Annotated in this window: 52 protein-coding genes (2 of these 52 running past the window's edge); 37 read left to right on the forward strand and 15 right to left on the reverse strand. The window is 54.0% G+C overall.

Annotated features, from left to right (window positions below; all coding sequences use genetic code 11):
* The 8 genes from EI42_RS02585 to EI42_RS02620 all read left to right on the forward strand — a co-directional run.
* Positions 1-180, forward strand: partial view of a Maf family protein gene (locus tag EI42_RS02585; RefSeq protein ID WP_111319541.1) — the 3' portion only. It extends 489 nt beyond the left edge of the window; the window shows 180 of its 669 coding nt (coding positions 490-669); its start codon lies off the left edge, out of view; the stop codon is at positions 178-180.
* Positions 168-1118 carry a tRNA glutamyl-Q(34) synthetase GluQRS gene (gene gluQRS, locus EI42_RS02590; protein WP_111318514.1) on the forward strand — a complete coding sequence of 317 codons (951 nt, stop codon included), beginning with the start codon at positions 168-170 and terminating at the stop codon, positions 1116-1118. The genes EI42_RS02585 and gluQRS overlap by 13 nt, the downstream gene beginning before the upstream one ends.
* Before the next feature lie 83 nt (positions 1119-1201).
* Positions 1202-2236 (forward strand): mechanosensitive ion channel family protein, encoded by a 1035-nt coding sequence (locus EI42_RS02595; RefSeq protein ID WP_170142300.1) that lies wholly within the window; start codon positions 1202-1204, stop codon positions 2234-2236.
* A gap of 41 nt (positions 2237-2277) precedes the next feature.
* Complete coding sequence (nadD, locus tag EI42_RS02600; RefSeq protein WP_211325999.1) at positions 2278-2928, forward strand: nicotinate-nucleotide adenylyltransferase; 651 nt, start codon at positions 2278-2280, stop codon at positions 2926-2928.
* Positions 2929-2958: 30 nt separating this feature from the next.
* Positions 2959-3177, forward strand: coding sequence for a DUF951 domain-containing protein (locus tag EI42_RS02605; protein WP_111318518.1), 219 nt, complete (start codon positions 2959-2961; stop codon positions 3175-3177).
* Positions 3178-3256: 79 nt separating this feature from the next.
* Complete coding sequence (locus tag EI42_RS02610) at positions 3257-4675, forward strand: MFS transporter (RefSeq protein WP_111318520.1); 1419 nt, start codon at positions 3257-3259, stop codon at positions 4673-4675.
* Between the two features lie 81 nt (positions 4676-4756).
* Positions 4757-5572, forward strand: a complete 816-nt coding sequence (locus tag EI42_RS02615; protein ID WP_137686099.1) for a hypothetical protein — start codon at positions 4757-4759, stop codon at positions 5570-5572.
* A 3-nt stretch (positions 5573-5575) separates the two neighbouring features.
* On the forward strand, positions 5576-6145 hold the full coding sequence (locus EI42_RS02620; protein ID WP_111318524.1) for a P-loop nucleotide/nucleoside kinase family protein: 570 nt from the start codon (positions 5576-5578) through the stop codon (positions 6143-6145).
* A gap of 1 nt (position 6146) precedes the next feature.
* Here EI42_RS02620 and mutL read toward each other — a convergent pair whose 3' ends face one another.
* From mutL to EI42_RS02635, 3 genes are all read right to left on the reverse strand, one after another.
* Entirely contained in the window at positions 6147-7916 is a 1770-nt protein-coding gene (gene mutL / locus EI42_RS02625; protein ID WP_111318526.1) for a DNA mismatch repair endonuclease MutL, read from the reverse strand.
* Positions 7913-10564 carry a DNA mismatch repair protein MutS gene (mutS, locus tag EI42_RS02630; RefSeq protein ID WP_111318528.1) on the reverse strand — a complete coding sequence of 884 codons (2652 nt, stop codon included), beginning with the start codon at positions 10562-10564 and terminating at the stop codon, positions 7913-7915. The genes mutL and mutS overlap by 4 nt, the downstream gene beginning before the upstream one ends.
* Positions 10565-10710: 146 nt before the next feature.
* Positions 10711-12111 (reverse strand): FAD-binding oxidoreductase, encoded by a 1401-nt coding sequence (locus EI42_RS02635; RefSeq protein WP_111318530.1) that lies wholly within the window; start codon positions 12109-12111, stop codon positions 10711-10713.
* A gap of 406 nt (positions 12112-12517) precedes the next feature.
* Between EI42_RS02635 and EI42_RS02640 the strand changes: the two genes are divergently transcribed.
* From EI42_RS02640 to EI42_RS02660, 5 genes are all read left to right on the forward strand, one after another.
* A complete protein-coding gene (locus EI42_RS02640; RefSeq protein ID WP_111318532.1) occupies positions 12518-13117 on the forward strand; it encodes a hypothetical protein in 600 nt (199 codons plus the stop codon).
* A gap of 81 nt (positions 13118-13198) precedes the next feature.
* Positions 13199-14293: a coiled-coil domain-containing protein gene (locus EI42_RS02645; RefSeq protein WP_111318533.1), complete on the forward strand. Its 1095-nt coding sequence runs from the start codon at positions 13199-13201 to the stop codon at positions 14291-14293.
* Positions 14294-14306: 13 nt separating this feature from the next.
* Positions 14307-15140, forward strand: a complete 834-nt coding sequence (locus EI42_RS02650) for an SDR family oxidoreductase (protein ID WP_111318535.1) — start codon at positions 14307-14309, stop codon at positions 15138-15140.
* A 75-nt stretch (positions 15141-15215) separates the two neighbouring features.
* Positions 15216-16505, forward strand: a complete 1290-nt coding sequence (locus EI42_RS02655) for an MFS transporter (RefSeq protein ID WP_170142301.1) — start codon at positions 15216-15218, stop codon at positions 16503-16505.
* A gap of 121 nt (positions 16506-16626) precedes the next feature.
* Positions 16627-18264: a mucoidy inhibitor MuiA family protein gene (locus EI42_RS02660; protein ID WP_111318539.1), complete on the forward strand. Its 1638-nt coding sequence runs from the start codon at positions 16627-16629 to the stop codon at positions 18262-18264.
* A gap of 32 nt (positions 18265-18296) precedes the next feature.
* Here EI42_RS02660 and EI42_RS02665 read toward each other — a convergent pair whose 3' ends face one another.
* Complete coding sequence (locus EI42_RS02665; RefSeq protein WP_170142302.1) at positions 18297-19337, reverse strand: homoserine dehydrogenase; 1041 nt, start codon at positions 19335-19337, stop codon at positions 18297-18299.
* A 268-nt stretch (positions 19338-19605) separates the two neighbouring features.
* On the opposite strand from EI42_RS02665, the gene EI42_RS02670 reads away from it, so the two are divergent.
* The 6 genes from EI42_RS02670 to EI42_RS02695 all read left to right on the forward strand — a co-directional run bounded on the left by EI42_RS02670 (position 19606) and on the right by EI42_RS02695 (position 24400).
* Positions 19606-21630 (forward strand): serine/threonine-protein kinase, encoded by a 2025-nt coding sequence (locus tag EI42_RS02670; RefSeq protein WP_170142303.1) that lies wholly within the window; start codon positions 19606-19608, stop codon positions 21628-21630.
* A 14-nt stretch (positions 21631-21644) separates the two neighbouring features.
* Entirely contained in the window at positions 21645-22838 is a 1194-nt protein-coding gene (locus tag EI42_RS02675) for an aminotransferase class V-fold PLP-dependent enzyme (protein WP_246046307.1), read from the forward strand.
* 104 nt (positions 22839-22942) lie between these two features.
* Positions 22943-23488: a hypothetical protein gene (locus EI42_RS02680; protein WP_111318545.1), complete on the forward strand. Its 546-nt coding sequence runs from the start codon at positions 22943-22945 to the stop codon at positions 23486-23488.
* Positions 23489-23569: 81 nt separating this feature from the next.
* Positions 23570-23803, forward strand: a complete 234-nt coding sequence (locus EI42_RS02685; RefSeq protein WP_111318547.1) for a hypothetical protein — start codon at positions 23570-23572, stop codon at positions 23801-23803.
* Between the two features lie 67 nt (positions 23804-23870).
* Positions 23871-24092: a hypothetical protein gene (locus tag EI42_RS02690; protein ID WP_111318549.1), complete on the forward strand. Its 222-nt coding sequence runs from the start codon at positions 23871-23873 to the stop codon at positions 24090-24092.
* On the forward strand, positions 24089-24400 hold the full coding sequence (locus tag EI42_RS02695) for a hypothetical protein (RefSeq protein ID WP_111318551.1): 312 nt from the start codon (positions 24089-24091) through the stop codon (positions 24398-24400). Before EI42_RS02690 ends, EI42_RS02695 begins: the two co-directional genes overlap by 4 nt.
* A 36-nt stretch (positions 24401-24436) precedes the next feature.
* Here EI42_RS02695 and EI42_RS02700 read toward each other — a convergent pair whose 3' ends face one another.
* Entirely contained in the window at positions 24437-25666 is a 1230-nt protein-coding gene (locus tag EI42_RS02700; RefSeq protein ID WP_246046308.1) for a carboxylate-amine ligase, read from the reverse strand.
* A 99-nt stretch (positions 25667-25765) separates the two neighbouring features.
* Positions 25766-26935: a carboxylate-amine ligase gene (locus EI42_RS02705; RefSeq protein ID WP_246046309.1), complete on the reverse strand. Its 1170-nt coding sequence runs from the start codon at positions 26933-26935 to the stop codon at positions 25766-25768.
* Between the two features lie 388 nt (positions 26936-27323).
* On the opposite strand from EI42_RS02705, the gene metH reads away from it, so the two are divergent.
* From metH to EI42_RS02745, 8 genes are all read left to right on the forward strand, one after another.
* Positions 27324-30902 carry a methionine synthase gene (gene metH, locus EI42_RS02710; RefSeq protein ID WP_111318555.1) on the forward strand — a complete coding sequence of 1193 codons (3579 nt, stop codon included), beginning with the start codon at positions 27324-27326 and terminating at the stop codon, positions 30900-30902.
* 555 nt (positions 30903-31457) lie between these two features.
* Positions 31458-32915, forward strand: coding sequence for a cysteine--tRNA ligase (gene cysS / locus EI42_RS02715; RefSeq protein ID WP_111318557.1), 1458 nt, complete (start codon positions 31458-31460; stop codon positions 32913-32915).
* 86 nt (positions 32916-33001) lie between these two features.
* Entirely contained in the window at positions 33002-35398 is a 2397-nt protein-coding gene (locus tag EI42_RS02720; RefSeq protein WP_111318559.1) for a penicillin acylase family protein, read from the forward strand.
* Positions 35399-35730: 332 nt separating this feature from the next.
* Positions 35731-36243 (forward strand): helix-turn-helix domain-containing protein, encoded by a 513-nt coding sequence (locus tag EI42_RS02725; protein ID WP_111318561.1) that lies wholly within the window; start codon positions 35731-35733, stop codon positions 36241-36243.
* Positions 36244-36481: 238 nt separating this feature from the next.
* The gene (locus EI42_RS02730) at positions 36482-36820 is read left to right on the forward strand and encodes a hypothetical protein (protein ID WP_111318563.1); all 339 of its coding nucleotides are present in this window, start codon (positions 36482-36484) and stop codon (positions 36818-36820) included.
* A complete protein-coding gene (locus EI42_RS02735; protein ID WP_111318565.1) occupies positions 36807-37589 on the forward strand; it encodes a hypothetical protein in 783 nt (260 codons plus the stop codon). Before EI42_RS02730 ends, EI42_RS02735 begins: the two co-directional genes overlap by 14 nt.
* Before the next feature lie 6 nt (positions 37590-37595).
* Positions 37596-39113 carry a flotillin family protein gene (locus EI42_RS02740; protein ID WP_111318567.1) on the forward strand — a complete coding sequence of 506 codons (1518 nt, stop codon included), beginning with the start codon at positions 37596-37598 and terminating at the stop codon, positions 39111-39113.
* 119 nt (positions 39114-39232) lie between these two features.
* Positions 39233-40006, forward strand: a complete 774-nt coding sequence (locus EI42_RS02745; protein WP_111318569.1) for a PspA/IM30 family protein — start codon at positions 39233-39235, stop codon at positions 40004-40006.
* 1 nt (position 40007) lies between these two features.
* Here the strand turns inward: EI42_RS02745 and EI42_RS34215 are convergent, their stop codons facing one another.
* Both EI42_RS34215 and EI42_RS02750 read right to left on the reverse strand, forming a co-directional pair.
* On the reverse strand, positions 40008-40139 hold the full coding sequence (locus tag EI42_RS34215) for a hypothetical protein (protein WP_281278934.1): 132 nt from the start codon (positions 40137-40139) through the stop codon (positions 40008-40010).
* A 45-nt stretch (positions 40140-40184) separates the two neighbouring features.
* Positions 40185-41939, reverse strand: coding sequence for a response regulator (locus EI42_RS02750; RefSeq protein WP_111318571.1), 1755 nt, complete (start codon positions 41937-41939; stop codon positions 40185-40187).
* A gap of 525 nt (positions 41940-42464) precedes the next feature.
* Here EI42_RS02750 and rpiA point away from each other — a divergent pair.
* From rpiA to EI42_RS02800, 10 genes are all read left to right on the forward strand, one after another.
* Positions 42465-43172, forward strand: a complete 708-nt coding sequence (gene rpiA / locus EI42_RS02755; RefSeq protein ID WP_111318573.1) for a ribose-5-phosphate isomerase RpiA — start codon at positions 42465-42467, stop codon at positions 43170-43172.
* Between the two features lie 179 nt (positions 43173-43351).
* Positions 43352-43960: an ECF transporter S component gene (locus tag EI42_RS02760; protein ID WP_211326000.1), complete on the forward strand. Its 609-nt coding sequence runs from the start codon at positions 43352-43354 to the stop codon at positions 43958-43960.
* Positions 43961-43966: 6 nt separating this feature from the next.
* The gene (locus tag EI42_RS02765) at positions 43967-44809 is read left to right on the forward strand and encodes an ATP-binding cassette domain-containing protein (RefSeq protein ID WP_111318575.1); all 843 of its coding nucleotides are present in this window, start codon (positions 43967-43969) and stop codon (positions 44807-44809) included.
* Between the two features lie 13 nt (positions 44810-44822).
* The gene (locus EI42_RS02770) at positions 44823-45680 is read left to right on the forward strand and encodes an ATP-binding cassette domain-containing protein (protein WP_111318577.1); all 858 of its coding nucleotides are present in this window, start codon (positions 44823-44825) and stop codon (positions 45678-45680) included.
* Entirely contained in the window at positions 45677-46507 is an 831-nt protein-coding gene (locus EI42_RS02775) for an energy-coupling factor transporter transmembrane component T family protein (RefSeq protein ID WP_111318579.1), read from the forward strand. The genes EI42_RS02770 and EI42_RS02775 overlap by 4 nt, the downstream gene beginning before the upstream one ends.
* Before the next feature lie 83 nt (positions 46508-46590).
* Positions 46591-46995: a hypothetical protein gene (locus EI42_RS02780; RefSeq protein WP_111318581.1), complete on the forward strand. Its 405-nt coding sequence runs from the start codon at positions 46591-46593 to the stop codon at positions 46993-46995.
* A complete protein-coding gene (locus EI42_RS02785) occupies positions 46992-48215 on the forward strand; it encodes an NRAMP family divalent metal transporter (RefSeq protein ID WP_111318583.1) in 1224 nt (407 codons plus the stop codon). Before EI42_RS02780 ends, EI42_RS02785 begins: the two co-directional genes overlap by 4 nt.
* Complete coding sequence (locus EI42_RS02790; RefSeq protein ID WP_111318585.1) at positions 48216-48641, forward strand: PRC-barrel domain-containing protein; 426 nt, start codon at positions 48216-48218, stop codon at positions 48639-48641. It abuts the gene before it with no gap.
* The gene (locus EI42_RS02795) at positions 48622-48954 is read left to right on the forward strand and encodes a PRC-barrel domain-containing protein (protein WP_111318587.1); all 333 of its coding nucleotides are present in this window, start codon (positions 48622-48624) and stop codon (positions 48952-48954) included. The genes EI42_RS02790 and EI42_RS02795 overlap by 20 nt, the downstream gene beginning before the upstream one ends.
* 58 nt (positions 48955-49012) lie before the next feature.
* Positions 49013-49642 (forward strand): histidine phosphatase family protein, encoded by a 630-nt coding sequence (locus tag EI42_RS02800; RefSeq protein WP_111318589.1) that lies wholly within the window; start codon positions 49013-49015, stop codon positions 49640-49642.
* 37 nt (positions 49643-49679) lie between these two features.
* On the opposite strand, the gene EI42_RS02805 is transcribed toward EI42_RS02800, so the two are convergent.
* The 7 genes from EI42_RS02805 to EI42_RS02830 all read right to left on the reverse strand — a co-directional run.
* Complete coding sequence (locus EI42_RS02805) at positions 49680-50240, reverse strand: hypothetical protein (RefSeq protein ID WP_111318591.1); 561 nt, start codon at positions 50238-50240, stop codon at positions 49680-49682.
* Between the two features lie 73 nt (positions 50241-50313).
* Positions 50314-51090: a hypothetical protein gene (locus tag EI42_RS02810; protein WP_137686100.1), complete on the reverse strand. Its 777-nt coding sequence runs from the start codon at positions 51088-51090 to the stop codon at positions 50314-50316.
* A 144-nt stretch (positions 51091-51234) separates the two neighbouring features.
* Complete coding sequence (gene menA, locus EI42_RS02815) at positions 51235-52173, reverse strand: 1,4-dihydroxy-2-naphthoate octaprenyltransferase (RefSeq protein ID WP_111318595.1); 939 nt, start codon at positions 52171-52173, stop codon at positions 51235-51237.
* Positions 52174-52463: 290 nt separating this feature from the next.
* Entirely contained in the window at positions 52464-52589 is a 126-nt protein-coding gene (locus EI42_RS34220; protein ID WP_281278935.1) for a hypothetical protein, read from the reverse strand.
* 329 nt (positions 52590-52918) lie between these two features.
* A complete protein-coding gene (locus tag EI42_RS02820; protein WP_111318597.1) occupies positions 52919-55489 on the reverse strand; it encodes a heavy metal translocating P-type ATPase in 2571 nt (856 codons plus the stop codon).
* A 174-nt stretch (positions 55490-55663) separates the two neighbouring features.
* A complete protein-coding gene (locus EI42_RS02825; RefSeq protein WP_111318599.1) occupies positions 55664-56716 on the reverse strand; it encodes a cytochrome d ubiquinol oxidase subunit II in 1053 nt (350 codons plus the stop codon).
* Positions 56717-56720: 4 nt separating this feature from the next.
* On the reverse strand, positions 56721-57671 hold the 3' portion of the coding sequence (locus EI42_RS02830; RefSeq protein WP_111318601.1) for a cytochrome ubiquinol oxidase subunit I. The gene runs 393 nt beyond the window's last position; only the last 951 of its 1344 coding nucleotides appear in the window; the start codon falls outside the window, past its right edge; its stop codon occupies positions 56721-56723.

Here is a 57671-nt window from a genome sequence, read left to right on the forward strand (position 1 = left end):
ATTCAGAACCCGGAGTTTCAGCCAACCGAGCGCATTAACGGCTGTTATCTGAACGTTGTCGGGCTCCCACTCTGCACGCTTGCTGAACTCCTCGAAAAATTCGGTATCCACACAACTGAGACCATCTGCACCGATCCTGCGGGTGTCTGTTGTCCCTGGTCGGAGCAATGTCTGAAATAGTACGAGGCCGTTACGCTCCGAGCCCGACCGGAGCACTGCATATGGGCAATCTACGGACAGCCTTGCTGGCCTGGCTCTTTGCCCGTAGCCATAACGGACGCTTTGTTCTCAGGATCGAAGATCTTGACCGTCCGCGGGTTCGCCCGGGAGCAACCGAGCAGATGATTGACGATCTTCGTTGGCTCGGACTTGATTGGGACGAGGGGCCGGATTGTGGCGGCCCGCATGTACCCTATACGCAAAGTGAGCGGCTGGACATCTATCAACACTATCTGCGTACTCTCGAAAAGGCCGGGCTGGTCTATCCCTGCTATTGCAGTCGAGCCGAGATCGCGCATGCGGCCAGCGCACCGCAACAGGGGGCAGGGGATGGCCCAGTCTATCCCGGCACCTGTCGCTATCTGACAGCGAAACAGCGCAGCGAGAAAGCACGGATGCGCCGTCCCTCTTTGCGGCTCCGCGTCCCCGATGATGCCACGATCACCTTTACCGATCAGCTTGCCGGAACCATCACTCAGAACGTACAACAGGAGGTGGGAGATTTTATTCTCTGTCGCTCGGATGGCATCTTCGCCTATCAATTCGCGGTCGTGGTGGATGATGGCTTGATGAGGATTAATCAGATAGTGCGTGGCGATGATCTGCTTTCATCGACAGCCCGCCAGATCCTGCTGTTTCAACTGCTTGGCTTCCCGATACCGAAGTTTGCCCATGTGCCGCTAATTCGTGATGCCAGCGGAAAGCGCCTCTCGAAGCGAGATAGGAGTATGGGGCTGGGACCTTTGCGCGCAGAAGGGGCAACAGCAGAAGAGGTCGTCGGGCTCTTAGCCGCTGGATGTCATCTTGTTGAAACGGGTTCTAACGTGGCTCCTGATGAACTGGCAAAGCGTTTTCGATCTGATCCATATGATATAATACGCGCAATATCACAAGAATAACTCTGTGTCAGATTTCGTAGAAGGGTGGTCTCATTAGCCGAATGGTTCTTCTTTCGGGACTTATTCTATGGGGAACGGATGATATGCTCAGCAAGACAATTGGCATAGCACTATTCATCATTCTCACCCTGGCCGGGCTGCTGGTTGGCCTGTATTTTCGGCGTAAGCTCCTTGCACGCCTCAAAAACACCATACTTGATAACTGGCTGGTGCAAACGCTCGGCATCCTGATTGTGCTGCCTCCGCTCCTGATCGTATTCGCCACGTCGCCATTTATCCTTAGCCTGAGCGTGAATGGAGCAGCCGACTGGTGGAAACAGATCTTGAGCCATGCCCCCAACATTGACCTTGTCAGTCTGATCTCGAACCTGGTCGTCTCGATTATCTCAGTCACCTTCGGACTTGGCGTCGCCCGTACGCTAAATAAAGCGACCATTCGTGGACTTGGCGAGAATCGAATTGACATCAACATCCGCACCCTGATCGGACGCATCATCTATGTGATCACACTGGTCATTGTGCTCTTCTGGATACTCTCCCTCTGGCGCGTGCCGCTGACTATGCCGGTCACAATGCTTGGCGCGATTACCGTCGCCTTGACCGTTTCGCTTCAGGATATCCTGAAAGATCTGGTCGCAGGCTTCTATATCCTGCTTGAGCGCCCTTTTTACATTGGCAACATTGTATCTATCACCAACGCAGGCATCACCTACACCGGCCACGTCGAAGATATCCAGCTTCGTGCGACCCGTCTTCGTCTTCTCAGCGGAGAAGAGGTTATGGTCCCCAATACCCTGCTTTTCCACAGCGTTGTTACAAACGCCTCCTATTATGGAGAGCGCCGCGCAACCATTGCAGTAACATTGAAACGTGAGGACTACCAGAAAGAAGAGACACACGCCACCATCAAGCGAGAGTTGAAGAACATTGTCACTATCCTGAGTCATGTAGAGCCACAGGTGCTCTTCAACAGCTATGTTGAGGAGAAAGTGACCCTGAACGTGCGTTTCTGGATCAGCCCGGAGCAACCGGAAACAGTTACAGATGCAATGAACGCGCTGCATGAAGCCCTGCCTACAGCGGAGTTGACGGTCACCGAATTAGCTGGCAATATATAGCAACAATAGCAACAGAGAAAGCCTTGAGGAGGTGTGTGCTTGTGGCCGAGTTCCAACCATTGGCGGCACAACAACGTATAGGTTTAATAGGTGGTACCTTTGATCCGATCCACTACGCGCACCTTGCCATAGCAGAAGAGGTTCGCGTCACGCTCAATCTTGATACGATGGTTTTTATCCCTGCCGGACAGCCACCGCATAAGCATGGTAAAGAGGTGACACCAGCCAACCACCGTCTGGCAATGGTTGAACTGGCAATCGCTTCTAATCCAGCGTTCGCCTGCTCGCGAATAGAAATCGAGAATACCGGACCCTCCTATCTGGCGTTGACACTGCAACGCTTACGAGAGCTGTGGGGCCCGGAAAAAGAGCTGTATTTTGTTGTTGGTTGGGACAGCCTGGAAGAGTTCCACACATGGCACACTCCCCAGGAAATTCTGCGCCACCTGACTGCCCTTGTGGCCGTTGGACGTCCCGGCTATAATGAAGATCCAGACTCACAGGAGCGCCTGGACCGAATCGAAGCGCGAGTCCCGGGGCTGAAACAGCGGCTCTTGCTGGTTCATGCTCCGCTGCTGGATATCTCAGCAACAGAATTGCGGGAGCGTGTCAGGCAGCACCGCCCGATCAGATATCAGGTTCCAGACCCTGTAGAACAGTATATTCATGTACAGCGTCTCTATCAAGAGTAAGCCGTTTCTGGCACCTAAAGGTACTGTTATATGCAACCATTACAGCTTGAATTGAGAGATCGTCTGCGTTTGCGCAAACCGCATCCCTGTGGTGGCTACGATTGGGAAGTTGTGCGCCTGGGAGCCGATATCGGTCTGCGCTGTGAGACATGCGGACGGCGCGTTCTGCTTCCTCGCTCCGAGGTTGAGCGGCGCGTCAAACAAAAATTGCCACCATTATCACAAACCGATTCCAATGCGGAGGTATAACAGCTGGCCTCCTCCGCATCTCAGCCCTGCCTCTTAGAACCTGGGGCCCATATCGCTGGTAGTAAGGAGAAACGTTTCTATGGCAGCAGCCAATCCAGGCGGGGGGTTCCTACCTGTTCTCAGGAACAGGAACTTTCTCTATCTCTGGCTAGCACAAATCATCTCCCAGATGATCTTCAACGCCGCAAACTATGCATTTCTGGTCTTAATCAATAAAGTATCACAATCAACGACGCTTGTCGGCCTTGCCATCATCAGTTTCGTGCTCCCTGCCGTCCTGTTCGGCGCACCTGCCGGGGTGGTAGTCGATCACGTATCACGGCGTCGAATCCTCTGGGGAAGCAACTGTCTGCGTGGGATCGCCACTCTGCTCATGATTGTCGTCCTTATTGTCGATCACACATCCATTGTCCCACTCTACATACTTACCTTTATTATTTCAACGATCGGGCAGTTCTTCGCTCCCGCCGAATCATCATCGATCCCGCAGCTTGTCAGGAAAAGCGAGTTAATGCCTGCACTCTCGCTGTTTAACATCACCATGCAGATCTCGCAGGCAATCGGCTATGTAGTCGCTTCGATTGTGCTGACGCTTTTACCAGAGTTTCACCTGTTCAATCTGACAATAGATGCCTTCGTTCAGCTCTACTTCCTGATCGGGATCCTCTATTTGCTGTGCGCCGGTCTTATTCTGCTCATTCCACAGAACCAGGTCGACAGGAAGTACACAACCCAATCTGGCCAGATTACCACGCAGACGCTTGGAGCAGTCGGGAGTATCTGGCACGAGATGTATCAGGGGTGGCAGTTTGTACGCACAAATAAGCCGCTGTTTCTGGCAGTGATCCAGCTCTCGTATGCAGGCGTCCTGCTCTTTGTAGTTATCGAGCTGGCGACCAAGATCACAACCAACCTGCTGCATTTACCAGAAAACGCGCTGGTACTGGTGTTTGCTCCCGCAGCGCTCGGTGTGGTTGTTGGCTCGCTGCTGACGCCGGGTATCTTCCGTAAACTTGGGCACTCGCGTACAATCACCACCGGAACTATCATCTTAACGATTGCCTGTGCCCTTGTCCCGCTCTCGGCCTGGCTCTCTCCGTATCTCAAGCCTGCTGGCTGGTCTTTTAACCCGCTGGTCTTCAGCTTGATCGCATTGTTGTTGTTGGCGGCGGGCTTCGGGCTGGACTTCCTGAATATCCCATCGCAGACAGCGATGCAGGAGTTGACTCCGAACCGGCTCAAGGGGCGCGTGATCTCGCTTCAGCTTGTGCTCTACAGTGCCTGTACCGTCCCGGTGATTTTGTTTATGGGTGGCTTTGCCGACGCGTTTGGCATTGAAAACGTGCTGTATCTGCTTGCCGTCTGTCATATTCTCTTTGGAGCCTGGAGTCTGTATTATGAGAAAAAGCATGCCACTGCCATACAAGCTTATCATCAACGGCAGGGAATGGAACAAGAAAAGCAGGTTATCACTCTAGAACAGAAGAGGATACATTGACGGCATCGGATTGAGCGTCTACAATACTAAAAAACGGATCAGGAAAGAATGCAGGGGGCTATGGACTCAGGAAAAGACTTCTTGGCACAACTTCAACCACACCTGCCCTGGATCACGCTTGTAGGTGTGCTACTCCTTTTTGCCTTGCTGCGTGTCTCCCGTAAAGCATTACGTCTTCGTATTGATGAGATTGGCTACTACTGGTTGCGCGAGCGTGGGCCACTGCTCTGGTTCTGGTTCAATGCGCCTGGCGTCATTCTACACGAGCTCAGTCATGCGATCATGTTGCTCCTCTTCTATCCCTTTGGCTTTCGCATTACCAGCATTACGCTCTTCCGTGTCAAGCCCATGCCAATGCGCAAGGTGAAGGGACGCGTTGTCAGGAGCCGGGGGAGACAATCGCTGCAACTGGGTGAGGTGCAATATGTGCGCCCACAAGGCCGAATCATGAGCTATGTGGGAGATGGCTTCAGTGGCGTTGCACCACTGCTTGGCGGGATTGCGATGTTTGCCTTCCTCTACTGGGCAGCAACTGGCTATCAACTCTGGGACTTCCCGTTCAACGCGCAATGGGATCTGCAATGGCGGCGTCCCGACTGGCCCTGGTGGACACTGCTGATTACTCCCTACTTGATTCTGACAGTGACTTCTGAACTCTGGCCGAGCCGACAGGACTGGTACGGCGCCCGCTGGCTGCTCTTCGGAGTAAGTATGGCCCTGATCCTGATCGTCGGCATCATCTACCTGCAATTCAACCATATCGTCAATTATCCATTGCTGCTTCAGCTTGCAACCTCGATCGCAGCTCATGTCGACTTCGCATTGTTGGTGCTGATCGGGTTAGATCTGCTCTTCTTGCTCCTGGCAGAACTGATACTCTATGTAGCGAGGCGTTAGAGCATGACAGTATTGATCGTTATCACCGGCCATCCCTGTACCGGTAAAACAACTCTGGGAGAGCGTCTATCGGCAGATCTACGGCTCCCCTTCTTCTCGAAAGACAATCTCAAAGAGCTCTTCTTTGAGCACCTGCGTTGGAGCAATCAAGATCAGGAGCGGCGGGAGGAGCGCAACAACACCATCTATGCGCTGCTGTACACTATCACAGGCTCCCTTTTGCGCGTCGGTCAACCCTGTATTATCGAGAGCAACTTCGAGTCAGAAAAGGCTTCAAAGGAGCTAGAGGCGCTGCGGCAACGCTATCCGTTCGTGCCATTTCAGGTACTCTGCTACAGCGAAGGCCCGGTGCTGGTGCAACGCTTCCAGCAGCGCTGGCAACAGGGACAACGTCATCCAGGGCATGCGGACCCCTTCATCTTCCAGCAGATCAAGGACCGCTTGCTTCAGGGGAAGATCACCCCTCTCGAACTGGATGGCCCGCTGTATGAGATCGATACTACCGATTTTGCCTCTCTAGACTATACGAAGCTTCTGGACACGATACAGCGCTTCAGCCAGGCACACGCATGATCTACCACTCAAATTTATCGATCAAGAACGAGCGACTATAGTGTAACAGAACCGGGCTCCCATGTGGACACACAGCGGGAGCCGCCACCTGCGCAAGCGCCTTGAGCAAGGAGGCCTGCGCGGCATGGTCCAGCACCCGGCCACGACGCAGCGCGGAACGACAGGCAAGACTGATCAGAAGATGGGCCTCCCAGTCGTCAGCATCCTCCGCCGCCAGCGACACCAGTTCCTGAAGATGCGGGATCAACTGCTCATTGCCCTCACTAACTGGCACCGAACGGACCAGGAAACTACGCCCACCAAAACGTTCACACTCGATCCCCAGACCACGAAGCATCGGGAGACGCTCTTCCAGGAGCTCGGCCTGATGACGCTTCATTTCCACAATCACCGGCTCAAGCAGCATATGAGCATCTGTCACCTCCTCCTCGGAGCGAATCCCGGTATAGCGGCTGCGCAGGTGCTCATACAGCACACGCTCATGTGCCCTGTGCTGATCGATCAGGTAGAGGCTACCATCAGAAGCCTCCGCCAGAATGACCGCCTGCTGAAGCTGTGCAAGCGGACGCAAGTGAGCAATGATTTCCGCCTCATCACGGGGAGCCGTCGAGACATTGTAGCCCTCAGCCGATTCGCTGACACGCAAACCGCGCCGCTTCGGCAGAGGCAGGCTGCGCTGTGTCGCCAGCAATGGGCCCGGAAACTGAACCTCTTCTGGCAAAGCAGGGCTTTTTTCCAGCACACCGCGTACCGCCCGGGTGAGCGCTGCAAGAATACTTTCCTCGTATTGCAAGTGCACCTCGGTCTTGGCAGGATGCACGTTCACATCCACCTCATCAGGGGGAACTGTCAGAAACAGAGAGATCAGCGGATGCTTTCCCTTTGAGAGAGAGCCACGATACCCCTTCTCAAGGGCATCGAGAAGCGCTCGCGTCTGCACCCATCTCCCATTGACAAATAGCGTGATAAACTGGCGATTCGCCTGGGCCAGCGCCCGATTTCCCACATAGCCGCTCACCGTGTAATGCTGTCCATCACTGACATGGACCGGATGCAGCATCTCCGCCAGCGGCAACTGATAGAGCTCCGCCAGCGTTAGCGCCAGTTCGCCGGAGCCGCTGGTTTGCAGAGCAATATGCTCATCAAGTTGCAGATGAAAGCGCACTGCCGGATAGCCCATTGCATAGCGTCGCAGCAGTTGCAGGATATGCCCGTTCTCAGTCCGTGCGCCACGCATAAACTTGAGACGAGCAGGAACATTGTAAAAGAGATCGCGGACCGTAACCGTCGTTCCATGCACACGGGCGCGCCGTCCACGCTCGACGATCTCTCCACCACGCACCGTGATACCAAGCGCGGGCTCAATCAGTCCTGCCCGTTCCGTCTCAATGGTGCGGCTGAGCAGGTGCACTTCCGCGACCGCCGCGATGCTGGCAAGTGCTTCACCCCGAAACCCCAGTGTCTGTAAACGACTGAGATCCTCAAAACGGGCAAGCTTGCTGGTCGTATGACGCAGGCAGACCCGCTCAAGCTCATCTTCGGGAATCCCATATCCATCATCGGTCACACGAAGCAGTTTCAGGCCGCCGCCGCGAACCTCAACGCGAATCTCGTGGGCGCCAGCATCGAGCGCGTTTTCAACCAGCTCTTTCACGACTGAGACCGGGCGTTCGACCACCTCTCCAGCGGCGATCCGCTCGGCAACCTCAACAGGCAGGGTTCTTAACGGCAAACGTGATGGTATTTCCGGTTGCTGTGAATACTGACTCATCGAATACGCTGCTTACTTCTCTTCTTTTGCCAGAGGAACAATATATTCAGGGCGTCTAGCGGTGTGATCGCGTAGACATCGAGCAAATCAAGATCGACATCCTCACCCTGCTCAAGACGCGTCGCAAGCTCACGAGCCTCCTCACTCTGCCACTCGTATCGGCTCGGAGCCTCCGCGACTTGCTTCACCCGACGCCCATTCGTCGAGGGAGCATCCAGCGAGAGCACAGGGGATGGCCGCTGTTCAAGATGACCGAGTACCTCTTCCGCTCGCCGAATAATGCTCAGCGGCATGCCAGCCAGTCGAGCCACATAGACCCCATAGCTTCTCCCGGCGCTTCCGGGCCTTACACGATGCAGGAACACAATCCCATTGGCATCCTCGCTGATCGCCATCGTATACACCTTAAGATAAGGAAGCTCATCCGCCAGCGCCGAAAGCTCGTGATAGTGCGTCGCGAAAAGCGTGCGAGCCTGCGTCACATCATGCAGATGCTCAACCACGGCCCGTGCGATTGCCAGCCCATCATAGGTACTGGTGCCGCGCCCGATCTCATCTAAAATAATCAGGCTGTGCTGTGTGGCGTGATGCAGGATAGTCGCTGTCTCTTCCATCTCCACCATAAAGGTGCTTTTCCCTGCAGCAATATCGTCCTCCGCACCCACACGGGTAAAGATCCGATCAACAAGGCCGAGCCTGGCTGAACGAGCGGGCACAAAGCAGCCGATCTGTGCCATCAGGGTAATCAAAGCGACCTGCCGCAAATAGGTCGATTTCCCGGCCATATTGGGCCCAGTCAGCAGAAGAATTCGTGTCGCGTTGTCCGCATCGAGTTCTGTATCATTGGGAATAAAGACATCTCCGTCAAGCGTGGCCTCAACCACGGGATGCCGCCCCTCAACAATTTCCAGGCCGTGCCCCTGTTCCAGTACCGGGCGCACATATCCCTGATGAGCAGCTACCACGGCAAAACTGAGTAGCACATCTACCCAGGCTACAGCCCGTGCGGTCTCAATCAGACGGTTATACTGTACGCTGATCTGACGCAACACATCGGCATAGATGCTGCGCTCCATCTCCTCGATACGCTCAAAGGCTGTGAGGATACGCGCCTCATGCTCTTTCAGTTCGGGCGTAATAAAGCGCTCGGCATTAACAAGAGTCTGCTTGCGCATGTAATCTTCGGGCACCAGCTTCAGATTGGCCTTTGTCACCTCGATGTAGTAACCAAAGACCTTGTTGAAGCCTACCTTCAGCGATTTAATGCCGGTCCGCTCGCGTTCGCGCATCTCAAGTGTTACCATCCAGCGCCGCGAATCCTTGATCGAAGCAAAGAGCTCATCCAGCTCCGCGTGATAGCCGGGACGAATCAGCCGGCCATCGTCTCCGTCCTCATCCTCTTCACCCGAACGCATCAGCGCACGATCAATCAGCGAGACGACATCTTCGCATTCGTCCATCTCTTCGGCCAACTGCTGAAGCAGTGTCGCATTGCAACCAAGCAACTGACTGCGCAACTGCGGGATCAGCGCCAGATTATCCCGCAGTCCGAATACCTCATTGCGAACCGCCGTGCCCTGTCGAACCCGTCCGGCGATCCGCTCCATATCGCTGAATGCCTGCAGGCACATGGTAAAACGGCTCCGCAGAGCAGGGCTCTCAAAGAGCTCCTCAACGCTGCTGAGGCGATCGGATAACAGGCTGAGGTCAAGCAGCGGCTGCGTAATCACCTTGCGCAACTGCCGCGCTCCCATTGCCGTAATAGTGCGATCCAGCACGCTTAACAGGCTTCCATGAAGCGTACCGCTCCGAGTTCCCTGCAACAGTTCCAGATTGCGCTGCGTATGGGCATCAAGCGCCATATAGCTGGTCGTGCGATAAGAGCGGAGCCCGGTCAGCAGTGAAAGCAGGTTGCCGTTCATTTTCTCAAGATAGGCAACAATCGCCCCTGCGGCTGCAACGGCCTGCGATATATGAGCACATCCATATGCTTCAAGCGTCTGGACGCCAAAGAGCTTACACAGTCGTTCGCGGGCAGCTTCGGGCTGGAAGAACGAAGGCGGACAGGCCGTAATGGTGACAGTCTTTGTCGGGAAGTGATAGGACTGCTTCTCATGTCCCTCAGCAAGCAAGCACTCGACAGGGTCAAGGCGCTGTAGCTCAGCATCCAGCGCAACAGGCATCTCGGCTGTCTCAAACCATGTAACCTGAAATTCCCCGGTGCTGACGTCAACCACCGCAAGCCCGGTATGGGCCCGCCCGGGAGCAATAGCTACCATATAATTGTTCTGACGAGCTGGTAGCAGGTTGGGCTCCGAGAGCGTGCCAGCAGTCAGGATACGCGTCACCTCACGATCAACAACCCCCTTCCCAATTTCCCCGACCTGCTCACAAATGGCCACTTTATACCCGCGATGCACCAGTTTCCCGACATAGTTATCAAGCGCATGTAGTGGAATACCGGCCAGCGGAACACGCTCACCATCGCCTCCATACTGGCGGCTGGTCAGCACAATTTGTAGTTCGCGGGCAGCAATTCGGGCATCTTCATCAAAGGTCTCGTAAAAATCCCCGACCTGATACATCAGAATGGCATCTGGAAATTGACTTTTGATCCGTAAGTATTGTTTTCGAGCGGGCGTCGTCATTCCTTCCCTGACCCCTTCGCGCACACAGAATTTTTATTGAACAGACGTACATTACCCTATTCTTCTGGGAATGTCAAAAGGTGGCAGTACCACCGGGATCTCTCCCGCTGGCCTGCCATACTCTCCGACATCTTCGGGCTCTCATGCTAGCATCCGTCAGGAGAAATAGGAGCAGTAGAGCGAAACACGTTCTCAGGATCATAGCGCCGCTTCAGCGCAACCAGGCGCTTCCAGGCCTCCGCCCGGAATGCAGCCTTCACGCGCTCCGGGCCCTCGCCAATACCCAGATGATTAAGACAGCCTCCTCCAGCGGACCAACGCGTTATTTGCTGCCAGAGCTGCTGTCCCCAGATCTGATGGCGCTCAAAATCAGGATCATCGGGAAAGGTTCCACTAATAATCTCAATGAAATGAGTTGCATGCCGAAACGAAAACGGTGTCTCGGCCAGGGGAGTGCGTGCCAGTGCGCCCCCGACCAGTTGAAAAACAACCTGATTCAAAGGTGAGGTTGTCTGCTCCATCGCCGCCACAATCGTAGCAATAGTTGCATCGTCAATCGCCTGCAACCACTCGGCGCGCATATCCCACTTCATCCCTGCCGGGGCAGTGGCATCGGCTCCCTGTTGCAGCGCTACATAAGTGATCGGGACCACCAGATCCACGCGAGGGCGACCTATCGAGCGCACCAGGCGAAGCCATATGTCTGCCTCCTCACGAGGCCCAAAGAAGGCAGGCTGTATCAGAATCACCGGTTGCCCGCGCAGTGCCTCTGGAAAGGGTCCACCTTCAAGCGGGGCAGTGGCAAAGACGATATGCCATGTCAACGCATCAGGGGCGACAGCCGTCCGTTCGCGGAGCGCGTGAATCACCTCAACTGCTTCGGTCAGTGGATAGACCAGCATTCCCGCTGTCACCTCCCGGACTGGGTGCAAGCGATAGGTCAGCTCAGTCACCACGCCAAAATTGCCTGCGCCCCCGCGTAATGCCCAATACAGCTCTGCATCCGCATCGGGAGATGCCTGTCTGATCTCACCATCGGCAGTCACAACGACAGCGGAAAGCAGATTGTCGCAGCCCAAACCACAGGAACGTAACAACTGGCCGACACCACCACCAAGCGTGAAGCCAGCAACGCCCACAGTTGAAAAGGCTCCACCAGTACAGGCTAATCCATATTCCTGGGCCGCAGCATCAAATTGACGCCAGATCAGCCCGGCTCCCACTGTAGCCAGACGCCGCACTGGATCAATAGCGAGCTTTTGGAGTCCACGTACATCAATCACAACACCGTCATCCAGCGCGGAAAAGCCAGCCGGACTATGACCTCCGGCGCGCACAGCAAGCGCCAGCCCACGCTGACGAGCCGAGCACACAGACCATGCCACCTGCTCGGTACTCCGACAAAGATGCACTTCTGCGGGATAGCGATCAAACGCGCCGTTCCAGACACGTCGTGCCTCATTATAGCGAGCATCATGTGCCCGCAGAATCACCGGACGTGATGTTTCCGTCCCGGGAGAGACAGGATATATCGAGTCATGCTGCATAAATACTGTTTCCTCTATTTACGATTCTTGTTTTGCTGCAACACTGTTATCAAAAGAAAAGAGTGAGATGACAGCATTGGTGAAAGCAGTGTAGATAATCTGAAGCACACAATTCTATAAATAACAGCAAAAGCAACTAGACGAGCAGAGAAACTCTATTCTGGAAATTGTAACAGGGTGCTATCGTAAAAGTAAATCTGTAAAATAAACATTTTTACCCGGTACTATTGTAGTTTTCTACTTAACATGCTAATATCATAACTACGTAGAGCACATGAAAAACTATTTGGGACAAAAACATTTTCTTTATCGGTTAGAAACGTTGGAACCAACATCATATTTTGTGGAAACAGTAAAGGAGCATCAGCATTACTGCCTCTAGAGGTAGGGGCTGAATTCAGAGAATGTGTATAACCTGGATATCGAGACGTTGATAAGTGTCTTGCAAAACCGCCGGATTACTGGATTCCTGGAAGCAGATCTTTCAACAGGCGGGCTCTCTGGTTCTCTCCGTAAAGGAACCATTCTTGTAGAACTCCAGATGGGAAAGATCGTCACGATCAGGATTAGAAACCCCAAAGGGCAACTGCTCTTTGATGGACAGCAAGCCTTGCAAAAAATCAGAGGCATTGTCTTTGCCTGGCAATTAACAGAGGCCACAACTCCTGATAAAAACCGTGCGTCCTCCTTTATAGGCAACCCTAATCCTGCACTGGAGAGATACCCGGCCCAGTACTCACCAGCCCGATCGCTCTTGCCAGCAAGTCCATCACAGCCCGACAGTCGAAGCATGCTTATACCGGTTCGTTACCAGAATATACCGCCGGGATACTTACAGCATTTATCGCGTACGGCGCGTAGTATCTATGCTCTGGTCAACGGTGCCAACACGATACAGCGCATTGCAGCCCTGCTCTCTTTGCCGCTCCCGGTCGTGTATGCGGAGCTTATGGCCCTGTACAATGACCATCTGATCGTCTTTGCTCAGGGTCCGACCACGCGGTAACGCTTCTTCGTATTGTGTATGCGTATTGCTTAAAAAATCGTATATCCTGCATGTATACCAGGGAGGTCCAAGAATACTCTAATGAACGATATGAACCGGCAGGAATTACCATCCTACCTGCAAACAGAAGCTCCCAGCCGCCGGAACCCGTTACAATGGTGGTTTCGCATCTCATGCATACCGGAGCCAGCTCCAACCGCGCCTTTAATCCAGCGTGAAAAGTTTCGCCGGGCCCGGTTGGCAAGTATCATTCTGCTCTTGCTTCAAGTCTATGCCATTACCTCGCTGCCCGCAGGCTTTTTCGGCACCAACAAAATGCTTGCCTTCTTTCTGTTTGGCGCGATTGCTGCAAACACGATCGCGATGATCTGTAATCGGCACGGGTATATCACAGCTGCCGGCCTGTTGATTGTAGGCAACGTGATGTTTACCACAACCAGCAATATTCTGACAACACCAGGAGGACTGAGCCTTTCCACCCTGCCCTTATTCGATCTTCAGGTGATCTATCTGGTGCTTTGCGCCTCGATTCTGCCCGCCTATTACGTCTTTATTTTCGCCGGGCTCAGCAGCGCCTTCACGATCCTGGGCATTCTCTTTCTACCCCATCAGCCAGACCTTGCCGCCGCGCTGCCCATCGCGGGCGTTGGCCTGATCTCCTTGCCTATCGCGATTCAGCTTGTGGTTGCCTTCCTGGCATTTCTCTGGGTACGCAGTGCCACGCAAGCCATTGCACGCGCTGACCGCGCGGAACAGATAGCCCTGCTCGAACGCGATATCGCCGAGTCACGTCAGCAGATTGCAGAACAGAAGGAGCGCCTTGAGGCCGCCATTCAGGAGATCTCACAGGCATTGTTACATGCCAACACAGGCCGGGGTTTCACGAAGATTTCGACCCAGAGTAACCCGCTCTGGAACATCATTGGCCCCATCAATAACATGATTGCCCGCATGGAGCGCTCACGCCAGCTTGAGTACGAGTATCAGCAATTAATCACCGAACTGGAAGGTCTGCTCAAGGCGCTACGGCAAGCCCGAACCCACCATCACCTGATTCAATTCCCGGTCGGAAAGGGCAATACCCGGCTGCACGTCCTCTACAAAGAGATCGCACAGCTCCAGCGCGATATGCTGCAACCCAAACAAGCACCATTCCCACTCATTCCTGATAACTAATAAGGAGCTGCTCATGTCTTCCATTCTTATCACAGGAGCAACTGGTACCATTGGCTCACTGGTAATCCACTACTTGATGCAAACAGGAGTTCCCTTCCGCTTCGCGACCCGTCATGTACCACGCGAAGATTCACGAGCCGTCTATCTGGATTACACAAAACCCGAAACAGCCGCGCAGGCCCTTGCAGGCATTGAGAAGGTGCTTCTGATACGGCCTCCCGAGCTTGCCGATACGCAAACCTTTCTACTCCCCTTCGTTCAAACAGCGAAACAGCAGGGAGTTCAGCATATCGTCTTCCTCTCGGCAATGGGTGTTGAACACGTTCCTTTCGCGCCTCCTGCCCGCGTCGAGCAGTATATTCGAGATGAGGGAATTGCCTGTACCGCGCTACGGCCAAGCTTCTTTATGCAGAACTTGCTGACCGAACATCTTGATGAGATTCGTAAGGATAACACTCTCTTCATACCAGCCGGTACTTCACGCACCAGCCTGATCGATGCCCGTGATATCGCTCAGATCGCCGTACTTAGCCTGCTGAACGACCAGCACCGCGATCAGGCCTATACCTTAACCGGAGGCGAGGTCCTGAACTATATCGAGGTCGCACAGATCATGAGCGAGGAACTGGGCCGCACCATTACTTATGCTAACCCATCTGAGGAGGAATTCAGAGCACATCTTGAGGCAAAGGGCATGCCCACCCCATACATTGAAAACACGCTCGCAGTCTATGGCATCGCCCGGGCAGGCGTCACCGCTGGAGTCACCTCAGATGTCGAAAAGCTCCTCGGACGAGCACCATATACCATCCGTGATTTTATTCGCGCATATCGGGAGCAATTCTAGCACATGGTCCTGTTGAATGCATGGCCACACTCAACAGCATTCATTTTTTATCTCACACACATGAAAGGAACCTGTATGGCAAACGCCTCAATCATCGAAGATGCTTCTCCAACAGAGGGAGGAAAGAAGCGGGTAAGCCTCGGCTTCCAACTCTTTCTCTCGCTGGCCAACATCGTTATCTGGCTCGCCATTATCCCTATTCAGCAACTCTTGCTTCCCTCGCAGATCGCGCAGATTGATGCTGCGAACAAAGAAGCCGGGCTCTCACTGATCCTCTTTGCGACCGGTATTACCGGTGTAATCGCACAGCCTATTATCGGTGCGATCAGCGACCGCACAACTTTCCGCCTCGGGCCTCGCCGAACGTGGCTGGCTATTGGCGTGGTCATTGTGAGCTTGCTGCTGGTGCTGCAATCCTTCGCCACCAGTATTGCGGTACTGGCAATCGAAGTTGCCGTCTACGGCTTTGCAATGGATATGCTGCTCGCCCCAATCCTGACCATCATTCCGGATCGTATCCCGGTCAGCCAGCGCGCGACGGTTTCGGCCTTCGTGGGACTGGCGCAGCCGGTTGGTATCGTTATCGGCAGTATTTTGATTGCTCAGGTTATTCGCTCCGTGCAGGGCTCATACTATGCGATTGCCGGCCTACTCTTTGTCGTGATCGCGCTCTTTGTCCTCCTTGATAGGGAGAAGCCCCTGAGCAAAGAGGAGCTTCCGCCGTTCTCGCTCAAAACCTTCCTGAGCACCTTCTTCAGCCCATTGAGGACCGCAGACTTTGTGTTCACATGGTGCGGGCGCTTCCTGGCAACGCTGTCACAGATCATTCTGGTGACGTTCATGCTCTATTATTTGAAAGACATCATCCACTATGAGAAGCTTTTCCCCGGGCAGGCATCAGAGCAGGGCGTGGCAATGTTCCAGGTCATTAATACAGTCAGCGTAGTAATTTCGACAATCATCACGGGCTTTCTGTCAGACAAGGTACAGCGCCGCAAGCCATTTGTGATTGCAGCCGGACTTATTATGACCGTCGCACTGGCACTTATCGCGCTTATCCCAACCTGGACAATGGTTCTGGTGGTCGCTGTGCTCTTCGGGATCGGCTTTGGTATCTTCCTTTCCTCAGATATCGCACTTGCGACACAGGTGCTTCCCGAGGGACAGGATGTGCAGAAGGGGCAAAATCTTGGTAAGGATCTCGGCCTGATCTCGGTCGCGAACGTATTGCCTCAGGTGCTGGTGCCGCTGTTCTCCTTCCTGGCATTCAGCGTCTTCCATAGCTACACTGCGTTGTTCATCATGGCTGCCGTTGCTGCCGTGCTAAGCGCAGTCTTCATCATCCCGATTAAAAAGGTACGTTAATACAGAGCAGCACAAGGCCGAAAGGGAGTTCCCTCCTTTTCGGCCATTACTTTTCCTCCTTCCCTGCGTATATGTTGATAGTTGAGAAAGCGTCCAGAGAAAGAAAGGGAAGGCGTACAGCATGCCAGCTATCAACGCATCGATTCAAGAAGTGACCGTCTACAACGATCGAGCCCTGATTACGCGACGGGGGACCATCCATCTCCCCGCAGGAGAACATGAAGTCGAGGTACAGAACTTGCCTCAGCACACCATCCAACGCGAATCACTCCGCGCCGCCGGAACAGGCCCGGAGGGTACTCGCATCCTCAATGTCGAGCTTCAAACCCAGTTCTATAGTCGCGCCCCTGAAGAAGACTTAACCCGTCTGGATCAGGAAATAGAGGAGCTCGAACAACAACAGCGCCTGCTTGAGGCCCAACAGGGCGCCCTCCAGGATCGCCAGCAGTGGTTGCGAGCGCTTGGAGAAGAGTCGAAAGAGTTCGCACACGGCCTCTCGCGTGGCACCATGCGCCCTCAGGATTGCACCGACTTCTTTCGCTTCGCAGCACAACAAGCGCTGGACGATGCCAGAGCTTCCCTTGACCTGCACCTTCAGCTACAGAAGCTCCTGCAAGATATTGACGCCAGGAAACGCGAGCGTCAGCAGAAACAGGGGAACCAGAGCCCTGATAGACTGACAGCCCGTGTCACCATTGAGCTTCCAACAGAGGGCGACTTTACCCTTGAACTCTCCTATCTGGTAACAGGCGCTTCATGGGAACCTCGCTACGACGTTCGGGTTGCGACAAGCGCAGAACAGGAGACAACAGGTGACGTTGAGCTAACCTATAACGGCATGGTCACGCAGCAAACCGGAGAAACCTGGAATGAGGTTCGGATCTCGCTCTCCACTGCCCGCCCTAGCCTGGCCGCGGTTCTCCCCGAGTTACGCCCCTGGTATCTGAAAGAGCACACGCCCCCGGTTCCCTTCGCTCGGGCAGCACAACCAGCTATGCGCTACAGTATGTTGTCAGCAAGCAAGATAGCCGAGAGTAGCGATATGCCCGCAGGAGCTCCACCACTGCCACCCGAGCCCGCAGCTGCGCCCGCCAGTATCAGTACAGCGGAGATCGAAAGCAGCGGGGCCGCCACGGTTTTTCATATTGGGCATTCAGTCGATATCCCCTCTGATGGTTCGCCCCATAAAACAACCATCGTCATCGATAAATACCCCTGTGAGTTCGACTATGTCTGCGCCCCCGCACTGGAGAAGGTCGCCCATCTGCGCGGCACCATCACCAATACAAGTGCCTCGCCGCTGCTCGCGGGACAGGCCAGCATCTTTCTTGACGGAAACTACGTCGGTACCACGGAAATCAAGCTGACCGCACCAGGCGAACAGTTTCGCGTCTTCCTGGGTCTGGATGAGCGTCTGAAAGTTGAGCGCAAGCTGACCGAAGCCAACGTTGAAAAAGGGAACCTGCTTCAGGGCGATATCCGCCGCCTGACCTATGGCTACCAGATTACAGTGCAGAACTACGCATCGACAACCCGCAATATAGTGGTCTGCGATCGGCTTCCCGTACCACAACACGAGCGCATCAAGGTTCGCGTCACGCAATTACAGCCACCTCCAGTAGAGCGCACTAAATTGGAATTGCTTACCTGGAAAAAGGCGCTTGCCACAGACGAGAAATACACCATTGATTACCGCTTTGTGGTTGAACACCCCCGCGACCTTCGCGTTGTCGGACTGGTACCTGTCGAGCAAGAATAATAATCAGAGCAGAAAAAAGGGAGCCGCTCTCCTCAGTGGCTCCCTACTTCCTCACCAGAAATAGCACGAATCATATCGGCCATCACATCATAAGCCGTGGCATCCGGACCTGCTCGCTCCTCTTCGGGCAGATGCAGGGTAATCATCAAGCCTGGCACAAGATCGGTCTCCAGGTGCACCAGCATCGAGGCAGGACTGACAGCAGCAAGCGGATCATCGCTGTTGAGCTGCTCGGGGCGGACACTGGCAACAATGGCAGAAGGCGTACGCTCCAACTGTGCAACCAGCTTATAGGGCTTGCCTGCTGCCTTCGCCGTCTTCACCTGCTCCGGGGTCAGGTTGCGAATGCCCTCGCGCTGGACCTCATCAATACGTAAGGGAACATTCATCAACACAGTCGCAATCGCGCACACTTTGACCGCAGCATCCCAACCATCAACATCGAGCGATGGATCTGTTTCGGCGATACCGAGTTTTTGTGCCTGGCGCAGCGCTTCATCAAAGCTTCTGCCCTGCTCCATCTCGGCAATAATCACATTGGCGGTCGAGTTTAACAGGCCCCGAAAACGCGTTACGCTGGTTGCCGGAAGCGTGTACTGATAAAGCGAAAAGAGCGGGGCCCCGGCCATCACCGTGCCCTCAAAGAGAAACTTCTTTCCCTTCTTCTTTGCCAGATCCCGCAGCTCCTGATACGCGTGAACAATCGGTCCTTTGTTCGCGGTAATCACATGCGCCCCGTGTTCCAGTCCGGAGCGAATATAGTCAATGGCCGGTTGTCCGCTGTGGGGGTTGGTCGAGCTGAGCTCAAAAAGCACATTAGCCTGTGCAGCCTCTAGCCACTGCTCCACATTCTGCAATGCATGAGGCGGAGAGGGAAGCTGTCCCGCGAGCAGAGCGTCTGCATCTAATCCTGCGGGGTCAGCAAGCCAGCCCATACGACGGGTCGCGACGCCAGTTAAGCGCCACTCAATACCATAGCGGTCACGCAATTCCTCTCTTTTCAGCAAGAGATGCCGCACCAGCGCCTTTCCAACATGACCAAATCCAATAAGAGCAAGATTGTATACCTTCATTCGTAACGCCCTCATCCGTCTTCTAAAGAATAGTTCCATACTACCACAAACAGGCATTCGCAGGCACATTTCTAGCAGGCAGATAGGCATTTGTGCCTCTTTGCCTTCTCGATTTTCAAGAATGCGAAAGAATACCTTGTGCAGTGGCGCTTCTGCTGGTATGCTTCTCTGTACTATTTCAAAGTATGACTGCGAATAGCAGCTTGACAGACTCAACCAGAGCCCCCTACAATGCGAGATGCATAACGATAGGGCAAAGGAGATGCATATGACAGTTCCGGCAGCAGGACAGCAGTTCGGAAACTATCGTGTTATCAGACTTCTAGGCATGGGAGGTTCCGCCGAGGTCTATCTAGCAGAACATATCTATCTCAACACGCAAGCAGCGATCAAAGTGTTGCGCACGCGACTTGGACAGGCCGAAGAAGACAACTTTTTGCGAGAGGCCCGTACGATTGCCCGCTTACTGCATCCCAATATTATTCGCGTGCTGGACTTTGGTATGCAGGACTCTCTCCCCTTTCTGGTTATGGATTATGCCCCGAACGGAAGCCTGCGTGACAGACACCCACACGGCACCCAGGTGCCTCTGGCAACAATCAATAGCTACGTCCAGCAGGTGGCCTCGGCACTGCAATATGCGCATGATCAGAAACTGGTGCACCGCGATATCAAACCAGAAAATATGCTGATTGGACGCCACGACGAAGTATTACTGGGCGACTTCGGCATCTCGTTGATCGCACAAACCTCGCAAGTTCAAAAGACACAGGAAGTCGCTGGCACGATTCCCTATATGGCTCCGGAACAGATTCAGGGCAAACCGCGTCCCGCCAGCGATCAATATGCCCTGGCGGTTGTCGTCTATGAATGGCTTACCGGTACACGCCCTTTTCGTGGCTCTTTCACCGAGTTGTATGGACAGCACCTGTTCACGCCACCACCACCACTCCGCGAGAAACGTCCTGATATCTCGCCCGATATCGAGAGCGTGGTCATGACCGCGCTGGCAAAAGATCCCCATCAACGTTTTGCAAGCATTCGTGCCTTTGCCACCGCGCTCTCTCAAGCGATCCAGCAGACACATCAGACCACCACCGAAGGAGTGTCCAGTAGCGAACACAGCAGCAATCAGATCTATGTGACCGTAACACAACCACAGACCGAACAACATATCGCAGCCGCGCAAACCGTGCAGCAAACGCCTCCAATTATACAATCTCCGACACCCTCCAAACGAGGTCCACGTCTCAGCCGCCGCGCCGCCCTCATCGGGATCGCCAGTGGCGCGGGTCTCCTTGCCATTGGTGGAGGCACCCTATTTGTGTTGACACGTCCAACGCCCCTGCCACCACGGGGCACGATTATGCAGACCTATTTACGCCACGCACAGGACGTGCTGGCACTCTCCTGGCATGACAACACGATTGCCTCCGCCGCCGCTGACGACACCGTTCAGGTCTGGGATGCAACCACAGGAGAAGCGAAAAGCGTCTATCGTCCATCACCTGAGAAGCACACCACATACTCCAGCGTCAAAGTCCGCTATGCGCTCTGGTCGCCAGATGGGCAGTATCTGGCAATTGGCGGCTCCGACAATGTTGTGCATATCTGGGACGGCCATTCCGAGAAGGCTACCTACCAATTTACCAAGCACAAAGCCAGCAGTTTCGGCGCTGGCATCGGGGCGCTGGCCTGGTCCCCTGATAGCCTCTCTATTGCCTCCGGTGCAGATGACAGTGTAATCTATATCTGGGATGCCAAGACCGGCGCAATCAAAACAACCTATAAAGGGCATATCCCGACCTATGGAAATTCCTCCATTAAGGCTATTGCCTGGTCTCCCGATGGCAAGCTGATTGCCTCAAGCAGCTCCCTCAACTCCGAAGTCCGGATCTGGGAGCCGGGCGGGAAAGACGTCTTTGAGTATGATGGGCAATCAGGTAGCAAGAACGCAATTCTCTGGCTCCCTGATGGTGAAAAGCTGATGTCTGCAACCAGCTATGAAGTCAAGCTCTGGGATAGGTTGGCAGGGGCCGAGATTCGCACCTTCGCGGATGAGAAACAGCCGAGCATTCATCAGGCCGTCCTCTCCCCGGATGGACGCTATCTGGCAACGGCTCATGATAAAGGACTTGTTCGTGTCTGGGAGGTTGCTACAGGCAAAAAGATATATGATTATACTTTCCATGATAAAGAGAAAGATGTGATAGCTATTGCCTGGGCAAACGACTCCCGCCGCCTGGCATCCGGTGGGAACGACGCAAAAGTGATTGTATGGGTTGCCGTATAGAGGCTTAGAAAGGAATGGATACAAAACGCATGCGCTTTGATATCGAACGGGCCAGAAAAGAGACGCCGGGCTGCACCAACGTTCTGCACCTGAACAATGCAGGCTCCTCGCTCCTCCCACAGCCTGTACTTGATGCGATGATCACTCACCTTCAGCGTGAAGCCGCGATCGGCGGCTATGAGGCGGCTGATGAGGCCATTGACAAAATAGAACATACATACGACGCACTCGCCACGCTCATCGGTGCGCATCGTGACGAGATCGCTTTGATCGAAAACGCTACCCGGGCCTGGGATATGGCGTTCTATTCGATCCCCTTCAAACCCGGCGACCGTATTTTGACCGCGATGGCTGAATATGCCAGTAACTACATTGCCTATCTTCAAGTCGCACAAAAAACCGGGGCTGTCGTTGAAGTAATCCCCAACGATCAATATGGGCAGCTCTCCATTGAGGCACTCCGCAACATGCTTGATGAGCGCGTCAAACTCATCTCTGTGACACACATGCCAACAAACGGCGGCCTTGTCAATCCAGTAGCCCAGATCGGAAAGATCGCACGCGAGGCCGGGATCCTCTTTCTGGTTGATGCCTGTCAGACCGTCGGACAGATGCCCATTCAGGTTGATGAGATTGGCTGCGATATCCTGTCAGCAACCGGGCGCAAGTACCTGCGCGGCCCCCGAGGCAGCGGTTTCCTCTATGTTCGTCGCTCGGTGCTTGAGCAGCTTGAGCCCCCGATGCTTGATCTCCATGCAGCCACCTGGGTCAGTAAGGACCGCTATGAGATCCGCCCGGATGTCCGTCGCTTTGAGAACTGGGAAGGCAACTATGCGGCCAAGATCGCGCTTGGTGTCGCGGCTGACTATGCAATGCAGTGGGATCTCAAGGTTTCGTGGCGACGCATCAAAGACCTTGCCTATCGTTTGCGTTCGCTGCTCAGCCCGATTCCAGGAGTGATCGTACATGATCGCGGCATCACTCAGGGCGGTATTGTCACCTTTACCATTGATGGCGTCGCAGCCGAACACATTCAGCGTGAGCTGGCAAAAGAGCGGATCAATGTCTCTATTTCTCAGAAGAGCTCCACGCTGCTGGACATGGAAGAACGCCAGCTGGATCAACTGGTGCGCGCCTCCGTTCACTACTACAACACTGAAGAAGAGGTTGAGCGCTTCAGCGCCTGCATCGAGCGCCTCGTGCAGTAGAGCACCCCGGGCAGAGGTCAGCCGCCTCTGCCTCCGTTTGGTGCGACCCTGTATAATTGCTCAAAAGGTAGAAATATATAGATCTACTGACCGAGGCAGAGATTATGCATGGAATTGTCTCACTGCTCGATGGCACGATCGACCACAGTCTGCAAAAACTGGGGGCAGAACTCTGTGCAGCAACCGGCCTGACCCACCGCTTCAAGACAATACGACCCTACATCCCCTATTATGTCTCCTGTACCTATAACTGGGAACAGCTTGAACGCTATCTCCATGAATGCGCCAGCTCCCATAGCGCTTTTGTTATCCAGACAGCCGGGCTTTGCATCTTTGCCGACCCCACTCCATGCCTCTCTATTGCGATTGTCCGAAGCCCGCAACTGGCCCGCTTTCAGCAATGCCTCTGGAAAACCTTTCTGCGTATCAGTGAATATCCACCGCTGGATTATCATCCAGAACACTGGATACCCCGTATCGAGATCCCGCTTCCCGGGCTGGATGAGGACAAGCTAGCCCGCGTTCTGCCCTGCATCACAAAACAGAATTTTCGTTGGGAGCTGGAAATTGCACATATTGCAGTGCTCGACATTGAGGCGCCAGAACTGAAGGTCCTTTTTCAACTCCCCCTGCAACGCCCGGTGGAATAGGCGACTCATTCGATATTTGAGCCTGCAATGCGTCTCTATCTATAGAACCAGAAGATTACGCAGAAAGGAGCAACCATCAATATGGCAGATAGAACGATTGCGCTGCATCGTTGCCCGGCCTGTCAGGGTGAACAGGTCTATGTCGAGTTCGAGATAGAAGCAAACTATATGGGTAAAGTGCGAGTCAAGCTACCAAATCGTGGCATCCGTGACGCCCTTTCGGGCAGACACATCGCGGATATTTATACAACAGCCTGTATGCAGTGCGGCAAAGTCAATTTCTACGTCAGGAGTCTCGCCGATCTACTCGAATAGACTTTTCAGATTGAATTCAGCAATGCTCGCTATACTCCTTTTCAATCAAAGAGAAGGAGTATTTTTGATGCATGTTATCTTCCTGGTTCCGCTTCTCTTTTTCCTTGCGAGTTGTACACCACAGACGAATGCAACACCAACGCCGACCGCAACGGTCACACTTCAAATGCTTCAGCAGCGCCCGTTGCATTTGCCGTCACTTGCTTCCGGCACATCCTGCCCGGTCACTCCCTCCCGCCGGGTAGATCCGCGGTTTGGAGCGGCACAGGGCAAAGGCCACTATATATGATCATTGATCCAGCTCCTGGCGCGACAGGTGGTCAAGATGAACATCTCCTCAAAACGCTAGTCCTCGTTGCCCCCTCCTATCAGGGCCCGATTCTATTGCGGGGTCAGCAGCTCGATGGTCACCACGCAGTGCGTTTCGGGCAGGAGCCAGCTAGCTCAAAACTGGCCCTCGCCTCAACCATCAAGGGCCGCGATGACTCCAATTGGCTGAATTATGCAACCTATACCCAGGTTCGGGCTCCCGGCTGCTATGGAATCCAGCTCGATGGAGCCTCTTTTCACTATCAGATCATTTTCAAGGCCGTGTAAAAAAAGAGGAAGGGAGATTTCCCTTCCTCCACAGCATCAAGACATATGCTCATGCATCATGAAGTGGAACATCGGGGAGGACAAGTCAGCCTCGGTTAGCTCCACACCGCGCATAGTCTGCTCAACCAGGAAGCGCTGCACACTGGTGATGTTGCCGCCGCTCTCCCGGAATACAGCGATCTGCCTGTCTGCGCCCGTTCCCTGTGGGTCATCCAGCAGTGCACGAAGGTAGGTCATCTCGCGTCTGCTGCCAAGCTCATCAACAACCTCATCGACGAAATCAAGCAGCTCCCGCACCGAGTCGCGCAGGCTCAGCTTCCGTTCTCGCACGAAATCCAGCATCTCGGCCTCCAAGCCATAGCGCATCGCTCGCCATTTGTTTTCGGCGATCAGATCGCTGGCAAGCACCGGAATATCCTCGCCTCGCTCCTCAGCTCTGACCAGACGCGCAACCAGCGCCTGACAGAGCGCCGCAATACCAAGTGTATCTTCAATCGTTGCGGGCATATCGCAGATGCGGAACTCCAGCGTATCGAAAAAGGCGTGTGGACGGATATCCCACCAGATCTTCTTTCCGTTATCAATACAATCCAGTTTGACCAGCTTTTGCACATAGCTGTCAAAATGGGCCCATGAGGGGAGAATATCCGGCAGACCGCTCCGCGGAAAACGGCTCCATACAACCGAGCGATAGGACTTCAGCCCGGTCAGATGCCCTTTCCAGAAAGGGGAGTTCGACGAAAGGGCCAGCAAATGAGGCAGCCATGTTCGCGCCCGGTTCATGACCCGAATAGCCTGCTCTTTATCCGGGATCGCGACATGTACATGCAGGCCAAAGATCAGAATGGCTCGTCCAACATCCTGATATTCTTCTTCCAGCTCTGCATAGCGCTCCTTCTCGGTCCGTTGCTCGGCACGCCAATGCGCTGTAGGATGCGTTCCGGCACTCACAATCGCCAGATTCTGATCTTTAATCAGACGCGTCAACAAAGCTCGTGCGGTACAGAGTTCCTTTCGTGCAGCCTCGATATCGGGAAGCACACTCGAGATAAACTCAACCGTTGACTGTAGCATTTCGGGCTTGATCTGTTCCTGGAAGTAGGGCGCTCCTTTATCCAGGATATAGGGGGCGCTTGAACAGAGATTTCCGCTGTCTCGCTCAACCGTCTGAAACTCTTCTTCAATACCGATCGTAAAGCGATGAGGCTTTTCCCTCCGCGCTGGCTTTTGCTGCGCCATCAGGTCAATGCGCTTATTCATAACCATGAGTCCCGCCTTTCTCAATGCGCGGTATCAAGAAACGCTCTCAAAAGAGCATATTTCCTTCTTCCTTTGAGAAACGTTTCAAGACGGGAAATGGAGACATCAAAGCGAAAGTTCGCCCCCATATCGAGCAGAGTTACCGGCCATGCCCTCCATGACAGGATCAATATCTTTCATCGTTTGTGCTCGAAGAAAACGAACTACCTCCTGTAAATCACCGGTCTCATGATAGATGGCCAGTTGCCGATCTGCACCAGTCCCGAGGGGATCATCCAGCATCTGATACACATAAGCGACCTCGGGCTGACAACCAAGCTCTTCAGAGACCTCATGCAGGTCTGTCAGCAAGTCTCGGATCGCGTTGCGCATTGGTATAGATCGCCGACGGGAGAAATCCAGGAACCGGGCATCCAGGCCATAACGCATCGCCTGCCACAGATTTTCTTCAAGCGCCATGACAGAGCACAGTTCCTGCTCCCGTCCCTGCTCAATATCACGGGTCAATTTCGCCACCAGCGCCTGACAGAGCGCAGCCAACGCCAGCGTATCCTGAATGGTCAGCGGCATATCACAGACACGGAACTCCAGCGTATGATAGAAAACATGCGGGCGTACCTCCCACCAGATCTTCTTTCCATTATCAATCACGCCAAGCGAGATCAATTCCTGTAGATAGGCATCAAAGGCCTGCCAGTTCGCGAATGTCGGCGGAATAGCGCTCCGCGGCAGAAGATGTTTAATGATCGGGCGATACGACTTATAGCCGGTCTCACGGCCCTCAACAAACGGTGCATTGGTTGAGAGAGCCAGTAAATGCGGCAACCACGTTCGCGCCCGATTAAACACCTGAATCAACAGGTCTCTGTCATCATCAACATAAACATGTATATGCAGCCCGAACGCCAGATTGCGGAGTGCGGCTTCCCGGTATTCGGCCACCATTTCAGTATAACGTTCACCAACGCTCGGGGCCTGGCTGACCCAATGGGAAAAGGGATGAGTCCCGGCGCTCACCAATGTCTGTCCTTCTCGAGCCATCCGAGCAGCCAGCAGTGCACGAGATTCACGCAAAACATGCCGCGCCGTCGCCAGATCAGGCAGAACAGGCGTGATCAGCTCAATAGTGGATTGTAACAGCTCCGGCTTGATCCTCTCCTCGAGTCCACTCACCGCTTGTTGTAAGAGTTGCGGCGCCCCGGATAAGAGGGCGTTGGTTTTGTGATCGACAATCTGAAATTCCTCTTCAATCCCCAACGTAAAGCGTGTCGCCATCGGCATGCTCCTTTTTCTCTTTCAGGCCCTTCCCCTCCTGTATACAGGCGTTCTCGTCACACTCATAGTCGTCTATTCACAAATCCATATCATCATTGTACGAAGGCTACCAAGCAAAGAGCGAGCTCAAGAACGAGAAAAACGGAGATCTCAATGCATCGCGTTCAGCATTATCGAGAATAATATAGACACCTCCACATCTCTGTAGCAGACATGCTATAATTGTTGAGAACCAGAGTCAACAATGCAGCTTGCCAGACAAGAGCGAAAAAAACAGATGATACAGACATTCCTGTATCGGCCATCATCCTCCCCGGTCAGTATGTGTGAGGATCTCAAGAAACAGAGAAAAACCGAAATTTCATGAATTCTGAAGAGAGGCAGCCTTATGAGTCGATATTTAGAAGCCTTATCCCGGCGTGTCCTGATCTTTGACGGCGCAATGGGGACCAATATTCAACGCTACCAGCTTACCGCCGAGGATTATGGCGGGCAGGCAACGGAAGGCTGTAACGATTATCTCGTTTTGACAAAGCCCCAGGTCATCGAAGAGCTTCACACAGGCTTCCTTGAGGTTGGGTGTGACGTGATCGAGACCGATTCGTTTACCTCCAGCCGCCTGAAACTGGACGAATATGGGCTAGGCCATCTGACCTACGATATCAATTTTACCGCAGCACAAATTGCCCGTCGTCTGGCAGATCGCTACAGTACCGCAGAACAGCCCCGCTTTGTTGCCGGCTCCGTCGGCCCTACAGGCATGCTCCCCTCCTCAAATGATCCAATGCTCAGCAATATTACCTATCAACAACTGGCAGATATCTTTTGTGAGCAAGGAAAAGCGCTATTACAGGGAGGCGTTGACCTCTTTATAATCGAGACCAGCCAGGATATCCTGGAAGTGCGGGCCGCCATTACCGGACTTCGTCGCGCTATGAAGGAAGATGGTCGTGAGGTCCCCATTCAGGCACAGGTCTCGCTGGATACCAGCGGACGTATGCTCCTGGGAACCGACATCGGAGCGGTGCTGCACACCCTGGTCGCCCTGCGCGTCGATATCGTCGGCCTGAATTGTTCCACCGGACCGGAGCATATGCGCGAGCCGGTTCGCTACCTGAGCGAGCATAGCCCGCTTCCTATATCAACCATTCCAAACGCAGGCATCCCTCTGAACGTCAATGGGCAGGCCGTCTACCCGCTGGAGCCGGAGCCGATGGCTCAGGCATTGCGCGAGTTCATTACTGAATTTGGTGTGAATATTGTTGGTGGCTGTTGTGGCAGCAGCTTCGAGCACCTGCGTGCCATTGTCAATGCCTGTCGTACCGCCCCTCGCCGCCCTCGCCCCCTCGCCGACACTCACTTCACCAACAAAGACTTCAAGCAGATCATCCCTCCGGTTGTAACCAGCGCGATTCGCTCCGTGAACATGCATCAGGATCCTCCCCCGGCGCTGGTTGGTGAGCGCGTGAACGCCCAGGGAAGCCGCAAGGCCAAACAGGCGCTGCTCAACGACGACTACGATACGCTGCTTGACATCGCACGCCATCAGGTCGAAGGTGGTGCTCACGTGCTGGACGTTCAGGTCGCCACTACCGAACGCACCGACGAGGCTGATCAGATGGCAAAACTGGTCAAGACGCTCTCCATGAGCATCGAGGCCCCACTTGTCATTGATACAACCGAGGCCGATGTGATGAAAGCAGCTCTGGAAATCTACCCGGGCCGCGCTATCCTGAACTCGATCAATATGGAGATGGGCCGCCAGCGTATTGAGAAGGTTCTTCCTCTGGCGCTGGAACATGGGGCTGCGGTTGTCGCGCTCACCATCGATGAGGTTGGCCAGGCCATGACCACCGAGCGCAAGTTCGAGGTCGCCAGACGCATCTATGACATCTGCGTGAATGAATACGACCTGCCCCCCAACGCGCTGATCTTTGACCCGCTCACCCTGCCCATTACGACCGGTCAGGACGAGCTGAAATCGGCAGCGATCGAGACACTCGAAGCTATCCGCCGGATTAAGGCCGAACTTCCCGGCGCCCTGACTATTCTCGGCGTCAGTAACCTCTCCTTCGGCCTGAAACAGCATGCTCGGGCTGTCTTGAACAGCGTTTTCCTCTTCCACGCCGTGAAAGCGGGATTGGATATGGCAATCGTGAACCCAACCCATATCACCCCCTACGCCGAGATCGACGAGGAACAGCGCAAACTGGCTGAGGACCTGATCTTCAATCGCCCCGAAGCCCTGCCAAACTACATCGCCTACTTTGAGGCCCATAGCCCACAAAAGGATGAGAGCGCCGGGAAAGCTGATCCGACCGAGGGCATGACCGTGGCCGAAAAGCTGCACTGGCATATCCTGCATCGCCGCAAAGACGGTATTGAAGCCCTGATCGATCAGGCCGTTTCCGAGCATGCTGAGACGCAGGGTGTTCCCGTGGGTGAAGCCGCCGTTGCGATCCTCAACACGGTGTTACTGCCCGCCATGAAAGATGTCGGTGATCGCTTCGGTGCCGGGGAACTGATTCTCCCCTTTGTGCTGCAATCAGCCGAGGTGATGAAAAAGTCAGTGGCACAGCTTGAGAACTACCTTGAAAAGAAAGAAGGCTATACCAAAGGAAAGGTTGTCCTCGCGACCGTCTTCGGCGACGTACACGACATCGGCAAAAATCTGGTTAACACGATTCTCAGCAACAACGGCTACACCGTGTACGATCTCGGGAAACAGGTGCCACTCAACACCATTCTTGAGAAGGCCGTTGAGGTCAACGCCGACGCGATCGGGCTTTCGGCACTGCTGGTCAGCACCTCAAAACAGATGCCGCTCTGCGTCAAAGAGCTGCATAAGCGCGGACTGAATTTCCCGGTCATCATCGGTGGCGCGGCCATTAACCGCTCTTTTGGTCGCCGCATTCTCTTTGTGGACGAGCAGACGCCAGACTCACCCCCTGTTCCTTATGAGCCGGGCGTCTTCTATGCACGAGACGCCTTCGAGGGGCTGGACATCGTTGACAAGCTGACCAGCTCCGAGAGCGCGCGCAAGGCATTCATTGAAAAGGCAAAGCAGGAGGCCCTCAAGGAGCGACAGCGCAAAGGCGGGAAAGAGCAGGCCCCGGCGCAACAGGCCCCGGCAGATGAAACCCCTTCGGCCAGCGTCAAACCAGTTGATTCGATTCCAACGCCGCCATTCTGGGGACCACGCGTGCTTGACCGTCTCGGGCTGGAAGACGTGGTTGCCTGTGCCGATCTGAACACGCTCTATCGCCTGCACTGGGGCGGCAAGGCCCACGGTGAAGAGTTCAAGCAACTGGTCACCCGCGAATTTGAGCCGCGCCTTGAACGTATGCTTCGCGAGGCACGCCAGCAGCGCTACCTGCAACCGAAGGTCGTCTATGGCTACTTCCCCTGTCAGTCGAAGGGGAACGAGCTGATCGTCTATGATTATCGCGATATGGTGCAGCCCGGCTCACCGCTTCATGAGGTGGTGCGCTTCCGCTTCCCACGCCAGCAGGAGCGTGATCGCCTCTGCCTGGCAGACTACTTTGCCTCAGTGGAGAGCGGCAAGCTTGATGTCGTGGCGCTTCAGGTAGTAACTATGGGTGAGTCAGCCAGTCAGGCAGTCCAGAAACTGCAAGACGCCGGAAACTACTCCGAGGCCTACTATCTGCATGGGCTCTCGGTTGAGTTAGCTGAGGCGCTGGCAGAATACACCAACCGCCATATACGCAAAGAACTGGGACTGGATGACAAGCGCGCCCGCCGTTATAGCTGGGGCTATGCCTCGATTCCAGAGCTTGATGAGCATGAGAAGCTCTTCAAGGTGCTGCCGGTCACGGAAACTATCGGCGTTTCGCTGACAGAAGCACATCAGCTCGTGCCCGAACAGTCAACCGCAGCACTGGTGATTCATCACCCGCAGGCCGTCTACTTCTCGGTTCGTGGCGCTACTGAGGCCGCTACCGTATAAAACAACTCCTGTGCTGTGGGAAAGAGAAAAGGTGCTCTCATTCCTACAGCACGGCATAATAGTACTATATAGCTAGAAAAATCCAGAAAAACCCGTCTGAAGTCTCGTGACAGAAGGCAAAAAGAGAGGTATTATGGCACAGTCGCGGCACATGATGCCTCTGTTGAAAGTGTTGCAAAGTACCCTTCCAGTGATTCTGATCTTTGACATCTTGTGCTGCCGTCAAAGGAGGAGCAGGGGAAGGTGTGTGAACCTATGCTTCCCCTGTCTTCTGGCTTCTAAGGAAAGGTGTATTTTTTCCCCCGCGAATATGCTATAATATCTGAAATAAATCCTTACATCTGGAGCACCGAGTGTATCAGCAAGCACTTCAGTATCAGGTTCGATATTGTACCTGTCGCTACGTTCACGAAGGAAACAAATAACCGGGACTCAGCCCTTCGTGAACGTATCGGCGTGCCTGCAGATTTGCCCATCCCCCGCACGTCCCGCCTGAGTTACCGCATCTCTATCCTGATCCTTATACGTCAACAAACCAAAAGGGGAGAAAGACTCATGTCTGCGGTTTCATCTAAACCTGTATACTTCTATAATACTCTGACTCGCTCGAAAGAGCTGTTTCAAGCGATACATCCGCCAAAAGTAAGTATTTACTCGTGCGGTCCTACTGTTTATAAAGATATCCACATCGGCAATCTCCGTACCTTCGTCATGACCGACCTGATTCGGCGTACCCTGGAATACAACGGCTATGATGTCTTTCTAGTCCGCAATATTACCGATGTCGGTCATCTGCAAAACGACGATATCGAGAGCGGAGAAGACAAACTAGAGGCTGAGGCACGCAAAACCGGTCGCTCCGCTCTCGAGATCGCGCAATACTACACCGAGCAATATATGCGCGACTCGGAAGAGCTCAACATCCTGCCGCCTCACCTCTCGCCAAAGGCAACCGACCATATTCCCGAGATTCAGGATCTGACCCAAAAGCTGCTTCAGAAAGGGCTGGCCTACATCTCCGATGGGAATGTGTACTACGATGTGGACAAATTCCCGGACTATGGCAAGCTTTCGGGGAACACTGTCGAGCAGCTTCGCGCCGGTGGACATGGCCGTCAGCAGATGGAAATTGCCGAAGACAAGCAGGCACCCGAAGACTTCGCGCTCTGGAAAAAAGGCGACGAGTCACGTCAGATGAACTGGCCGAGCCCGTGGGGCGTGGGCTTCCCCGGCTGGCACATCGAATGCTCTGCTATGTCTATGAAATACCTGGGCGAACGCTTCGATATCCATACAGGCGCGCTCGACCTTGTCTTCCCGCATCACGAGGACGAGATTGCCCAGAGTCAGGGCATCACCGGCAAACCTCCGGTAAATTATTGGATGCATGGGGAGTTCCTGATCATTGGCAACCGTAAAATGAAGGCACAGGGAAACGACGACGACAGCATCAAGATGTCGCGTTCCAAAGGGAATGTGTTGCTGATCGAGACGCTGAAAGCCGAGGGCATCGATCCGCTGGCCTTCCGCTACCTCCTGTTGACCGCGCACTATCGCTCGAAGCTCAACTACACAGATGAGTCGATCACAGCGGCGCAGAACGCGTTGAACCACCTGCGCGAGGATCTGGCGGACCTCCCGGTCAGCGAATTCTCTGGACAGTGGTCTCCAGCGGCGCAAAAGATGCGCGACGCCTTTCATACCGCCATCAACGATGATCTGGATATGCCAACCGCTCTGGCCCTGACCCGAGAGGTTGTGCGCGATCAGAGCATTGATCCCGCCGAGCGCCGTCACCTGCTGCTCGACTTTGATCGCGTTCTCGGCCTGCGGCTGAACGAGGTCGAACCGAAAAAGCCGCGTGAGATCAGCGACGAAGCCCGTGAGCTGGTACGCCAGCGCGACGAAGCCCGTAAAGCGAAGAACTGGGCCCTCTCAGATCAGCTCCGCGCACAGCTTAAGGAGATGGGCTATGAGGTACGCGATACCGCTCAAGGAACGCAACTGGTGTAGCCTTTCGTGTACAATCAGAATGGGGGTGGTGCATCGGCACGTCCCCATTCTGATAGCGTTTCAAACATAGCAAGGAGGGCTTCATTATGACTTCCTGGCGGGAGAAACTGGAACAGACCTCTGATACTATGCTCAGGCTGGCAAGCGGCACAATGAGCCTGCTCAAGCGGCAACCACAAACAGAAGGCACGCTTCGCCTGCAAGGGCTACACGACTCCGTAGAGATCATCACCGATCAGTATGGCATACCTCATGTCTATGCGAAAAATGAAGCTGATCTCTTCTTTGCGCAAGGCTATCTGCACGCCCGTGATCGCCTCTGGCAAATGGATTTTCATCGGCGTCTCGGATCCGGTCGTCTGGCGGAAATCTTTGGCGCAACCGCCATAGAAGCAGATCGCTTTAGCCGTCGTCTGGGCCTCTATCGGGACTCCCGCCGCGATGTTGCAACGCTGCCATCACAGATCAAACAGACGCTTTCAACTTATACGCTTGGTGTTAATGCCTACCTCATTCAGCAAAAGCAGAACCTCCCCGTGGAGTTTGCGATCCTTCACTATCGCCCGACGCTTTGGACCGTCGCTGACACCCTGCTCCGCTGCCGCACTATCGCCTGGATGTTGAGTTCGAACTGGGAATCTGAGTTGATCCGTGCCCTCTTGATTGAGCATCTGGGTCCGGAACAGGCGGCTCGACTTGAAGGCTGTAGCGATCCCAAGCACCCGCTGATCCTACCACCCGGCGCAACCTATCAGGGCACGCCCCCGAACGTGTTGGAACAATTCGAGCAGTTCAAGCAGCTCTGTGGCGCGGGCCTGATTGGCGGAAGCAATAACTGGGTTGTCGCTGGCAGCAAAAGCGAGACAGGCGCGCCGATCCTCTGTAATGATCCTCATCTCGGACAGGAAGTTCCATCCCTCTGGTACGAATGCCACCTTATCGCGGGCTCGTTCGACGTGATTGGAGCCGGCTTTCCCGGAATACCCGGCATTCTGATTGGCCATAACCGCTCTATTGCCTGGGGTGTAACCAACGTTTTTGCCGATGTGCAGGATCTCTACATTGAAGAGTTCAGTGCTGAAAATCCGCGCCAGTACCGCTATCAGGATCACTGGGAAGAAGCGACTGTACGTCGTGAGATCATTCAGGTCAAAGATGAAGAGGCAGTGGTGGAACAGGTTCGTATTACCCGGCATGGTCCGGTTATCAATGAGGATATCAAAATGCCGCTGGCCATCCGCTGGATCGGACAGGAACCGTGCACACTTCCGCAGGCCGTGCTTGGCCTCAATACTGCCCGTACCTGGGATGAGTTCCGTGAAGCACTACGCTACTGGGACACTCCGGCCCAAAACGTTGTTTATGCTGATACCAGCGGCAATATCGGTTATCAGATGGCCGGAACCGTCCCCCTCCGTGCGCAAAAACAAAACGTGTTACCAGTGCCGGGCTGGACAGGCGCTCATGAATGGACCGGCGTGATTCCCTTTGAGGAGCTGCCTCACACCCTGAACCCGGAGCAGGGCTTTCTGCTCACCGCAAATAACCGTATCGTCGACGATTCCTACCCCTATTACATTTCAAGCAACTGGATGAACGGCTATCGTGCTCAACGTATCAAGCAGTTGCTTCACAGCAAAGAGAAATTCTCGCTCGCCGATATGGTCCGTATTCAGGCCGACACCTACTCAATACCGGCTACCGAGATTCTCCCCTTCCTGCTGCGTCTTGAGCCGGCCACACCTCAGGAACGTGCGGCACAGGAGATCTTGCGTTCCTGGGATTACACCCTCACCCCAGAAAGCATTGGCGCGGCTCTCTATACCACCTTTCAACGCAAACTGTCGTGGCTTGTCTTCAGCGCAGCAATCGGCAATGACGAAGCACTCCTGAGCCGCTACCTGGGCGTTGCTCATACTCCGCTGGCAAGCGATAATGAGCTATTCAGCCGCGAGGTTCCCCTGCTGATTCGCCTGCTCCACGAACAGGATGACGCCTGGTTTGCCCGAACCCGTATTCCGAATGGCCCAAAAACCTGGAATGCAGCTCTGAAAGCCGCATGGCACGGAACCATCGATGAGCTACGCGAGCGTCTGGGCGACAACATCTTGCGCTGGCACTATGGCGCGGTCCATAAGCTGACCTTCAAGCATATCCTGGGTAAGCATCCCCTGTTAGTGAAGCTGTTCAATCGCGGTCCCTATCCTATCGGGGGCGACGGCGATACCATCAATATGGGTGCAACCCTGCCCGATCAGCCAGAAGAGGTAATTTCCGTGTCTACCTATCGCATGATCGTCGACCTGGGAAATCTGGAACAGTCGCTTTCCAGTCACGCCCCGGGACAATCGGGCCTCCCGAACAGCAAGCACTTCGATGACCTGATCCAGCAATGGCTTCAGGTGGGGCATCATCCGATGCTCTACGAACGCAATACCATCACCGCCCATGCTGAAGGAGTCCTCTACCTGCATCCACGCTAAAAGCAGGAATTTTTAAACAAATCTCATACAATCCTGAGCTTTTCTTGAGCTATTCTTTAAATTTTTCGGATACACTGAAAGACATGACAGAGGTAGGGTGGTCACAGGCTCTATCCCTGCATAAAAGTGAGGCTTGTTTACCAATACCCCCAAAAAAGACAAGCCTCATTTTTTTGCCCTTTCCTTCCACATGTCTATCTTTCTCTCCAGCCCTGATAGTCCTGCTTGATAGCCAGATTCCCTGAGGCACGTCACTTCGCTTGCAAACCCTTGACAAATGGATAACAAACAGTTATGCTTGATATAGCAATTAGTTATGGGGGAGTGGGAACATGGACTTAGCGGAGAAAATGAAACACTTGCGGGCCGTAGAGGGAGAACTGCGCGGACTGAATCGCCCGATGACGCAAATGGAGGTCGTCAAAGCGATGAAGGAAGAGCTGAATGAGAGCATCAGCCAGGCCTATCTCTCTCAACTGGAAAGCGGAAAACGGGTGCATCTTACGGCCTCAACCCGCGATTTGCTCGCCCGCTTTTTTAAAGTGCATCCCGGCTACCTGGTCAGTGACCCACCAGATTATAGCACAGACTTATTAAGTGAGTTTGAAAGCGAAAGCGATCGACTGCATACCTGGCTTGTCGCAGGAGCCGCCGAATGGCGTTCAGAACCGGACCTGCACGCCCTCTTGCATCTTCTCGCTTCATCAGAGAGGCCGCGACACCTGTTGATGTTGCTCCGGCAACTGGCAGAATTGCCACTTGAAGAGCTAGAGGCGATTACAGAGGCAGTTACCAGCCATGAAGCGCTCTTTCCCGATGAGGACCAGGCTTCTTATCAGGAGTAAAAGAAAGCAAGAATCTACTCGGCCCGTACAGGGATATCGGTACTAATGGCCCTCTTATAGAGAAGATATTGTATTTTCTCAGCGGTTCCGCGTTTTATTACTCAGGATACTGCGTTGTGTATAACAATTCGCAATCGGACGCAGCCTTTTCTGATCGGGTTCCAGCAAGCGAAGGGAGAGAACACCATCCAGTAAGGAGAGAAGCCAGAAGCATCTTCTCTAGTGTAAGGGGAATAGTATGAAACAGAGTCAAGCACAGCATGCAGGGCAGGAACAGCAGCATGTCCTGTTTACTCCAGGGCACAGCGTTCTTTCACGCCGCTTCCCGATCCTGCTTCCGGTCATCTTGTTTGGTTTCGCCGTGGCCTTGCTTGCGACCAGCCTTCTTCTTGATGATCGGCCATTTCCAGTACTGGGTTTTCTAGGCATCTCTCCCGTCTCGTTTTGCCTTGCAATCGCATGCGCGTTAGCTATCACCGCTGTTCTTCTCGGGATAGCATTACTGGCCGAGCGCATGGACCGATACAGCACACAACCGGTGATGGTTACGAAGGAGCAGCATCATGATAGCAACTGATCCGCTCTCATTATTCTTCATATTCTGTTTTGGTTTTGGCCTGCTTTTCCTGCTCATCGTCGCGATGATGGGAAGCATCGGGCACGGTCATGTACACGATGTAGGTGGGCATCACTTCAGTGACCTGCTGCATACACACCATGTTGATACCGGATATGGAGATCATGGAGCACATGGGCATAATGATGGCATGATTACAGATGGCGATGGCGGGGATCATCATTTTTCGCTACTCGCGATTCTGAATCCGACCGCAATCGTGCTCTTTCTGCTCTGGTTCGGATTTTTTGGCTATCTGTTCAAAAACGGAGTACATTTTGAGTTTCCGTTAACCATGATCCTCTCGATCGTCGGAGGCGTTATTATTGCTGCCCTGATCCTGAAATTGCTGAACCGCATCGCGGGAGGGAGCGAAGGAGAGACCATTCAGGATGTATCGGACCGCACCGGCCTCGTGGGCAAAGTAACCCTGACCATTCAAGAAGGAAGCATCGGTGAAATTATGTACACCTCTCCGAGCGGTCTGCGCAAAAGCATTCCGGCTCGCAGCGTTGATGGTCGCCGCCTCGAGCGTGGTCAGGAAGTCGTTGTCCTGAGTTATCAAAAAGGGGTTGCAGAAGTGGATACATGGGAGCATTTTGTCAGCCAGGAGCAAGAGAACCCGGAAGCGCTCCCCGATGCAAGCGCTCTGGATGAACTGGAAGCTTTTTTGAAAGAATCCGATCACCCTTCTGAATCTACTATGCGCAAAGATCTACAAAAGGAGTAAACTTCTATGGACATGCTTGTAATGATAGGAATAGGCGTTGTCGTCCTTGTGATCGTCGTCCTTATCCTGTTACGCATTATAAGCAGCATCCTGCGCAAGGTCGGTCCCAACCAGGCATTAATCATCTATGGTACCGGAGGCGCAACCGTCATCACCGGAGGGGCAAAATTTGTTATCCCTCTATTTCAGCGTGCCGAAGAGTTCTCGCTTGAGTTGATGTCTTTTGATGTCGCTCCGGCGCAGGCGCTCTACACCTCGCAGGGCGTTGCGGTCAACGTTGAAGCGGTGACGCAGATCAAAGTGCGCTCGGATACGCAGAGCATTCTGACCGCAGCAGAGCAGTTCTTGAGCAAAACCCGCGAGGAGCGCGAAAGCCTGATCCGTCTGGTTATGGAAGGCCACCTGCGCGGTATCGTAGGTCAGCTTACCGTTGAGGATCTGGTCAAAGATCCCGAAAGCGTCGGTGCAAAGATGCTGCGCACCGTCAGCGCCGATATGGACAAGATGGGCCTGGAGGTCATCTCATTTACCATCAAAGATGTGCGTGACGAAAACGACTACATCACGAACATGGGCCGCCCGGAAATCGCCCAGATTCGCAAACATGCCGACATCGCGACCGCACTGGCGGAACGCGACACGCAGATTCAGCAGGCAAATGCCTCACGAGAAGCAGCCGTTGCACGTGCCGCTGCCGATCAGGAGCGCGTCAAAGCCGAAACCGAATCAATGGCGAAGCAGTCCGAGTTTCAGCGCGACCTCTCCATTAAGCGAGCTTCCTACGAGGCAGAGATCAAGAAGCAGCAGGCTGCCGCCGATAAGGCCTATGATATTCAGGCCAATATCGTGCAGCAGCAGGTCGTCACTGAGGCCGTCAAAGTGACCGAGTTCGAGAAACAGGCCCAGATCAAGGTACAGGAAGCCGAAATCCGCCGCCGCGAACTCGAACTACAGGCAACCATCCAGAAAGCCGCCGAGGCAGAACGCCGCCGCATTGAAACCGTCGCAGAAGCAGAACGTCAGCGCCTGACACTCGAAGCTCAAGGTCAGGCAGATGCCGCCAAGATGCGCGGTCTTGGTGAAGCGGAAGCCAACCGGGCCAAAGGTCTCGCCGAGGCAGAGATCATCAAAGCTCGCGGTCTTGCCGAAGCAGAAGTTATCAAGGCCAAAGGTGAAGCGGAAGCCCAGGCAATGAAGGTGAAAGCCGCCGCCTACCACGAGTACAATCAGGCAGCTGTCCTCGACAAGCTACTTACCGGCATGCCGGATGTGGTTCGCGCCATTGCCGAGCCGCTGAGCAAAGTCGACAAAGTGACCATCGTTTCCACTGGAGGAAAAGACGGGCTGGGTGCAAGCCGCCTGACAGGCGACATCGTCAATATGGTTGCTCAGGTTCCCGCTCTCTTCGAGTTGTTGAGTGGCACGAAAGTTGGTGACTTGATGAATCGCGTTCCCTCGTTGAACGGGCAGAACCCGGGCGACGCGGAAAACACCGAGCAGACAACGGGGAGCGAGAAGCAATAATGTATAGTACCTATAGCAAGTAAAACGGATTGTCAGGCGGGGCGCTTTCTTTGCTCCGCCTGCTCCGAGTTTTGCCCTCCTGCCATACTTACTGTCTATCTTTCAAGGGAGAATGGCCTATGAACTTGTTGGAGCGTGTGCTTACCCTGCTACGCATCAGTCTGAACAGCGTGGTTGAGCAATCTGATGATCCAGATAAAGCGCTACAGCAACTGCGCCTTGATCTGCGCAATCAACTGGTACAGGTCAAAACACAGGTTGCAACGGCTATTGCCGAGAGCCATCAGCTACGCAAACGCTGCACAGAAAAGCAGGCAGAAGCCGAAAAATGGCTGCATAAAGCCGAACAGGCAATCGAGCAGAATAATGATAGTCTGGCCCGTACTGCGCTCAGCCAGTACAACGAATTGAACAAGCTGGCACAGCGCTATCAACACCTGCAAACCGATCAAGAGCGGGTTATTACGGTCATGCGTGGCGCATTACGCCGTCTCGAAGCAAAGATTACGGAGGTCGAAACAACGCTCGAACTGCTGGAGACGCGCAAACGAAACGCCTTATTGCAGCAGCGTGTCTTTGAAGCGCTGAATCGCACCCGGGGTATCCAGAATGACCCACGTACGCAACAGGCTCAGGCCACAACCCAGGACGCCGAAGCGCGAGCACAGGCGCTGGTCGAACAGCATCAGCGAGATCTGGCGAATGAGCTGGAGGCGATATCGGAAGAGCAGCGGCTAGAACAGCAGCTTCAGGCACTTAAAGCCAGGAAGAGCGCACAGGGGCGCCTACCCGGGCGTAAGCGAACCACAACTGATAACCTGACAGCTGGTATCTCACCCGGGGAATTAAGCCTTGATGAGCTGAAAAAGCATATGGAGGCGTCGCAGGATTAATTTATGAATACGGACCGAATAGAAGAACGAAAACAATAACTACTGCCAGGGCAATAAACATGCCGACAATAAAGGAAAAGTAGTTATTGTTTCTCTCTTCTTCGGTAACAACCTTTTTCTTCTCTTCTGCCATGTTCACGTTTCCCTTTGTTTCTTCTTTGTATCTTTTCCCGGTCTCTTATACACCGGTATTTTTCAGCGCTCCATCGATCGCGTTTTCAGCATCTACCAGCAACTTGCGGCATTCCGTGGTATCCACATCACGCGAGGTCATCAGAACCAGAAATGCATTCTTCTCTGCACCAACGGTGCGAAGGAACAGCATGCGTTCTGTGCTGGCAATCATCAGATCATCAAACCCGCCCCAGGCACTCTGGTGTAAAGATTGTACAACATTCTGTAAAGCAATGCTAAGCTGTTTGCCAACACGCGAAACGTCCAGTTCTTCAATCGCTACCTGCGCAATTGGCTGTCCCTCGCTGGTAATCACAGCCGCGGCCACAAAACCACGGACCGAGTATCCTAGCGTCTGCAACGCCGACACCAGCGCGCCATAGTTCAAATTGCGTCGAATTGCCCGTTGTTGACCACTTGCCGAAGAAATAGGCGAAAGCTCCGCACTGTTCCCGGGCAACTGATGGGAGAAAGAGGAGATAGCCTGTTGATTGCCCGTATTTGTTTGCCGTTCAAACGGCGCTGGACTGACCGCCTCGGTTAAAACAACTTTGCGGGGGCCGGTCGTTTGTAGTGGAGCAATTTGTCCGGTCGAGCCGTTGGGAAGCTGCCATTCAGATGGCCCGGGAGCAGCCGTCGGCGGCATCTGAACCGCAGGTATATGAGAGGCAGTTGGCTGATCGGTCACCCACGAGGGCGCTTCCTGTTGCGCACGCGCAATAGCTCTCCTTTCTTCTGACAACGAGAGCGGGCCGCTATCAAAAGCGAACGCCGGATCACTGAAGGTGACCCCTTGCACGTTATTATTGCCCATCGCGGCATACATCCCGCTATTCTTATTCTCTGGCTCTAAGGAAGGAGCTTCCTCGGCAGGCGGCTCCCACCACTGACCGTTTTCCGCCGCCTGAAAGGGATTCTGCATCAGCATGGTCGCCTGATCTGGCACCTCTTCCCCGGCAGGGGCCACAAAGCCAAATGGGGTATCATCGATCTCATCAAGATCAAAGGAGAAACCCGCCTCGTTCTGCTGTGGCTCCAGCGGAGGCTGAAGCGGTGAAGAGCCGCCATTCTGAGCCGCCTGCGCCCGCGAGCGATATTGCAGGGCCTGTAAAATCAGGCGGGAAAGCGGCTGCGTCACATTCGAGGTCGCCGGGCCGCTCCACGGCTGATGAGTAACCGTCCCATTCTTATGGGCAGCAAGAGCAAAAAAGGCCTCTTCTCCGCGCAGCATACCATACTCAGCCCAGATCAATTCGCCATTCTGGAAGCGCAGCACGCCACGCTCTTCAAGGCCGGTGTTCACCACCAACGCAATGCTCTTTCGGCTCATTGTGACAATTTGAATGACATCCAGCAGGTCAAATGATTCGAGATTCGCAGAAAATCCGCTCTGTTGCTGTAAACGGCGTAGCTCCTCACGTACCACACGCATATCAAGCGGCTTCTCCAAAAAGCCAACCGCTCCCCCTTCCAGCACCTGCATGCGCTGCTCCTCAGGCGTATTGGCATTGCCAATCATAATCATATTTGTATTTGGACGATATACCCGCAGCCACTGCAATAATTCAAGCCCATCAATTCCAGCCGCCTTTAAATCACACAGAACTGCGTCATATTCTTCTGCCCAGAGCACCCGAATAGCATCAGTCCCGTTTGTCACCCCCTGGACAACATAGCCATCCTTATGAAGCGAGTTCACGAGAGCCTGGTTCAGCATTTCATCGCTTTCAACCACAAATACGCGTGATATATTCGTCATTGTTTTCTACCACCTGCAACAGAGATTGACCTGCTTCGTTCTATCTGTCCGTTTCTTTGCCTCAATCCTCAGCAGCCTTTGAGGACCGCTGCAAGCCTCATCCTCGACGATGGAGGCGAGATGTGATTGCAGCTCTGCATCCCCGGGGGATGAGCACCAGCAATCCAGAGCGACGTGTTCCATGAAAGCGGGTGAAGTCTCCTCTGCGACATCCTTTTCAGAACAGGGTCGTGCTTCCGCGCGATAGGCTCAGTTTTTCCGAAAGGGTATTTTTACATCATCCAGTAGCGCAAATAATCAGTATTGCCGATAGGAGCATTCTTCACGTGATGAGTGTATCACGATGAGGTATGGATAGCAAGAATATAAGCAACTTGTACTTCCCTGTCACGTCCTTCTCTCTCTCACCCTCTTGAGCAAGCCCCGATTTGATGTCAACTTGTGCGACGTGCTATACTCATCTAGGAATAGACATTCCAGAAAAGAGACGCCTACGCGCGTCTCTTCATTCTGTTGGGAGGAACCATGATACCCCACGAAAACCTGCTTGAATCCTGGAAAAAGGCAGCAGGAACCCGGGCAGCGGAGCTAGTCGAAGATGGGATGCTTGTTGGTCTTGGGACTGGCACAACCGCACATTACTTCATTACCGCACTGGGTCAGCGCATTCAGGAGGGGCTCCAAATCAAAGGTGCAGTCTCCTCCTCGCTCGGTTCACAGGAACTGGCGAAGAAAGTTGGTATTCCTGTCACAACTCTTGATTTCAATCCGACGCTTGATCTTTATATAGATGGCGCCGATGAGATTGATCCCTTCCTGCGCCTTGTGAAGGGCGGTGGAGGCGCTTTGTTGCGCGAGAAAATTGTTGCCACAGCCGCCCGCCGCTTTGTTGTAATTGCAGATGAGACCAAGCTGGTTCAGCGACTCGGGACACACTGTCCCATCCCGGCAGAGGTCGTGCCTTTCGCCATCACTCCGGTTCGTCGTCGTCTGGAGGCTCTGGGAGCACTGGTCAAGCTTCGCCAGAAACCCGCTTCAGATGCTCCATTCATCACTGACAACGGCAATGTCATTCTTGATTGCACATTCCCCGATGGAGTCGCCGACCCAGAAGCAATTGACACAGCCATGCAGCGCATTGTCGGCCTCGTCGATACCGGCTTCTTCCTGAAGATGGCCGAAGAAGCGATTATTGCAGGAAAAGATGGCATAAAAGTACTCAGGCCAAACTAGCGCATCTTATACCTCAAAAAGTCGCTTGACATAACAAAGCTGTGCCAGATATTATGCTTGAGAAGCATTATCTCTCAAGCATACTCTTTTTTTGAGAGAGCGCCTTCTGTTTTTTGATGCGTTGAACAACAAGATCCTCAGCCTCTCAGATCAGGCTGAGATAAAGAAGAGGTGCCATCTTGAAGGAGAAAGGGAACCGGGACATTACCCGCGAGCCCGCTATCTGGTCAATCACAACCGATCGAATCGTGATTGCCGGTATTCTGGCTGCGATCACTATCTGCATTACCCTTATTCCTGGTATCGGCTTTATCCCTATTCCCAACATTACCGGGAACGCCACAATTGCGCATATTCCAACCGTGATCGGGGGCATCATCGGTGGGCCTGTGGTAGGCTTTTTCTCCGGCCTTATCTTTGGTATTATGAGCTTACTTCACGCCACTATCCCGATGTTTAAAGATCCACTGGTTTCAATCCTGCCCCGTATTTTCATCGGTCTGGTAGCCTGGGGAGTCTTCGCGGCTCTCAAACGCCTGAATACGGACCTTGCCGCAATCATGGCGGGCTTCCTCGGCTCCGCCACCAATACGGTACTGGTTCTGGGCATGGGCCTGCTGCGCGGCTACGTCCCGCTGGCTCTGCTCCCAACCGTGCTCCCTCAGGCCATCGCGGAGGCAATTATCTCGGCTCTGCTGGCTGAGGTGATTGTGCGCAGCTATTCTATTGTCCAGCGTCGTCTGGTGCACGCCCCGGAGACAAAAAACCGCGACGAATTGCCCTATTAGAGAAGTATGTTAGAAGTCAAAGACGTTACATTTCACTATAGCCGGGAGGAGCGTAATGCTTCTCCTGTTCTTCAGCAGATCAACCTGAAGATTGAGCCAGGTGAAACCGTTGCCATTCTCGGGCAAAATGGGTCAGGAAAAAGCACACTGGCGAAGCTCTTAGCCTCAATCCTGCGCCCGTCGAGCGGCTCCATTCTGGTTGATGGACTCTCAACTACAGCGCATGGTGAGGCGCTCTGGACCATTCGTCAGCATGTAGGGATTGTATTTCAAAATCCCGATGACCAGCTTGTCGCCAACACCGTCATCGACGATATCGCCTTTGGTCCCGAGAATCTGGGCCTGCCACGCCCTGAGATTGAGGAGCGCGTTCAGGAAGCGCTGGCACTGCTGCAACTGGAAGCGTATGCCCATATGCCGATTCAAGATCTTTCAATCGGGCAGAAACAACGGGTCGCCATCGCGGGCGTGCTGGCAATGCGTCCGCGCTACCTCCTGCTTGATGAGCCCACTACCATGATTTCAGGCCAGACAGCCCGGCACTTGCTGGAAACTGTCCACCGTCTGGCACGAGAGCGCTCACTGGCTGTGGTGCATATCACCCATTTTATGCATGAGGTTGCGCACTTTCAGCGGGCTATCGTCATGCATCAGGGGCGTATCCTTTTCGACGAGACACCTGCACAGCTTTTCACGCGTATAGAGGAACTGGAAGCAGTGGGCCTCGATGTGCCTCTGATCTGTAGACTTGGGCAACGGCTGCGTGAACGGGGCCTGACCTGGCTACCGCACACCCTGCTCTCCAGTGCCCAATTGAAAGCTGCCTTCCAGCAACACCTGGCAGAATAAACAGGAGAAAAGAGTGACACTGTTCACGCTGCATAACGTTTCCTATACCTATCTAGAGGGCACACCTTTCGCGACAGAGGCCCTGCATCGGCTCTCGCTCTCTATTGAGTCCGGACAAACGACGGCGCTTGTCGGGCCAACAAAGGCAGGCAAATCGACGCTACTGGATCTGCTGGCAGGGCTTATTCAGCCAGGCGAGGGGACCTTCCTTTTTGAAGGAAGTCCAGTCACCGATATCGAGCGCCTGCGCGCAAAGGTGGGTATTGTCTTCCAATCGCCCGAAGCCCAGATTTTTGAGGAGACAGTCGGTAAAGATGTCTCCTTTGGTCCCTTGCAAAAGAACATCAGCGTTGCCGAATCGCGTCGGCTGGTGCAAGAATCTCTTGAAGCGGTCGGACTGCCCTACGAAGATTTTCGGACCCGCTACACCTACGCCCTGAGCGGAGGGCAGAAGCGCCGCGTCGCTATTGCTGGAGTGCTGGCGATGCAACCAGATGTGCTGCTCTTCGATGAGCCAACCGCCGGTCTTGATCCCCGGGGCCGACGCGAATTGCTTGAGCTGATCGCGACCCTCAAACACCGAATGACGATCATCTATGCATCCAGCAGCCTCGCTGATGTGGCCGAACTGGCCGACACCATCCACATTCTCGATCAAGGACAATGCCTGTTCTCAGGAAGTCCCCGCGACATTCTGGCGCGAGCAGAGGAGATCGCGGCACTTGATATCGCGCTTCCCGAGGCAGCACAGATTGCCCTGGACATGCGTAGTGTCTTCCCTGACCTGCGTACTGATGTGGCCAATCTGGCCGAGCTGGAAGACGTGTTGCTCTCCGCTTCCATCCCTGACCGCATGGAGACCCAGCCATGATACAGATTACCCGTAATATCACTTTCGGGCAGTATATTAATAACGGCTCCCTGCTTACCCGCATCGATCCGCGTACCAAGCTCTTTTGTTTTATTGTCCTGACCATCGTTGTCTCGATCATCCATAGCTTTCTGGCCTTTGCGCTCTGCCTGCTGCTCTGTCTGTGGATGCATCGTCTCTCGCGCCTCTCGACCGCCTACGTCCTGCGGGGCTTCAAGCCGTTTCTTGGCTTTCTTGCCTTTATCTTCGTCCTGCAGACGCTCTTCTATAGCGCTCCGGCCCAACATGTTTTCTGGCGCTGGGGGATCCTGAGCCTGAGCGGTGAAGGGCTGCTCTACAGTGCAACCATTCTCGTTCGCGTCTTCTTCCTCTACTATCTGGCCTCATTGCTGCTCTTTGTCACCTCAATGGTTGACTTTACCGATGGGCTGGAAGCGCTACTTAGCCCATTCCAGAAAATCGGCCTGCCGGTGAACGCCTTCATCATGGTCTTTGTGGTCGCACTGAAGTTTATCCCCCTGACGCTTGCCGAGATCGAGAGGCTGGTGAAAGCACAGGCAGCCCGCGGTGTGCGTTTCGATCAGGGAAACTTTCTGCAAAGAACCCGCAAACTCGCGCCTTTGCTGGTGCCACTCTTTCTCAATAGCTTTAAGCGTGCCGAAGCGCTTAGCACAGCAATGGAGGCCCGCTGTTATGGGATGCACAGGGGATGGAGGCGCAGCAAACGCCGCCAGTTCTCCTTTACCCGTGTGGAGGCGATCACCCTGATTGTTGTCTGCCTGGTGGGTGTGCTGGCACTTGTCATAAATGGCTTCGCTCCAGTGTGAGAGCGGAGCCTGTTCTTTTTCTGTGTGCTTCTTCGTGTCTATGTAATAAAGCCTTCGGGGCGTTTGCAGAAGGAGCACACACTATGACACAACACCTGAAATCCTGTTGCTTCTGCCTGTTCTGCCTTGTTTTTCTGGTCAGTTGTCGTTTCACCAATACCGATTTCGAGCGCACTGTTACCAATGCGGGCGCTACTTTCGCGGCGGGAGCAGTTACCCTGCAATATGTGCATCAGGGAAAACTGCCGCTTCCCTATGCCCGCTCGACCTTTGAGCAATTAGTGGGGACAATTGCAGGAACCGACCAGCAGCTTGCCACCTTAGAAGGCGCTCCTCCTCTTGCTCAAATCAAACCATTACTTGCCAGCTTTCGACCTGCCTTTCAGGCTCTAAAACAGCCCTGCCTGACCAATACCTGCAACTGGCAGATACAATATCAGAGCTTGCAGACCGCCAGCAGGCTTTTTCAGGAAGCGGGGAAGTCGTGAGAAAATGGTTTGGGATCCTGCTTGGCATCATGACAGCAATGGGAGGCTTTCTTGACGCCGGAACCATCGTCACCGCTGGAGAAGCCGGAGCCCGCTTCAGCTTTGGCCTGATCTGGGTGGTACTTCTGGCAACCATTGCTGTGATCCTGCTGATCGAAATGATCGGGCGCTTTACCGCCATCTCCCAGAAAACCTATGCTGAGGCCATACGCGAGAATTTCGGCTTCCGCTTTTATCTTGTCATTCTCTGTAGCGAGATTATCGCCAGTACCCTGCTGCTCTCCGCCGAAATTGGAGGCGTTGCCGTCGCGCTCTCGCTACTGACCGGGATCTCCTGGCACTGGCTCTCCCCGCTCTCGGCTCTGCTTATCTGGCTGATTGGCTGGCGAGCCTCGTTCAGCTTTATCGAAAACGCTCCTTCGCTGCTCGGACTCACTATGCTCTCGTTTATCGCGGGTATTATTCATCTGGGCGGACCACCGCCGGAGCTGTTCCCGACGCTGTGGCGTCCAGACATCCCGGAGGGAGATTTCGCCGAATATCTCTATCTGGCCGCGGCCTCTTTTGGCGCGACTATCAGCCCTTATCTGCTCTATTTTTACTCTTCAGGAGCACGGGAAGAGCGTTGGACCAGGCACTCCTTGACGCTAAACCGTGTTACAGCGATCATTGGTATGAGTTTTGGCTGTACCGGGACACTGGCCTTAATTATACTGGGAGCGATGACCCTCAAGCCCCTGCATCTCAGTTCGGGTACAATGGGCGAACTCGGATTGACAATCGCGAAAGCCTTTGGGCCCTGGGGCGCTATCCTGTACGCAACAACGCTCTTCGCTACCTGCCTGAGCGCTGCCCTTGAGGTCAACCTTGCGGTTTCCTATAACATCGCCCAGGGATTTGGCTGGGAATGGGGCGAAAACAAAAAGCCAGTCAAGGTGGCGCGCTTCAAACTGGCGCTGATGAGTATTCTGCTGACCGCGTTCATCATCGGCAGTGTCGGAATTGATCCCCAACAACTGGCGCTGATCGGCTCGACTGTCATCGCGCTCCTGTTGCCCATTTCACTCAGTCCTTTCTTAATCCTGATGAATAACCGAGAATACCTGAAGAATTACACAAACGGGCTGGCCTTAAATATCGTGATTATCATTATTCTGGCGGTTGCATGGGTCATCGCGGTCAGTTCGCTCCCGCTGATTATTCTCAGTGGAGGTGGCTAAATGGATCAGCCAATGCAAAGCGAATATGGCGAATACTGGGACAACCTCTTGAAGCAGGAAAGAAAGCTTGCGATCCGCGATATTATCGACTCACAATTAGTGACAGAGGATGGCCTGCGTATCGGACGCGTTGCCAGCATTGAATGTCTGCTCGGAGATGATACCTCTCCTGTGCTGCTTCACCTGCTGGTCGGACCGGAGGCGCTGGCAAGTCGCATCAGTCCGCGCCTGCGAAAGTGGCTGCATTTCTTCCTGCACGGTCGGTTTGAATATAAGATACCACTCAGCGAGGTCAAGCGTTTTGGCCCAACCCTGCTATTGCATGGTCCAGCCTCCCACTATGGCCCGGGACGCTCAGAACAATGGATTGCACGCACTCTTTTTCGCTGGATTCCGGGAAGTGGCTATGAGAGTTCTGAGAATTGAAGAGGTGCTTGATAAGAGGATCGTTTCGACCGAAGGTAAACTGATCGGCCATGTGTTGGATATTCAGGTGTCGAAGCAAGCAGATAAATCAACCGAACCAACGTATACAATTACGGCGCTGCTCTGCGGCCGGTACGGCCTTCTCCATCGGTTACACGTAGCGCTGCCCTTTGCACGTCTGCTAAAAGTACGGCCCGATACGCAAATAGTGCTCTGGGAACACGTACTGCGCGTCGAGAAAAAGGCGATCATCGTCCGTAGTTTACCTGACAAGCAAAGCTACTCTGTTCCAGCAGCCCCTGAAGACGAGTGACCATTTCTGCTATGATACTTTATGACTATCTGAGAAACGAGAGGTATGCTTTTTTTCTATGAATACTGGTACGACTCGTCTCCTGTTCGTGCGGCATGGACAGACCAGAACCAGCCGCGATGGTTATTGTTGTGGCCGCACCGAAGTTCCACTGACCGAGTATGGAGTACAGCAGGCTGCCGCTCTGGCAGAACGGCTTCGCGATGAGCCTATCCACGCGCTTTATTCCAGCCCTCAGCAACGAGCCATTCAGACCGCGACTCCATTGGCCCGGATAACCGGTTTACCCCTACAACAGCGGGAGGAGCTACGCGAAATGGATTTCGGTTCCTGGGAGGACTTGCCCCGCAGCGAGCTGGCACGACGTGATCCCGACTTGCTGGCCGCCTGGGACCGCGGTTCCTGGCGCGCCTGGCCTCCTGATGGCGAAACACCACAGGCAGTGCTGGCAAGGCTTGTTCCCTGCCTGGATGAAATAGTGAAGACACATACAGGCCAGACGGTGTTGATTGTATCGCATAAAACGGTGCTTCGTCTGCTGATCGGGCATATGTTAGAGCTGAATCTGCGCAGTAGTCGCCGCCTGGAGATGGAGCCGACGGGCCTTTCAGAAGTACACCTACAGGGAGATCAGGCAACACTGGTACGCTACAACGATACTACGCATATACAACACCTGCGCGTCTGAGAAGACAGGCAGCCAGAAAACGAGGCGACCTTTCAAGCTACAGCTCAGGCATTCTCTCGACAAGGGATTGTTCGGGCAGGCGCGTCGGTCGCTTCCGCTGGCTGCTGACGATGATCTCCTTGATAAGCTTGCTCTGTTCCTCCTGGCTCAAATGCGAGGAGAGCACCAGACCAATCAGGTTCCCTCGACGCTCCTCGTCCTCATCTTCATCCACCATCTTGCTGATTCGATAAGCATAGCTATCAAGCCGCTCGTTGGCATACTTTTTCTGCGAGAAGACAAGATAGGTGATCACGCCATTGATCATGCTGCTGACCGCGGCGGCAAGCGTTTCTACCAGCGAGGAGGTTGTGCTTCCCCGCCAGATAACGAAGTTCACAATCAGCACACCTAAAGCGATAGTGGTAAATGTGGCAATAATCGCAGCAACAATGCTCACATAAAACCACAAACGGGCTTCTATATAGCAGCGCTCATATGCGATCTGTAAGGGCTTCAGGTCTTCTGCCAGGGAGAGATGTTCAACCTGCAACGTCTGTTGCGTTGATCGCTCTTTATCCGGCTGTAGATCTTTGCGCCGTCTCCACACCACCGGCATACTCTTTCCTCCCCTCCATAACTCCAAACAGAGAGCCATACGGAACCGTCACACAATCGATAGAACATTCATTCTATTTTAAGTATACAGCCTTCACATACTCTTTTACCACACGCTTATTCTCTCCACCGAGAGAACGCACAAGCAGGACTTCCTGGAGAAGCTCTTTTGTCGGTGAATCCAGCGGAATAGCCGCGATGTCCTTTACTGTTTTACATAACCAGTCGACCTGAAGCATGTCTTCTACAGTAAAATCAACTTGCTGGCAGAACGCTTTTGTCTGGCGAAAGATCAGCGCGACGGCAAGCAGGCTGAGAGCGTCAGCAATCAACAGCGTCAATAAGGTTGGAGTGAAATAGTGAAAAATGCCAGGGATCAAGATGAGTAAAGCCAGCAGCACGGAATTGATAATGACGCCGGACATCCCCACAGCACACCCGAGGAACCAGAGCCAGGTTTGACGATGATAGCGGTAGAATTTCTCGCGCAACTGCCTGGACTTGTCTTGCGCAGCCTCAGCAATACACTCAAACGCTTCTTGCCGGGGAATGACAATCCGTTTTTCCTGGCCAGGGAGGACGGAACGTTTTGTGCGCGAACGCGATTTCGCCTGCTTCATTGACTCTACAACCACCACATCTCCCCCCTCTTCTACTGCGAACGCAGCATTTGACATCCGTAAAACTTTATCTTGAGCCAGAGCCCGACGTGCGAGGATTTTGATGACTGCTTCTGGAGATTTCTGAGCGCGCAATCTCCAATACCCGGCAACCATTGCTTTTCGTTCTCCTTTCACACGCACTCCCACTAGAGTCACAACCTTTGCGCGTTGCCACAAGTGCCATTTCATCTCCTTCTATAATTTATACCATCACATTTCTCTTTCGTCAATTATCATTTGAAATAATATAGAAAAACATATATCTTTTCCATAAAAAATCTCTGCCATCTCACTCGTATAGATTGAGAGATGACAGAGAAATAGTGCAGAAAGCTAAGCGTGGGGCATCACAAAGATGGCAAGCACGAAGGCCAGCGAGAAAACAAGTCCAAACTGGAAGAGGAGCAAGGCCGTACGCTTAATGCCAATCATAAACGCCTTACGCTCCGTCGCCGTCAGCACTGCGCGCACATTCACCCATGCCAGTGGGAAGGTAATCAGCACCAGCAGGCTGAGAGGTGGCAGGAGTCCGACCAGCACAAAGAGCAGAATCGCCACATAGCTTCCGAAAAGTAGGGCTGCATGGTAGCGCTGCCCAAACTTCAGACCAAAGCGCACTGGCAGCGTCTTCTTATTCACTGCCTTATCATCCTGATAATCGCGCACATTATTCATGTTCAGAATCGCGGTTTCCAGAAAGCCGATAGGCACACTGGCAGCAAAGGCCTGCCATGACCATTCATGGATCTGCACAAAGTACGAGCCCCAGGTGACAAGAAAGCCCATCGCCAGATACACCATCACATCACCGAGACCGCGGCTGGCGAATTTGAACGGCTTTGCACTATAGAAGTAGGCAATCAGCATGCCACCCACACCAAACAGGATCACCACCGGACCGACCAGAAAGATCAGTACAACACCCAGTATGATCGCAATCACAAAGCAACCAATTGCGCCGCCAAGCACCTGACCCGCTGTCATCTCATTGCGAAAGATTACGGTCGAGGCGCCAAGCGATCCCGCATGGTCAAGCCCATAGAGATAGTCAAAGTATTCATTAAAAAAGTTTGTCCCTATCTGAAGGAACAGGCACGAGAAAAAGGTGGTCAGGAAAATCCAGAAATGGAACGTTCCTTGATACGCTGCAAATGTGGTTCCGACCAGCACCGGACTCACTGTCGCAGTCAACGTAAATGGGCGTGCTGTCTTGACCCATACTTTCCATGCGGGTGGTTTCCCGCTTGCTACTGTTGGCTGTATATCACTCATAAATTACACGATATTCCTGTTTCTGAGATAAAACCCCGGTACCAATTTCAGGGAATCCAGTATACTAAAAATAGTAAAACGAGAGCCGTGAAAAGTCAAAGGATTGGCTTACCACCCGATGAGCTTCGCCGGCTCCTTCCAGTCGGGAGCAAGGAGCGAAGGGATGCAGACCGAGTACAAAAATGGTCGGAGCTCTATGGCCTCGCCGTCGTCGCCATAGACATGGGAGAGAAAGCAGGACCCATTGAAGGCTTCTATTTCGCTCCTGCAACAAATGTCGTTTGCGCCCTTCAGCTCAAGACGGGTCTCCAGCGCTGCTGACCGAGGATATCCGGACGATAGGCAATGACGCCGTCACTTTCGACAAAGAAGAGAAGCTGGTCAAAGAGAAAGAGGCCGGGCTGAACGCTTTCCACTGGAGCATCATCTGCTCAATTATCTCGTTCTGAGCGGAAGACGGCGAGGTGATAGGCATCGTGAAAAACATCCTGCTTGATCCCGCGGCACTCCGGATAGCAGGTTTTGAACTGGGGGGCCGGGTTACGCGAAATGAAGAGCGGTCACTACCCGATGTTCAGTGCTGAACACGTCATCAGTTATGGGAGAGGGCTACTGGTTGTCCCCGACTCGGTAGCCCGGCAGCTCCAGAGGTAACGCAAGGCATCCATACCATGGAGCGCACCCAAAAAGGAAAGGGCGGGTATCTGTTCTCACTATACCCGTCCTTTTCCTTGTTTTCTGAACATTATTTCTGAAAGCGACGCAGACGCAGGGAGTTCGTCACCACCGTGACCGAAGAGAGCGCCATTGCCGCCGCCGCGAAGATCGGAGCCTGCTCGTTCAAGAAGGGAATCAGCGGTGACAGAATCATCACCGGGATCAGCACCGAGTTATAGGCGAAAGCCCAGAAGAGATTCTGCTTGATAGTGCGCATGGTCGCTTTCGAGAGCGAGAGCGCGGTTGCTACACTCTTGAGATTGCCCTTGACCAGCGTGATATCAGCAGCCTCCATCGCGATATCAGTGCCGGTTCCCATCGCGATACCGACATCAGCCTGAACCAGCGCCGGAGCGTCGTTAATGCCATCACCGGCAAAGGCGATCACCCGTCCACTTTCCTGCAAGCGCTTGACCTGATTGGCTTTATCTTCCGGCAGCACCTCGGCCAGAACACGCTCTTCAGGAATGCCGACCTGAGCTGCGATCGCTCGGGCTGTTCGCTTATTGTCGCCAGTAATCATCCAGACATCGATATTCTCTGCGTGGAGCTGTTGAATGGCGGCAGCGGAGTCCGCTTTCACCGTATCGGCCACTCCTACAACACCGACCGTCGCGCCGTCAACCGCAACCAGCATCGCCGTTTTGCCCTGCTGCTCCATGCCTTCGACCTGTGATGCGACGCTCTCATAGCTGATCTGATGCTCTTCCAGCAGGCGGCGTGTTCCGATCAGGACCGTGCGGCCCTCAACAACTGCTTTGATTCCGCGGCCGACCAGCGCCGTAAACTCTTGCGGAGCAGTCAGCGTGATTCCCCGCTCTTTCACACCCTCAACGATTGCTGCTGCCAACGGGTGCTCAGAACCCTGTTCAGCCGAAGCAGCCAGGCGCAAAATGTCCTGCTCTTTCAAGCCCATAACGGCCACAACATCGGTCAGTGACGGCTTGCCTTCCGTGATGGTTCCGGTCTTATCGAGCAGCACATTCTGAATACTCTGTGCCCGCTCCAGGCTCTCACCGCCTTTAATCAGGATGCCCTTCTCTGCCCCCTTGCCGGTACCGACGATAATCGCGGTCGGCGTTGCCAGACCAAGCGCACAGGGACAGGCCACAACCAGCACCGAAACCGCAGCCACAATCGATGAGATCACCGGATCACGCATCATCATCATTGACCCGCCGCTGAGCGAGCTCATCAGTTGCATAGTCTCTGTTTGGAAGGTTGTCAAAGCGATCAGCCAGCCAACGAAAGTGAACACCGCGATCACCAGCACTACCGGAACAAAGATGCCCGAAATGGTATCCGCGATGCGCTGAATCGGCGCTTTCGAGCCCTGCGCCTGCTCGGTCAGACGAATGATATGAGCCAGCACTGTATCAGCGCCTACCTTTGAGGCACGCATGCGCAGCAGACCGCGCTGGTTGATCGTTGCCCCAATGAGGTTATCGCCCTCCGTCTTCTCAACAGGCAGACTCTCACCGGTAATCATGGACTCATCAACAGCGGACGATCCAGTCACAACCATACCATCCACCGGAATCTTCTCACCCGGCTTCACAACCAGCAGATCGTTCACACGCACCTGTTCAACCGGGACATCGACTTCCATGCCATCACGCACCACATGAGCCACGCGCGGCTGTAAACCGGCCAGCTTCTTGATAGCCTCGCTCGTCTGCCCCCGGGCGCGCGCCTCAAGGTACTTGCCCAGAAAAATCAGCACGATAATCAGGGCCGTCGTATCATAGAAGGTCATATGGCCGACAAGCTGTGGTGCAAAGGTCGCAACCACACTCATCACATATGCTGTAGTTGAACCAAGCGACACCAGCGTATCCATATTAGCGCTGAAGTGCCGGAGATTCTTTAACGCCCCCTTGTGGAAGTCCCAACCGACAACCAGCCAGATGGGCGTTGTCAGAACCAATAACAAAATGTTTTCACCCGGGAAGCGATTCATAAAGAACATGCCCAGAATCGCTACCGGAATCGCCAGCACCACGCCCAGAATCAACAGATTGCGCTTATGGCGAATCTCACGGGCCTTGCGCTGACTATGTTCCTCTTCCTGCTTGAGCAGATCAGCCGGACTCAGGCCAGCACTCTCAACGGAAGGCTGTACGTCCTCCACTGGAGCCGCGCCATAGCCAAGCGCCTCAACCTTCTTGACCATCTGCTCTACGCCGGTTTCCTGCGCGTTATATGTCACCTGGGCCTTCTCGGTTGCCAGATTGACACTTGCATCCAGCACACCCGGGACTTTCTTTAGCCCTTTCTCAATGCGCATCGCACAAGCGGCACAGGTCATACCAGTCACATTCAACATCAGTTGTTGCTGACTCGGCGCGGCCTGTTGCTCAGGTGTGGCCTTGTAGCCAAGCGCCTCAACCTTCTTGACCATCTGCTCTACGCCGGTTTCCTGCGCGTCGTATGTCACCTGGGCCTTCTCGGTTGCCAGATTGACATTTGCATCCAGTATGCCGGGGACCTTGAGCAGCCCCTTCTCGATTCGCCGCACGCAGGCTGCACAGGTCATCCCCTCAATGTCCAGTGTTACCTTCTGCGCTCCTGCCGCTGGCTTTTGTATCTCAATGCTCATAGCAGTTTTCCTGACTTTTTGCTATTGTCTTAACCCATACCCCCTGGTAGGGGGTACAGTCCAATTATAAGTCAGGTGTCAAGCATTCGTCAAGGCTTTTTGTTTCTCTTTTTTCTCATTGCTCCCCAAAAAAGCAAAAAGGGAGGGAACCGCATCGGGCTCCCTCGTTCAGTCTCAGGCCCCATCAGATTTCCTGTGTCCCTCCGGTTGAGTAACGCGCCCGGGAGCAGGATACGGCAGCTTAAAGATCGAGTACAGGTAGTAGAGCGACGGCAGCAGGATAATTAAACCGATCAAGACCGAAATCAGCACGACCTTGATGACATTTGGCTCGTTCGCCGCCGCAGAGACCGTCAGAGCAGGCGGAACCAGATACGGATATTGCGAGAAGCCCCAGGCGCTCAACAGGAATGCCGTCGCAACAATCACCGCCAGGCGCGACAGCCGATATTGTTTCAGCCAGAGCAGCGCCGCTGTGAGCAATCCAAGCAGCATGGACACAATCACCAGCGGGATGCCATGTCCCAGCATGCCCCGCCAGAGCCCGGGCGCATAGATCGGCGAGAGCAGCAGACCAAGCAGGCCAAGCACGGCAGTAACCGCGCCCGCGATCAACGCTTTCTTACGGTAGGATTCGCAGAGAAACGCGTCCTGAGCGTCTTTCGCCTCAACTGTTAGATAGACCGCCGCCAATGCTGTGCAGAGTGCAATACCCATCAGACCAATAATGATCGCAAAGGGAGAGAGCCAGGGAGAAACATTCGCCGCGTTTGGCTTTCCGCTCGGGTCAAGCAGATGACCGCTGGCAACCGCTGCGGCACTGGCTCCCAGAAAAAACGGAGTCAGGGCGCTGGCAATATTAAAAACCTTCCACCACACATTTGCGAACAGGCTACTCGTATCCGGCGCATAATAGCGAAAAATGAATGCCGCACCACGTAAGACGATACCGAGTAAGGCCAGCAACAGCGGAAAGAAAAGCGCAACACACAGGATAGCGAATCCCTTTGGAAAGAGAGTAAACAAGCCGACCACCAGAAAGATCAGCCAGACATGGTTTGCTTCCCAGACAGGCCCAAGCGCATGATTGATAAATTCATGCTGGCGCTCCGCATTCCTGCCCGTGAATATTCCCAGTACGCCAGCTCCAAAGTCGGCGCCCCCCAACACGGTATAGGTAATTAAGGCCAACCAGAGAACGATCAGGGCCAGCAATGCAACATCCATCCAACTACACCCCCGCTTTCTCTACTGGCTGCTCCTGGCCCGGCATTCCAACCTGTGGCATTGGAGAACGAGCAACCCAGAGTAGCAACCCGATCAACGCCACAGCCAGCAGAATATAGACCAGCGAGAACACCAGAAAACTGATAGTTACCCAGGGAGCCGGTGTAGCGGCATCTGCCGTACGGAGAAAACCAACGATTGTCCAGGGTTGCCGTCCAAGCTCGGTCACCATCCAACCGGTTTCGATGGCAAGAAAAGCCAGCGGCCCGGCAATCACAACCCCCCAGAGCAACACACGGTTGAGCGGAATTCGCCGCTTGATCGCCGTGGAGATCCAGAAAACAGCCGCAACCAGCAATCCGAAGAAACCACAGCCAACCATCACATCAAACGAAAGATGCACCAGCGGGATATTCGGCCAGTCAGAGGGAGCAAACTGATCCAGGCCCTTCAAAGGCGCGTTTGGATCGCCCTTTGCCAGCACGCTTAACAGCTTTGGCAGCTCAATACCGTAGTGCACCGTCCGATTGTCAGGGTCGACCAGACCCCCGATCGTGATCGGCAGGCCATTGCCGGAGTGAAAGACCGCCTCCATCGCCGCAAACTTGGTCGGCTGTGCATCAGAAAGGAAGCGAGCATTGAAGTCACCGCTGATAATCTGCAAGGGGGTGGCGATCACAGCCATCAACATGCCGATCATCAAACCTTTGCGATGATAGTTGTCTCGTTTGCCGCGCAGAATACCCCAGGCATAGACAGCCGCCACTGCGAACCCGGTTGCTACATAACAGGCCAGCATCATGTGAATGGTTTCATAAGGCGTGCTTGGATTCAGCATGGCTTGAATGGGATCAATATCAACCGGCCTTCCATTCTTTAAAACGAAGCCCGTCGGCGTATTCATCCATGCATTCGCACTGACCACAAACCAGGCCGAGACCAGCGCACTGATCCA

It is taken from the genome of Thermosporothrix hazakensis, from assembly GCF_003253565.1.
GTDB lineage: Bacteria > Chloroflexota > Ktedonobacteria > Ktedonobacterales > Ktedonobacteraceae > Thermosporothrix > Thermosporothrix hazakensis.

What these genes read in the sequence shown, in the direction of transcription:
- gluQRS (WP_111318514.1), top strand. Translation starts at nt 168, where the DNA reads ATGTCTGAAATAGTACGAGGCCGTTACGCTCCGAGCCCGACCGGAGCA.
- EI42_RS02595 (WP_170142300.1), top strand. Translation starts at nt 1,202, where the DNA reads ATGCTCAGCAAGACAATTGGCATAGCACTATTCATCATTCTCACCCTG.
- EI42_RS02605 (WP_111318518.1), top strand. Translation starts at nt 2,959, where the DNA reads ATGCAACCATTACAGCTTGAATTGAGAGATCGTCTGCGTTTGCGCAAA.
- EI42_RS02610 (WP_111318520.1), top strand. Translation starts at nt 3,257, where the DNA reads ATGGCAGCAGCCAATCCAGGCGGGGGGTTCCTACCTGTTCTCAGGAAC.
- EI42_RS02620 (WP_111318524.1), top strand. Translation starts at nt 5,576, where the DNA reads ATGACAGTATTGATCGTTATCACCGGCCATCCCTGTACCGGTAAAACA.
- mutL (WP_111318526.1), bottom strand. Translation starts at nt 7,916, where the DNA reads ATGAGTCAGTATTCACAGCAACCGGAAATACCATCACGTTTGCCGTTA.
- mutS (WP_111318528.1), bottom strand. Translation starts at nt 10,564, where the DNA reads ATGACGACGCCCGCTCGAAAACAATACTTACGGATCAAAAGTCAATTT.
- EI42_RS02635 (WP_111318530.1), bottom strand. Translation starts at nt 12,111, where the DNA reads ATGCAGCATGACTCGATATATCCTGTCTCTCCCGGGACGGAAACATCA.
- EI42_RS02645 (WP_111318533.1), top strand. Translation starts at nt 13,199, where the DNA reads ATGAACGATATGAACCGGCAGGAATTACCATCCTACCTGCAAACAGAA.
- EI42_RS02650 (WP_111318535.1), top strand. Translation starts at nt 14,307, where the DNA reads ATGTCTTCCATTCTTATCACAGGAGCAACTGGTACCATTGGCTCACTG.
- EI42_RS02655 (WP_170142301.1), top strand. Translation starts at nt 15,216, where the DNA reads ATGGCAAACGCCTCAATCATCGAAGATGCTTCTCCAACAGAGGGAGGA.
- EI42_RS02660 (WP_111318539.1), top strand. Translation starts at nt 16,627, where the DNA reads ATGCCAGCTATCAACGCATCGATTCAAGAAGTGACCGTCTACAACGAT.
- EI42_RS02665 (WP_170142302.1), bottom strand. Translation starts at nt 19,337, where the DNA reads ATGAAGGTATACAATCTTGCTCTTATTGGATTTGGTCATGTTGGAAAG.
- EI42_RS02670 (WP_170142303.1), top strand. Translation starts at nt 19,606, where the DNA reads ATGACAGTTCCGGCAGCAGGACAGCAGTTCGGAAACTATCGTGTTATC.
- EI42_RS02675 (WP_246046307.1), top strand. Translation starts at nt 21,645, where the DNA reads ATGGATACAAAACGCATGCGCTTTGATATCGAACGGGCCAGAAAAGAG.
- EI42_RS02680 (WP_111318545.1), top strand. Translation starts at nt 22,943, where the DNA reads ATGCATGGAATTGTCTCACTGCTCGATGGCACGATCGACCACAGTCTG.
- EI42_RS02685 (WP_111318547.1), top strand. Translation starts at nt 23,570, where the DNA reads ATGGCAGATAGAACGATTGCGCTGCATCGTTGCCCGGCCTGTCAGGGT.
- EI42_RS02690 (WP_111318549.1), top strand. Translation starts at nt 23,871, where the DNA reads ATGCATGTTATCTTCCTGGTTCCGCTTCTCTTTTTCCTTGCGAGTTGT.
- EI42_RS02695 (WP_111318551.1), top strand. Translation starts at nt 24,089, where the DNA reads ATGATCATTGATCCAGCTCCTGGCGCGACAGGTGGTCAAGATGAACAT.
- EI42_RS02700 (WP_246046308.1), bottom strand. Translation starts at nt 25,666, where the DNA reads ATGGTTATGAATAAGCGCATTGACCTGATGGCGCAGCAAAAGCCAGCG.
- EI42_RS02705 (WP_246046309.1), bottom strand. Translation starts at nt 26,935, where the DNA reads ATGGCGACACGCTTTACGTTGGGGATTGAAGAGGAATTTCAGATTGTC.
- metH (WP_111318555.1), top strand. Translation starts at nt 27,324, where the DNA reads ATGAGTCGATATTTAGAAGCCTTATCCCGGCGTGTCCTGATCTTTGAC.
- cysS (WP_111318557.1), top strand. Translation starts at nt 31,458, where the DNA reads ATGTCTGCGGTTTCATCTAAACCTGTATACTTCTATAATACTCTGACT.
- EI42_RS02720 (WP_111318559.1), top strand. Translation starts at nt 33,002, where the DNA reads ATGACTTCCTGGCGGGAGAAACTGGAACAGACCTCTGATACTATGCTC.
- EI42_RS02725 (WP_111318561.1), top strand. Translation starts at nt 35,731, where the DNA reads ATGGACTTAGCGGAGAAAATGAAACACTTGCGGGCCGTAGAGGGAGAA.
- EI42_RS02730 (WP_111318563.1), top strand. Translation starts at nt 36,482, where the DNA reads ATGAAACAGAGTCAAGCACAGCATGCAGGGCAGGAACAGCAGCATGTC.
- EI42_RS02735 (WP_111318565.1), top strand. Translation starts at nt 36,807, where the DNA reads ATGATAGCAACTGATCCGCTCTCATTATTCTTCATATTCTGTTTTGGT.
- EI42_RS02740 (WP_111318567.1), top strand. Translation starts at nt 37,596, where the DNA reads ATGGACATGCTTGTAATGATAGGAATAGGCGTTGTCGTCCTTGTGATC.
- EI42_RS02745 (WP_111318569.1), top strand. Translation starts at nt 39,233, where the DNA reads ATGAACTTGTTGGAGCGTGTGCTTACCCTGCTACGCATCAGTCTGAAC.
- EI42_RS34215 (WP_281278934.1), bottom strand. Translation starts at nt 40,139, where the DNA reads ATGGCAGAAGAGAAGAAAAAGGTTGTTACCGAAGAAGAGAGAAACAAT.
- EI42_RS02750 (WP_111318571.1), bottom strand. Translation starts at nt 41,939, where the DNA reads ATGACGAATATATCACGCGTATTTGTGGTTGAAAGCGATGAAATGCTG.
- rpiA (WP_111318573.1), top strand. Translation starts at nt 42,465, where the DNA reads ATGATACCCCACGAAAACCTGCTTGAATCCTGGAAAAAGGCAGCAGGA.
- EI42_RS02765 (WP_111318575.1), top strand. Translation starts at nt 43,967, where the DNA reads ATGTTAGAAGTCAAAGACGTTACATTTCACTATAGCCGGGAGGAGCGT.
- EI42_RS02775 (WP_111318579.1), top strand. Translation starts at nt 45,677, where the DNA reads ATGATACAGATTACCCGTAATATCACTTTCGGGCAGTATATTAATAAC.
- EI42_RS02780 (WP_111318581.1), top strand. Translation starts at nt 46,591, where the DNA reads ATGACACAACACCTGAAATCCTGTTGCTTCTGCCTGTTCTGCCTTGTT.
- EI42_RS02790 (WP_111318585.1), top strand. Translation starts at nt 48,216, where the DNA reads ATGGATCAGCCAATGCAAAGCGAATATGGCGAATACTGGGACAACCTC.
- EI42_RS02795 (WP_111318587.1), top strand. Translation starts at nt 48,622, where the DNA reads ATGAGAGTTCTGAGAATTGAAGAGGTGCTTGATAAGAGGATCGTTTCG.
- EI42_RS02800 (WP_111318589.1), top strand. Translation starts at nt 49,013, where the DNA reads ATGAATACTGGTACGACTCGTCTCCTGTTCGTGCGGCATGGACAGACC.
- EI42_RS02805 (WP_111318591.1), bottom strand. Translation starts at nt 50,240, where the DNA reads ATGCCGGTGGTGTGGAGACGGCGCAAAGATCTACAGCCGGATAAAGAG.
- EI42_RS02810 (WP_137686100.1), bottom strand. Translation starts at nt 51,090, where the DNA reads ATGAAATGGCACTTGTGGCAACGCGCAAAGGTTGTGACTCTAGTGGGA.
- menA (WP_111318595.1), bottom strand. Translation starts at nt 52,173, where the DNA reads ATGAGTGATATACAGCCAACAGTAGCAAGCGGGAAACCACCCGCATGG.
- EI42_RS02820 (WP_111318597.1), bottom strand. Translation starts at nt 55,489, where the DNA reads ATGAGCATTGAGATACAAAAGCCAGCGGCAGGAGCGCAGAAGGTAACA.
- EI42_RS02825 (WP_111318599.1), bottom strand. Translation starts at nt 56,716, where the DNA reads ATGGATGTTGCATTGCTGGCCCTGATCGTTCTCTGGTTGGCCTTAATT.